The sequence below is a fragment of the Nonomuraea endophytica genome (assembly GCF_014203235.1).
Lineage (GTDB): Bacteria > Actinomycetota > Actinomycetes > Streptosporangiales > Streptosporangiaceae > Nonomuraea > Nonomuraea endophytica.
In genome coordinates this window covers 59,810-115,686 of the sequence record NZ_JACHIN010000022.1, presented here as the reverse complement: position 1 = coordinate 115,686, position 55,877 = coordinate 59,810, and the positions used below count along the sequence as shown (strand labels likewise).

General features: G+C 71.2%; 54 protein-coding genes and 1 pseudogene (2 of these 55 running past the window's edge). 20 read left to right on the top strand and 35 right to left on the bottom strand.

The genetic code is table 11. The features are described 5' to 3' along the window. From HNR40_RS48680 to HNR40_RS48660, 5 genes and pseudogenes are all read right to left on the bottom strand, one after another. Positions 1-1,079, bottom strand: partial view of a lanthionine synthetase LanC family protein gene (locus HNR40_RS48680; RefSeq protein WP_312896818.1) — the 5' portion only. Its footprint begins 223 nt before the window's first position; 1,079 of the gene's 1,302 nt are visible here — the first part of the coding sequence; it begins with the start codon at positions 1,077-1,079; the stop codon falls past the left edge of the window. 453 nt (positions 1,080-1,532) lie between these two features. After that, positions 1,533-2,450, bottom strand: coding sequence for a hypothetical protein (locus HNR40_RS48675; RefSeq protein WP_184974216.1), 918 nt, complete (start codon positions 2,448-2,450; stop codon positions 1,533-1,535). A 43-nt stretch (positions 2,451-2,493) separates the two neighbouring features. Next, positions 2,494-2,847, bottom strand: a complete 354-nt coding sequence (locus HNR40_RS55755) for a hypothetical protein (protein ID WP_312896817.1) — start codon at positions 2,845-2,847, stop codon at positions 2,494-2,496. A gap of 395 nt (positions 2,848-3,242) precedes the next feature. After that, positions 3,243-3,560, bottom strand: a pseudogene (locus HNR40_RS48665) (LD-carboxypeptidase); the annotation flags it as partial. Then, positions 3,547-4,272 carry an SIR2 family NAD-dependent protein deacylase gene (locus tag HNR40_RS48660; protein WP_184974323.1) on the bottom strand — a complete coding sequence of 242 codons (726 nt, stop codon included), beginning with the start codon at positions 4,270-4,272 and terminating at the stop codon, positions 3,547-3,549. The pseudogene HNR40_RS48665 and the gene HNR40_RS48660, both read right to left, overlap by 14 nt. Before the next feature lie 42 nt (positions 4,273-4,314). Between HNR40_RS48660 and HNR40_RS48655 the strand changes: the two genes are divergently transcribed. Next, positions 4,315-5,199 (top strand): sulfotransferase family protein, encoded by an 885-nt coding sequence (locus tag HNR40_RS48655; protein WP_184974214.1) that lies wholly within the window; start codon positions 4,315-4,317, stop codon positions 5,197-5,199. Here HNR40_RS48655 and HNR40_RS48650 read toward each other — a convergent pair. The 5 genes from HNR40_RS48650 to HNR40_RS48630 form a co-directional block, all read right to left on the bottom strand. Then, entirely contained in the window at positions 5,171-7,057 is a 1,887-nt protein-coding gene (locus tag HNR40_RS48650) for an ABC transporter ATP-binding protein (RefSeq protein WP_184974212.1), read from the bottom strand. The two genes, HNR40_RS48655 and HNR40_RS48650, sit on opposite strands and share 29 nt — an antisense overlap. Positions 7,058-7,096: 39 nt before the next feature. Beyond that, positions 7,097-7,918 carry an enoyl-CoA hydratase/isomerase family protein gene (locus tag HNR40_RS48645; protein WP_184974210.1) on the bottom strand — a complete coding sequence of 274 codons (822 nt, stop codon included), beginning with the start codon at positions 7,916-7,918 and terminating at the stop codon, positions 7,097-7,099. Positions 7,919-8,040: 122 nt separating this feature from the next. Next, positions 8,041-8,256, bottom strand: a complete 216-nt coding sequence (locus HNR40_RS48640) for a helix-turn-helix domain-containing protein (RefSeq protein WP_157247547.1) — start codon at positions 8,254-8,256, stop codon at positions 8,041-8,043. A gap of 113 nt (positions 8,257-8,369) precedes the next feature. Then, entirely contained in the window at positions 8,370-9,968 is a 1,599-nt protein-coding gene (locus tag HNR40_RS48635; protein WP_184974208.1) for an ABC-F family ATP-binding cassette domain-containing protein, read from the bottom strand. 88 nt (positions 9,969-10,056) lie between these two features. Then, the gene (locus tag HNR40_RS48630) at positions 10,057-10,695 is read right to left on the bottom strand and encodes an acVLRF1 family peptidyl-tRNA hydrolase (RefSeq protein ID WP_312896816.1); all 639 of its coding nucleotides are present in this window, start codon (positions 10,693-10,695) and stop codon (positions 10,057-10,059) included. Positions 10,696-11,311: 616 nt separating this feature from the next. Here HNR40_RS48630 and HNR40_RS48625 point away from each other — a divergent pair. Beyond that, the gene (locus tag HNR40_RS48625; RefSeq protein WP_312896815.1) at positions 11,312-12,313 is read left to right on the top strand and encodes an EAL domain-containing protein; all 1,002 of its coding nucleotides are present in this window, start codon (positions 11,312-11,314) and stop codon (positions 12,311-12,313) included. A gap of 64 nt (positions 12,314-12,377) precedes the next feature. Further along, entirely contained in the window at positions 12,378-13,688 is a 1,311-nt protein-coding gene (locus HNR40_RS48620) for an aminotransferase class V-fold PLP-dependent enzyme (protein WP_184974202.1), read from the top strand. A gap of 45 nt (positions 13,689-13,733) precedes the next feature. On the opposite strand, the gene hisG is transcribed toward HNR40_RS48620, so the two are convergent. From hisG to HNR40_RS48555, 13 genes are all read right to left on the bottom strand, one after another. Next, on the bottom strand, positions 13,734-14,579 hold the full coding sequence (hisG, locus tag HNR40_RS48615; protein ID WP_184974200.1) for an ATP phosphoribosyltransferase: 846 nt from the start codon (positions 14,577-14,579) through the stop codon (positions 13,734-13,736). 14 nt (positions 14,580-14,593) lie between these two features. Next, entirely contained in the window at positions 14,594-14,857 is a 264-nt protein-coding gene (locus tag HNR40_RS48610) for a phosphoribosyl-ATP diphosphatase (protein ID WP_184974198.1), read from the bottom strand. 352 nt (positions 14,858-15,209) lie between these two features. After that, positions 15,210-17,168 carry a DEAD/DEAH box helicase gene (locus HNR40_RS48605; RefSeq protein WP_184974196.1) on the bottom strand — a complete coding sequence of 653 codons (1,959 nt, stop codon included), beginning with the start codon at positions 17,166-17,168 and terminating at the stop codon, positions 15,210-15,212. 310 nt (positions 17,169-17,478) lie between these two features. Beyond that, positions 17,479-17,844: a metal-sulfur cluster assembly factor gene (locus tag HNR40_RS48600; RefSeq protein WP_312896814.1), complete on the bottom strand. Its 366-nt coding sequence runs from the start codon at positions 17,842-17,844 to the stop codon at positions 17,479-17,481. Further along, a complete protein-coding gene (gene sufU / locus HNR40_RS48595; RefSeq protein WP_184974194.1) occupies positions 17,841-18,278 on the bottom strand; it encodes a Fe-S cluster assembly sulfur transfer protein SufU in 438 nt (145 codons plus the stop codon). Before sufU ends, HNR40_RS48600 begins: the two co-directional genes overlap by 4 nt. A 2-nt stretch (positions 18,279-18,280) precedes the next feature. Beyond that, positions 18,281-19,561, bottom strand: coding sequence for a cysteine desulfurase (locus HNR40_RS48590; protein WP_184974178.1), 1,281 nt, complete (start codon positions 19,559-19,561; stop codon positions 18,281-18,283). Beyond that, positions 19,561-20,307 (bottom strand): Fe-S cluster assembly ATPase SufC, encoded by a 747-nt coding sequence (gene sufC / locus HNR40_RS48585; protein WP_184974176.1) that lies wholly within the window; start codon positions 20,305-20,307, stop codon positions 19,561-19,563. Before sufC ends, HNR40_RS48590 begins: the two co-directional genes overlap by 1 nt. After that, positions 20,308-20,625, bottom strand: a complete 318-nt coding sequence (locus tag HNR40_RS48580) for a non-heme iron oxygenase ferredoxin subunit (protein WP_184974174.1) — start codon at positions 20,623-20,625, stop codon at positions 20,308-20,310. Between the two features lie 84 nt (positions 20,626-20,709). Further along, entirely contained in the window at positions 20,710-21,831 is a 1,122-nt protein-coding gene (sufD, locus tag HNR40_RS48575; RefSeq protein WP_184974172.1) for a Fe-S cluster assembly protein SufD, read from the bottom strand. Continuing rightward, positions 21,831-23,243, bottom strand: coding sequence for a Fe-S cluster assembly protein SufB (sufB, locus tag HNR40_RS48570; protein WP_184974170.1), 1,413 nt, complete (start codon positions 23,241-23,243; stop codon positions 21,831-21,833). Before sufB ends, sufD begins: the two co-directional genes overlap by 1 nt. Then, positions 23,240-24,019, bottom strand: coding sequence for a helix-turn-helix transcriptional regulator (locus HNR40_RS48565; protein ID WP_312896813.1), 780 nt, complete (start codon positions 24,017-24,019; stop codon positions 23,240-23,242). Before HNR40_RS48565 ends, sufB begins: the two co-directional genes overlap by 4 nt. An 82-nt stretch (positions 24,020-24,101) precedes the next feature. After that, complete coding sequence (locus HNR40_RS48560; protein ID WP_184974168.1) at positions 24,102-25,319, bottom strand: multidrug effflux MFS transporter; 1,218 nt, start codon at positions 25,317-25,319, stop codon at positions 24,102-24,104. 84 nt (positions 25,320-25,403) lie between these two features. Next, on the bottom strand, positions 25,404-26,180 hold the full coding sequence (locus HNR40_RS48555; protein ID WP_184974166.1) for a VOC family protein: 777 nt from the start codon (positions 26,178-26,180) through the stop codon (positions 25,404-25,406). Between the two features lie 145 nt (positions 26,181-26,325). On the opposite strand from HNR40_RS48555, the gene HNR40_RS48550 reads away from it, so the two are divergent. The 4 genes from HNR40_RS48550 (at position 26,326) to HNR40_RS48535 (ending at position 29,874) form a co-directional block, all read left to right on the top strand. Next, positions 26,326-27,234, top strand: coding sequence for an ABC transporter ATP-binding protein (locus HNR40_RS48550; RefSeq protein WP_184974164.1), 909 nt, complete (start codon positions 26,326-26,328; stop codon positions 27,232-27,234). After that, positions 27,231-27,998, top strand: a complete 768-nt coding sequence (locus HNR40_RS48545; RefSeq protein WP_184974162.1) for an ABC transporter permease — start codon at positions 27,231-27,233, stop codon at positions 27,996-27,998. The genes HNR40_RS48550 and HNR40_RS48545 overlap by 4 nt, the downstream gene beginning before the upstream one ends. Before the next feature lie 66 nt (positions 27,999-28,064). Further along, a complete protein-coding gene (locus HNR40_RS48540) occupies positions 28,065-28,985 on the top strand; it encodes an EamA family transporter (RefSeq protein ID WP_184974160.1) in 921 nt (306 codons plus the stop codon). A gap of 76 nt (positions 28,986-29,061) precedes the next feature. After that, entirely contained in the window at positions 29,062-29,874 is an 813-nt protein-coding gene (locus HNR40_RS48535) for a class I SAM-dependent methyltransferase (RefSeq protein ID WP_184974157.1), read from the top strand. Positions 29,875-29,977: 103 nt separating this feature from the next. Here the strand turns inward: HNR40_RS48535 and HNR40_RS48530 are convergent, their stop codons facing one another. Both HNR40_RS48530 and HNR40_RS48525 read right to left on the bottom strand, forming a co-directional pair. After that, positions 29,978-30,661, bottom strand: coding sequence for a GntR family transcriptional regulator (locus HNR40_RS48530; protein WP_246510738.1), 684 nt, complete (start codon positions 30,659-30,661; stop codon positions 29,978-29,980). Between the two features lie 8 nt (positions 30,662-30,669). Beyond that, on the bottom strand, positions 30,670-31,623 hold the full coding sequence (locus tag HNR40_RS48525; protein ID WP_184974155.1) for an ornithine cyclodeaminase family protein: 954 nt from the start codon (positions 31,621-31,623) through the stop codon (positions 30,670-30,672). Positions 31,624-31,816: 193 nt separating this feature from the next. Between HNR40_RS48525 and HNR40_RS48520 the strand changes: the two genes are divergently transcribed. From HNR40_RS48520 to HNR40_RS48510, 3 genes are read left to right on the top strand one after another with little or no spacing between them, the layout of a single operon-like run. Further along, complete coding sequence (locus tag HNR40_RS48520; protein WP_312896812.1) at positions 31,817-32,851, top strand: DUF418 domain-containing protein; 1,035 nt, start codon at positions 31,817-31,819, stop codon at positions 32,849-32,851. Then, positions 32,848-34,122, top strand: a complete 1,275-nt coding sequence (locus tag HNR40_RS48515) for a sensor histidine kinase (protein ID WP_184974151.1) — start codon at positions 32,848-32,850, stop codon at positions 34,120-34,122. Before HNR40_RS48520 ends, HNR40_RS48515 begins: the two co-directional genes overlap by 4 nt. Further along, on the top strand, positions 34,119-34,784 hold the full coding sequence (locus HNR40_RS48510) for a response regulator (RefSeq protein ID WP_184974149.1): 666 nt from the start codon (positions 34,119-34,121) through the stop codon (positions 34,782-34,784). Before HNR40_RS48515 ends, HNR40_RS48510 begins: the two co-directional genes overlap by 4 nt. A gap of 148 nt (positions 34,785-34,932) precedes the next feature. Here the strand turns inward: HNR40_RS48510 and HNR40_RS48505 are convergent, their stop codons facing one another. From HNR40_RS48505 to HNR40_RS48480, 6 genes are all read right to left on the bottom strand, one after another. Continuing rightward, on the bottom strand, positions 34,933-35,898 hold the full coding sequence (locus HNR40_RS48505; RefSeq protein WP_184974147.1) for a proline racemase family protein: 966 nt from the start codon (positions 35,896-35,898) through the stop codon (positions 34,933-34,935). Continuing rightward, positions 35,895-36,896, bottom strand: a complete 1,002-nt coding sequence (locus HNR40_RS48500; RefSeq protein WP_184974145.1) for a proline racemase family protein — start codon at positions 36,894-36,896, stop codon at positions 35,895-35,897. Before HNR40_RS48500 ends, HNR40_RS48505 begins: the two co-directional genes overlap by 4 nt. A gap of 192 nt (positions 36,897-37,088) precedes the next feature. Further along, positions 37,089-37,982: a dihydrodipicolinate synthase family protein gene (locus HNR40_RS48495; protein ID WP_184974143.1), complete on the bottom strand. Its 894-nt coding sequence runs from the start codon at positions 37,980-37,982 to the stop codon at positions 37,089-37,091. Then, complete coding sequence (locus HNR40_RS48490; RefSeq protein ID WP_184974142.1) at positions 37,982-39,289, bottom strand: FAD/NAD(P)-dependent oxidoreductase; 1,308 nt, start codon at positions 39,287-39,289, stop codon at positions 37,982-37,984. Before HNR40_RS48490 ends, HNR40_RS48495 begins: the two co-directional genes overlap by 1 nt. Further along, a complete protein-coding gene (locus HNR40_RS48485) occupies positions 39,286-39,531 on the bottom strand; it encodes a (2Fe-2S)-binding protein (RefSeq protein ID WP_184974140.1) in 246 nt (81 codons plus the stop codon). Before HNR40_RS48485 ends, HNR40_RS48490 begins: the two co-directional genes overlap by 4 nt. Beyond that, positions 39,531-40,676 carry an NAD(P)/FAD-dependent oxidoreductase gene (locus HNR40_RS48480; protein WP_184974138.1) on the bottom strand — a complete coding sequence of 382 codons (1,146 nt, stop codon included), beginning with the start codon at positions 40,674-40,676 and terminating at the stop codon, positions 39,531-39,533. Before HNR40_RS48480 ends, HNR40_RS48485 begins: the two co-directional genes overlap by 1 nt. Before the next feature lie 104 nt (positions 40,677-40,780). On the opposite strand from HNR40_RS48480, the gene HNR40_RS48475 reads away from it, so the two are divergent. Further along, positions 40,781-41,758, top strand: a complete 978-nt coding sequence (locus HNR40_RS48475; RefSeq protein ID WP_184974136.1) for a COX15/CtaA family protein — start codon at positions 40,781-40,783, stop codon at positions 41,756-41,758. Between the two features lie 99 nt (positions 41,759-41,857). Further along, complete coding sequence (locus HNR40_RS48470; protein WP_312896811.1) at positions 41,858-42,499, top strand: SanA/YdcF family protein; 642 nt, start codon at positions 41,858-41,860, stop codon at positions 42,497-42,499. Between the two features lie 319 nt (positions 42,500-42,818). Here HNR40_RS48470 and HNR40_RS48465 read toward each other — a convergent pair whose 3' ends face one another. Continuing rightward, positions 42,819-43,952 (bottom strand): PrsW family intramembrane metalloprotease, encoded by a 1,134-nt coding sequence (locus HNR40_RS48465; protein WP_184974134.1) that lies wholly within the window; start codon positions 43,950-43,952, stop codon positions 42,819-42,821. A gap of 46 nt (positions 43,953-43,998) precedes the next feature. After that, positions 43,999-44,943, bottom strand: a complete 945-nt coding sequence (locus HNR40_RS48460) for a heme o synthase (RefSeq protein ID WP_184974133.1) — start codon at positions 44,941-44,943, stop codon at positions 43,999-44,001. A gap of 210 nt (positions 44,944-45,153) precedes the next feature. On the opposite strand from HNR40_RS48460, the gene tkt reads away from it, so the two are divergent. From tkt to pgl, 7 genes are read left to right on the top strand one after another with little or no spacing between them, the layout of a single operon-like run. Continuing rightward, complete coding sequence (gene tkt / locus HNR40_RS48455) at positions 45,154-47,295, top strand: transketolase (RefSeq protein ID WP_184974131.1); 2,142 nt, start codon at positions 45,154-45,156, stop codon at positions 47,293-47,295. Between the two features lies 1 nt (position 47,296). Then, entirely contained in the window at positions 47,297-48,394 is a 1,098-nt protein-coding gene (gene tal / locus HNR40_RS48450; protein WP_184974129.1) for a transaldolase, read from the top strand. Further along, positions 48,395-49,819 (top strand): phosphoglucose isomerase-related protein, encoded by a 1,425-nt coding sequence (locus HNR40_RS48445; RefSeq protein ID WP_312896810.1) that lies wholly within the window; start codon positions 48,395-48,397, stop codon positions 49,817-49,819. It begins immediately after the preceding gene. Next, positions 49,807-50,007, top strand: a complete 201-nt coding sequence (locus tag HNR40_RS55750; protein ID WP_246510737.1) for a hypothetical protein — start codon at positions 49,807-49,809, stop codon at positions 50,005-50,007. Before HNR40_RS48445 ends, HNR40_RS55750 begins: the two co-directional genes overlap by 13 nt. A gap of 1 nt (position 50,008) precedes the next feature. Next, positions 50,009-51,610: a glucose-6-phosphate dehydrogenase gene (gene zwf / locus HNR40_RS48440; protein WP_246510736.1), complete on the top strand. Its 1,602-nt coding sequence runs from the start codon at positions 50,009-50,011 to the stop codon at positions 51,608-51,610. Further along, positions 51,607-52,518 carry a glucose-6-phosphate dehydrogenase assembly protein OpcA gene (opcA, locus tag HNR40_RS48435; RefSeq protein WP_184974127.1) on the top strand — a complete coding sequence of 304 codons (912 nt, stop codon included), beginning with the start codon at positions 51,607-51,609 and terminating at the stop codon, positions 52,516-52,518. Before zwf ends, opcA begins: the two co-directional genes overlap by 4 nt. An 8-nt stretch (positions 52,519-52,526) precedes the next feature. Further along, positions 52,527-53,300 (top strand): 6-phosphogluconolactonase, encoded by a 774-nt coding sequence (pgl, locus tag HNR40_RS48430; protein WP_184974125.1) that lies wholly within the window; start codon positions 52,527-52,529, stop codon positions 53,298-53,300. On the opposite strand, the gene HNR40_RS48425 is transcribed toward pgl, so the two are convergent. Further along, positions 53,241-53,777, bottom strand: coding sequence for a hypothetical protein (locus tag HNR40_RS48425; RefSeq protein ID WP_184974123.1), 537 nt, complete (start codon positions 53,775-53,777; stop codon positions 53,241-53,243). The genes pgl and HNR40_RS48425 overlap by 60 nt on opposite strands. Before the next feature lie 200 nt (positions 53,778-53,977). Between HNR40_RS48425 and HNR40_RS48420 the strand changes: the two genes are divergently transcribed. Then, positions 53,978-55,165 carry a S8 family peptidase gene (locus HNR40_RS48420; protein WP_184974121.1) on the top strand — a complete coding sequence of 396 codons (1,188 nt, stop codon included), beginning with the start codon at positions 53,978-53,980 and terminating at the stop codon, positions 55,163-55,165. Positions 55,166-55,366: 201 nt separating this feature from the next. On the opposite strand, the gene add is transcribed toward HNR40_RS48420, so the two are convergent. After that, positions 55,367-55,877, bottom strand: the 3' portion of a protein-coding gene (gene add, locus HNR40_RS48415) for an adenosine deaminase (RefSeq protein WP_184974119.1). 503 nt of this gene lie beyond the right edge of the window; 511 of the gene's 1,014 nt are visible here — the last part of the coding sequence; its start codon lies beyond the right edge, outside the window — the gene reads right to left on this strand; its stop codon occupies positions 55,367-55,369.

The following is a 55,877-nucleotide window of genomic DNA, read 5'->3' as shown; positions in this document are numbered from 1 at the left end:
CTGCCGATCAGGTGCTCGGCCAGCGTGCGCGCGTACTCCCGGTACGGCTCGCGGCCCGTCGCCGCCCACAACCCCACGAACAGCTCCACCAGCCCGGCCGTCCCGCAGCACTGGCAGGCGGAGTTCCAGTAGCCGTTGGTCTGCTGGTACGGCACGCCGCTGGCGATGATCCCGGCGGCCAGGCGCTCGGTCCAGTCCAGGTCGCCCGGATCGCCGGCCACGCGGTAGAGCTCGTAGAACATGCGGGCCACGCCCGCCGAGCCGGAGCAGTAGCCGAGATAGTGCAGCCCGCGCCCGTGGGGCACGTGGTGCGGCACGTACGCCGCGTGGCCCGTCACCACCGCCACCGACTTGACGAACCCCGATCCCCGCCTGGCCGCCTCCAGGAAACGCTCGTCGCCGGTGACGCCGTACAGGCGGGCCAGGAGGAAGGCGGTGCCGGCCGTACCGCTGTAGAAGCCGGGCGTGACCGCGTCGCTCGGGATGCCCGGGCAGTCCCCGAACTGGTGCCCAGGCACCGCCAGCGCCGCGATGCGCTCGCCCGCCTCCAGCGCCGCCTGCTCGTAGGCGGGCACGCCGAGCATGGCGGCGGCGCGCAGCAGCCCGAGCACGATCCCGCCGTCACCCCGCTGGGCGGGGTCGTTCGACCAGCCCAGTCCTCCGGCCAGCGGACGGGCCTTGGAGACGATGTGGCCGGCCGCGGCCCGCGCCTCGTCTTCCAGCCGCTCCTCCCCCAGCACCCATCCTGCCTCGGTGAGCGCGAAGACGGTCCCGGCCAGGCCGTGGTAGAGCGTGAGGTCCTGCTGCTCCCGCCAGGTGCCGGCCAGGTATCGGGCGCCTTGGCGGGCTTCCTCCAGGTACGCCTCGTGGCCGGTGGCGGCGGCCATGTCCAGGAAGAACAGCACGATGCCGGCGGCGCCCGCGTACAGCGAGGCCGGTTCCGATCCCACGGCCGCGCGGCCGCGATGGTCCGGGTTGGCCTGCCAGCGCCGCCCTTGCCCGTGGTCGGTCCCCGCCGACCTGATCCAGCGTCCGGCCAGGATGGCCGCGTTCAGAGGAGTGGTCCGCTCGTGGCTCACCCTCGCAACTATCCCACACATTTGGTAGGAAATTAAGGGATCGACCAGTCATCCGGCCCGGAAGTGCCGGAACCCCCTCAGCCGCGCGAGGCGCCCTCAGACAGTGGCAGCCTCAGACGGAGGCTGGCTCAGACGGAGGCTGGCTCCGACGGCCCGGCAAACCTCAGACGGAGGCAACCTCAGACCGGGGTGGGCTCAGATGGAGGCTAGCTCAGACCTAGGCGCGCTCAGGCGGAGCCTGGCTCAAACAGAGGCTAGTTCAGACCCAGGCGCGCTTTGGCGGAGACGGCCTCGGACCGAGGTTGGCTCAGACGGTCAAGCGGCCCCAGACAGAGGCGAGCTCAAACGGAGGCAGGCTCAGAAGGAGGCTAGCTCAGGCGGAGATTGGCTCAGACCGAGGTTGGCTCAGGCGGAGATTGGCTCAGACCGAGGTTGGCTCAGGCGGAGGCTGGCTCAGACGGCTAGGCGGGCGAGGACTTGGGCGAAGTCCGGGGGTGGGGTGACCACGAGGCGGGCGTGGCCCTCGTGCAGCACGATGTCGGCTCGCAGGTGGGTCAGGCGGCCCTCGTGCCACCAGTACACCTGGTCGCTCAGGCCGTCGGTCCGGGCGGCGTGCAGGCGCAGCCGTTCGATGGCGCGGACGACGCCGAGGCCGTTGACTGGGTGCACCAGCAGCGTGTACGGGTCGGGCAGCACCACCAGCACCCCGTCCCTCGGCACCGGAAGGTAGTCCGGCAGCCAGCGCAGGTGTGTCGGGGCGGTCGGGGATGGGCCGGTCAGGCGGGTGACGGGGGTGCCGGACAGCTCGATGGACTCGACGGTCAGCCGCTCGTCCTCGCGTACGTTCCTGGAGGCCAGCTCGAGCGCCTTGGCCGACGGCAGCGGCCAGCAGCCGGCCTCCTCCGGGCGGATCAGGCGGGGGCCGACGCTCAGGAGTTCCACCAGGTCGCCGTTCAGGTGGCGGCCGACGACGCGGGTCAGGTCCTCGACGGCGTCCACGGCTTCCACGCGGGTACGCAGCAGCGGGCGTACCTGGTCCAGGTCGCAGAAGTCGACCAGGTCACCGGAGACCGCGTTGCCGAGGTACTCGGAGACGAGCGTGGGCCAGTCCTCGCGCGGCCTGCGGCCGGCCTCCCTGCGCAGGCCGGTCAGGCGCACCAGCACGAGCCCGTCGCGCATCGGCCGGGTGTCCCTGCCCAGGTCGAACGCCGACCGGACACCACCGTCCGGGCCGGGCGTCAGGGTCAGGGTGGCGCCGTCGGCGGCGAAGTCGCAGCCGTAGCCCAGGGAGTCCGCCACCAGGGCGAGAAGCGAATCGAGGTCCACGTCCTCAGGGCGGCGGCGGGACGGCTCACGCCTGAAGAATTTCACGCGCTCTATCCCCTCATGCCGGTTTCGTCCCTGCGTGTTTCTCCTACCTTGCCGTGTCGACGTCGCTGAACTGACCAGCCAGCGAGCACGATTCGGTATCGATAGCACCAAGCGCACCAAGCCAGACACTCAGCTGCGGAGTGCCGTGTCCCACGGCAAGCCCGGCCAGCACGGGGACGCCGAGCGGCAGCAACCGCTCCCGCAGAACGGGGTACGGGTCCCCGCAGTCCTCCCAGGAGCCGAGCGCAAAGCCGAGCACTCCCTCGAAGGCCCCAGCCCGCAGGAGTTGCGTGAGCATCCGGTCGACGCGGTAAGGCGCCTCCCCCACATCCTCCAAAAACACGATATTTCCGGTAAAGCGCGGCTGCCACCGGGTCCCGCACAACGACGCCAGCACCGACAGGTTCCCCCGGCGATCGGACCAGCGACCCGACCAGCGATCGAGCCAGAGACCCGACCAGCGACCGGACCGGCGACCGAACCAGCGACCCGACCAGCGACCGGGCCAGCGACCGGACCGGCGACCGAACCAGCGATCGGGCCAGCGACCGGACCGGCGATCGGGCCAGTGACTGAACCGGCGATCGGGCCCACGCCCCCGGCGCGCGCCTCCGACAGCATCGACGTGCCCGCCACCGACCACGGCTCGCCCTTCAGCGCCCCGGTCAGCGACGCCCACGTCGCCGGTTCCGGCCCGCGTTCGTCGGAGAACGTCGTGCAGGCCGGCATCGGCCCGTGCAGCGTCGCCACTCCCAGCTCCACCCGAAACGCGTGGTGCAGAGCCGTCACGTCGCTCGACCCCACCAGCGTCTTGGGCCCGGCGGCCCGCATGGCGTTCCAGTCGAGCAGGTCGAGGATCCTGGCGGCGCCGTACCCTCCTCTGGAGCAGAACACCGTGGTGACGGCCGGATCGCACCAGGCGGCCTGCAGGTCGGCGGCGCGCGCGGCGTCCGAGCCGGCCAGGTACGGCAGGCCCTGCCGCGCCATCGTGTTCGCGCCCACCACGACCCGCACGCCGAGCCCTTCCAGCAGCGCCACCCCGCGCGCGAGCCGGACGGCGTCGGGCGGTCCTGAGGGGGAGACGACGGCGACGGTGTCACCCGGCCGCATGAACCAGCTCCTTCACCAGCGCCGGCAGCGCCTCGCCGATCGGCTCGCGGACGACCTCGTGGGCGAACTCGTCGTAGGGGGTGGGCTGGGCGTTCATGACGACCAGGCGGGCGCCGGCGTCGATCGCCTCGCCGCACAGCCCGGCGGCCGGATGCACGGTCAGCGACGTGCCCACCGCGAGGAACAGGTCGCAGGACCGCGCCGCCTCCAGCGCCGCGTGGATGACGACGGGCTTGAGCGCCTGGCCGAAGGAGATCGTGTCGGCCTTCTGGATGCCGCCGCACTCGGGGCAGGGCGGGTCCTCCTCGCCCGCGTCGACCCGGTCGAGCACCTCGCGCATGGGCGTGCGCAGCCCGCAGGACATGCAGACGACGTGGAAGAGCGTGCCGTGCAGCTCGATGACCTTCTCCGGCGAGCTGCCCGCGCGCTGGTGGAGCTCGTCGATGTTCTGGGTGAGCAGGGCACGCAGCAGGCCGGCCCGCTCCAGCTCGACGAGGGCGGCGTGGCCGCCGTTGGGGCAGGCGTCCCAGGCGGCGTGCTCGCGCCTGCCGATCCACGCGCGGCGCCGTACGCCGGGGTCGGCCAGGTAGTTGTCGATGGTGTACAGCTCCTGGGCCGCGGGGTCCTTCGTCCATACTCCCTGGGGCCCGCGAAAGTCGGGAATCCCGGAATCCGTGGAGATTCCCGCACCTGTCAGGACGGTCACCGACATTGGCTCGCTCACCTGGCAAACGGTGTCACACTTGGATGCCGTATGCGACTTCCGCCTCACATCCTCGTGGTCAACGGCATCAAGGTCCGCCGCCCGGTGTTCCTGCTCGGAGCCCCGCATTCGGGTACGGACCAGCTCGCCCGCGCGTTGAAACGTTCCCCCGGCTTCCACGTGACGACGGGCCGGGCCTGCGTGGCCAACGTCGTCTACGCCTTCGCCCGCAAACCCTCCATCGCCGGTGGTCCGGGCGCCGTCCGGGTGCTGCGCGACTCGCTGGCCGAGGCGTGGCAGGTGTTGCGCGACTCGTGCGGGCTGTGCCCGCGGACCTGCCGCGAGGCGGGCGGCGTGACCGGGCTCGGCCCGTGCGTGGCCACCAACACCGTGACCCGCTTCGGCGACGCCAGCCCCGACCTGCTCTACAGCGCGCCGGTGCTGCAGCAGGCCTTCCCCGACGCCCGGTTCGTGCAGCTGATCCGCGACGGCCGCGACGTGGCGGTGGACATGCTGGCCGACCCGTCGTGCCTGGCCTGGTTCCGTCCGGTGATGCTGGCCGAGGGCACCGAGTTCCCGAACGCGTTCCTGGGGCTCAACCGCGACGAGCACCGCGAGCGCTGGAAGGACATGCCGGCCGCGGGCAAGTCGGCGCTGCGCTGGCGCAGCGCCGTGCGCCTGAGCGCCTCCCTGCGCCGCGACCTGCCCGCCGACCAGCTGCTGACGTTGCGCTACGAGGATCTCGTGCAGCGGCCCGCGCAGACGATCGCGTCGGTGTCGGAGTTCCTGGAGACGCGCGTGTCGAAGGTCGCCTTGTACGGCCCGCGCGTCCCGAAGGTCGGCTCCTGGCGCTCCGGCCTGCGCCCCGACGACCTGGCGCTGGTGGAGAAGGTCGCCAGGCAGGAGCTCACGCGCTTGGGCTACCTGTCGAGCTGAACTGGGTGCGGTAGAGCTCGGCGTACAGCCCGCCGCGCTCCAGGAGTTCGTCGTGCCCGCCGCGCTCGGCGATGCGGCCGTCCTGCACGACGAGGATCGTGTCGGCCTCGCGGATCGTCGACAGCCGGTGGGCGATGACCAGCGACGTACGCCCGGCCAGCGCCGTCTTGAGCGCCTGCTGCACGGCCGACTCCGACTCGGAGTCCAGGTGGGCGGTGGCCTCGTCCAGCACGACCACGCGCGGCGCCTTCAGCAGCAGCCGGGCCAGCGCCAGGCGCTGCTTCTCCCCGCCGGACAGCCGGTAGCCCCGGTCGCCCACGACGGTGTCGAGCCGGTCGGGCAGCGACTCGACCAGGTCGGCGATCTGCGCCGCGCGCAGCGCCTCCCAGATCTCCTCCTCCTCGGCGCCGGGCCTGGCGTAGCGGAGGTTGGCGCCGATGGTGTCGTGGAACAGGTGCGCGTCCTGCATGACGACGCCCACGGTGTCGCGCAGCGAGGCCAGCGTGGCGTCGCGCACATCCACGCCGTTGACGCGCACCGCGCCCTCGTTCACGTCGTACAGGCGCGATACCAGCGAGGTGATCGTGGTCTTGCCCGCTCCCGACGGGCCGACGAGGGCGATCAGCTGACCCGGTTCCGCGGTGAACGAGACGCCTTTGAGCACCGGGTGCGACGGGCCGGTGTCCTGGCGGGCCACCGACTCCAGGGAGGCCAGCGAGACCTCCTCGGCCGCCGGGTAGCGGAAGTGCACGTCGTCGAAGGTGATCGTGACCGGCCCGTCGGGCAGCGGCCTGGCCTCCGGCTTCTCGGCGACCATCGGTCGGAGGTCGAGCACCTCGAAGACCCGGTCGAAGCTGACCAGCGCCGTCATCACGTCCACGTGCACGTTGGACAGCGAGGTCAGCGGGCCGTACAGGCGCATGAGCAGCGCGGCCAGGGCGACCAGCGTGCCGAGCTCGAAGACGTCGCGGGTGGCCAGGACGCCGCCGATGCCGTAGACCAGCGCGGTGGCCAGGGCCGCGACCAGGCCGAGCGCGACCCGGAAGACGGTGGCGTACATGCCGACGGTCACGCCGACGTCGCGCACCCTGGCCGCCCTCTTGCCGAACAGCTCGGTCTCCTCCTGCGGCCGGCCGTACAGCTTGGCGACCATCGCGCCCGCCACGTTGAAACGCTCGGTCATCACCGAGCTCATCTCGGCGTCGAGCTGCATCTGCTCGCGCGTCAGCGCGGACATGCGGCGGCCCACCCACTTGGCAGGCCCGATGAAGACCGGCAGCAGCACCAGCGCGACCAGCGTGACCTGCCACGACAGCGCGAGCATGGCGCCGAGCACGAGGATGAGGCTGATGACGTTGGACACCACCGACGACAGCGTGCTCGTCAGCGCGCGCTGGGCGCCGATGACGTCGGTGTTGAGGCGGGAGACCAGCGCGCCGGTCTGGGCGCGCATGAAGAAGGCCACCGGCATGCGCTGCACGTGGTCGAAGACCTCGGTGCGCAGGTTGTAGATGAGACCTTCGCCGATGCGCGAGGAGAACCACCGCTGCGCCAGCGTCAGCCCGGCGTCGAGCAGGGCCAGCGCCGCGATCGAGACCGCCAGCGCGATCACCACGCCCGGCTGCTTGGGCAGGATGCCGTCGTCGATGATGGCCTTCATCAGCAGCGGGTTGGCCACCACGATCACCGCACCGGCCACGACCAGCACCAGGAACGCGGTGATCTGCTTCTTGTACGGCCGCGCGTAGGAGGCGATGCGCCGCACCGTGCCAGGCTTCAGCCGCTGGTCCATGACCGACTCGTCACGGCGCAGCGACCGCATCGCCTGCGGGCCGAACCCGCCACCCATCATCGCCATTGTCTGGTCAGCACGCGGGCGCGAACGGCTGTTCCCCTCTCAGCTCCCGGCGAACAACGCCCGGATCCGCGCCGCCTGCTCCGTCCGCTCGGCGACGCTCTGCTCCTCCAGGGTGCGCGTCGGCGCCCCCTGGAGGAGACGCTTGGTCGCCGCGGCCGCGTCCCTGTTGGTCGACAGCAACTGCGCGACCTTCTCCTGTACGGCTTTCGCCAGCTCACCCGGTTCGACGACCTGTTCGGCCAGGCCGATCCGGAAGGCTTCCTCCGCCCCGACGATGCGGGCGGTCAGGCACAGGTCCTTCGCCTTGGCGAGGCCCACCAGCTCGACCAGCGGCTTGGTGCCGGTCAGGTCGGGGACCAGGCCCAGTGCGGGCTCCTTCATGCAGAATTTGACGTCGTCGGCCACGATCCGTAGATCGCAGGCGAGCGCGAGCTGGAATCCGGCGCCGATCGCATGACCCTGAACGGCCGCGATCGAGACGATCTCCGGACGGCGCAACCACAGGAAACCCTGCTGTGCTCGTTCGATCCCCTTGTCGAACGTGTCCTGATCCTGCCGGGCCACAGAGCTGAACGAGCCCTGTCCCGGAACCCCCTCAGGGGTGAACATGCGTAGGTCGATCCCTGCCGAGAAGGACGGTCCCTCACCTCTCACCACGACGACGCGTACCCGCTCCGGCAGGCTGTCGCCGATGCCGGCCAGTGCCGACCAGGTCGCGAACGTTTGCGCGTTCCGCTTTTCCGGTCGTGCGAGCGTGATCGTGGCAATCTCACCGTCCACCTCGAAGCGCAGACCCGCCTCCTCGAAAGAGGCGTCCCTCGCACTCCCCCCGCGCTGATAAGGCGCCTTCGCTTCCGCCATCGCGTCGCTCCGTCCGTCGCTGTGCCGTCGCGCCCGAGCTTACAGAATAAGATTCTGACCCGGGCGCGACGGCCGGTCGACTGGAGACGAAGCGGCTGCGGTCGCGACGTTCCGAGGCGGCCTTAGCGCTTGGACTTGCCTCGGGTCGCCCCGCCGCGCCCGCGCAGAGTCACTCCGGACTCGCTGAGGATGCGGTGGATGAACCCGTAGGAGCGACCGGTCGAAGCGGCCAGGGCGCGGATGCTCTCACCCGCGGCGTAGCGCTTCTTGAGATCACCGGCCAGCTTGTCGCGGTCGGCCCCGGTCACCCGGGTGCCTTTCTTCAGAGTCTCGGCCACGAGTACCTCCTGTAGTGCCAGACTTCCGCAGCGTTACACCGCCATGATCAGTCATTTCAGCGGGATCGGCTACCTACTCCACGGGAAAAGATCCGTACCCACTCAAATTCAGATCAGGCGAGTGCCACAAGATCGGAAAATTCCTCGCTCCACGCGTCTTCAGTTCCGTCTGGTAGCAAGATCACCCTATCCGGTGAAAGAGCATCAACGGCACCCTCGTCATGGGTAACCAGGACGATTGCTCCTGAATACGACCTCAAAGCGGTGAGGACTTGCTCCCTGGAGACGGGGTCGAGGTTGTTAGTGGGCTCGTCCAGGAGGAGGACGTTGGCGCTCGACAACACCAGCAGCGCAAGGGCCAGCCGAGTTTTCTCCCCTCCTGACAGCACCCCTGCGGGCTTGTCAACGTCGTCGCCGGTGAAGAGGAAAGATCCGAGGACCTTTCTCAGCTCGGTGTCGGTGAACTCCCCGCCGGCCGAGCGCATGTTCTCCAGGAGGGTGCGATCGGCCTCCAGGGTCTCGTGCTCCTGGGCGTAATAGCCGATCTTGAGGCCGTGGCCCGGGCGGATCTCGCCGGTGTCGGGGTCCTCGACGCCGCCCAGGATGCGCAGCAGCGTGGTCTTCCCGGCGCCGTTGAGCCCGAGGATGACGACCCGGTGACCTCGGTCGATGGCCACGTCGACGTCGGTGAAGACCTCCAGCGAGCCGTAGGACTTCGACAGGTCGACCGCCTGCAGCGGCGTCTTGCCGCACGGGGCGGGGTCGGGAAAGCGCAGCTTGGCGACCTTGTCGCTCTGGCGCTCCTCCTCGGTGCCGGCCAGCAGGCGGTTGGCGCGGCGCATCATGTCCTGGGCCGCCTTGGCCTTGGTGGCCTTGGCGCGCATCTTGTCGGCCTGCGCCAGCAGCGCGCCCGCCTGCTTCTCGGCGTTGGCGCGCTCGCGCTTGCGGCGCTTCTCGTCGGTCTCGCGCTGGTCCAGATAGGCCTTCCAGCCGACGTTGTAGTGGTCGATCACGCAGCGGTTGGCGTCGAGGTGGAGGACCTTGTTGACCGTCGCTTCAAGAAGACCGACGTCGTGACTGATGATCACCAACCCGCCGTGATGTGATCGCAAAAAATCACGAAGCCACCCGATTGAGTCTGCATCAAGGTGGTTTGTCGGCTCGTCGAGAAGGAGAGTTTCCGCTCCGCTGAAAAGAATGCGTGCCAATTCCACGCGTCTGCGCTGGCCGCCCGAGAGCGTTTCGAGCGGCTGCTTCAGCACCCGGTCCGGCAGCCCCAGGCTGGAGGCGATCGAGGCCGCCTCCGCCTCGGCCGCGTAGCCGCCGAGGACGTGCATCTGGTCTTCGAGCCTGCCGTACCTGCGCACGGCCTTCTCGGCGGTCTTGTCGTCGGCCGAGGACATCGCCAGCTCCGCCTGGTGCAGCTTGCGCAGCACCTCGTCCAGGCCGCGCGCCGACAGGATGCGGTCGCGCGCCAGCACCTGCAGGTCGCCGGTGCGCGGGTCCTGCGGCAGGTAGCCGACCGCGCCCGTGGTGGTGACCGCGCCAGCGGCGGGCAGGCCCTCACCCGCCAGCACCTTGGTCAACGTGGTCTTACCCGCCCCGTTCCGGCCGACAAGTCCGATCTTGTCGCCTGGGTTGACGCGGAAATTGGCCTTCTCGATCAGCAGACGCGCACCGGCGCGCAGCTCGATGTCAGTAGCAAGGATCATGGTTGAAAGGACGCTCCCGGGCTAGGAAAGGACGTCGGAGACGTGGGCATGCTTGCGCCGGTTAACCGGGAGTGTGCATGCGGCCAGTCTACGGTCCCCGCCGGACCCCCGGCTCTGGGTCCACAACCCGGATCCGCACCGCGCGGAACTGCTCCGGAGCCTCCTTCAGCACCGCCAGCCGGGGATCGGGCACCACCAGGAACGGCTCGACCTCCAGCGCCACCAGCGGCGCCAGCCGCCGATCGGCCCTGAGCGCGTCGGCGGCCTTCCTGTCGCCCCCGAACACCACGGCCTCCAGCCCGTCCAGGTGCGGCGTCAGCACGCGCAGCGCCGTGTCGGCCGCGGCCTCGAACGCCTGGTTGGCCTGGAGCGCGCGCCGCCTGGCGAACCGCTGCTGGGACCAGCCGCCGGCCGCCGTACGCCCCTGCACCAGCCGCGACCCCACCTTGGACGCGACCAGCTCACTCCCCTGGAACACCCCGGCCGCATACCCCCCGAGCCGCACCAGCACCACACCCACCCGCCGGTCCCGCTGAGCATGCGCCACAAACCTGGACACGTAGGGCGCCCCCTGGACCAGCGGCGGAAACGGCACCTGCATCTCCGCCAGCGCCCCGTCCTCGGCCCGCAACCGCACGACCAGCCCATCCCCACTGGCCTCGAACGCCCCATGCCGGTCGGCGAACCCGTCCATCCACTTGTTCAACCGCCCAGGCGCGACCGCCACCCATCTCCCCCCACCCCGCGCCGGTCCCATCCCCGCACGATATCTCTCTCTCCCCTTAGAGCTCTCCTATCCGTTACGGCTGTCGCCACCCACCCGCCACCCGCCGCCGTGCGCGGGCGCCGATCGTGGGGGTCGCTTCCCACGTCGGACGTGGTTCCCGCCGCAACGGCCCTTCGTCACCCACCTCCCCCGGAAACCCACCCCCAAGGGCAACCCGCCTCCGCATGCGCCATCCCCTCCTGTGCAACCCCACGCCCCTGGGACAGGCCCTCTGCGCCAGCGCTTCTGGCGAGGCAGCCCGCCTCCGCAGGGCATCCCGAGGGTTGTACGGAGGCGGGGGTGGGTTGATGGGGTCGGGTTTTGGGTTCTGGTCAGGGGCCGTTGGGGCGTGGGTGGGGTTATGGACAGGGGGCTGTTGGCGTGGGGTGTGGCGGGATGGCGGGCTTGGGTTGGGGGGTGTGGGGTTGGGGGTGCAGGTGGGGTGGGTTTCTGGGTGAGAGTGCGGTTGGGGGTGGCGAATTTGGGGGTTCGGTGGTAAGGAACACTGCCTGAAATGTCGGTGAATTTAGGTTCCCGACACTTATGCCGCACCCGCTGCCGGGCGGATCATTTTGGCGTGTCTTCCCAGTTCACAGCCCCTGTCGTAGATCTTGACACCGGGGCGGTCATCGCGACGCACGCCACAGACAGCATCCCTCAGGGACCGCTGCCGCTGCTGCTCGACCTGCCCGTCCAGGTGGTCCTGAACGGCGCCGGCGCGCTGGCCCCGCTCCACGAGGCGCTCCGCCGGGCCGGCCGGCACCCTCGGGAGGTGGTGCTCACCCTCCGGGGCACGTGTGGGGAGACCGAGAAGGACGTGTTCAAGGTCGGCCTCGACGGGCTGCGGGCCCACGGGTACCTGCTGGCCTTCAGTGGGTCGGGCGGGGTGCCGCTGGATCTGGTGGCGCAGGCCTCGCCGTACCTGCTGACGCTGGAGACGGAGCTGGTAGCGCGGATGCCGCGCGATCACCGCAGTGTCGCGGTGGCGCGCGCGACCGCGACGCTGGCCCGCGGGCTGGGGGCGCATGTGCTGGCGCCCGGCGTCGAGGACGAGGCCGAGCTGGGCGCGGCGCGCAACTGCGGTGTGCGGCTGGCCTACGGGCCGCTGCTGGCCCCGGGGCCGGACGGGCGGGTGCGGGTGCCGCTGCCCGCGCCCGAGGAGACCCCCGAGGCGTTCATGCTGGGGCCCCGGGTGCAGGAGCTGCTGCTGCCCGCGGTGACGCTGCCCGCGCAGGCCAACGCCGAGGACGTGGTCGCGGCGTTCGGGCACGAGCCGTCGATCTCCAGCGTGATCCTGGTCGACGAGTACCAGCGGCCCAAGGGGAGCCTGGACCGCAGCCGGTTCCTGCTGTCGTTCGCGGCGCGCTACGGGCACGCGCTGCACGGCAAGAAGCCCGCCCACCGGCTGGCCGACCCGCCCAGGACGGTGCCGCGCACCACCCCGGCGGTGGCGGCCATGCAGGCGGCGGGGCGTGACTCGACGCGTGTGTACGACGACCTGGTGGTGACCGACGAGCTGAACCGCTGCCTGGGCATCGTCCGCGTCTCCGACCTGATCCGGCATGTCTCCAAGACCTGACATGTCGTGAAACCGTGATGGATCGGCCCTGTATCGCGGCCTCGCGTGCGGGTAAGCAGGAGGCGTGAACCAGCAGCTGAACAGACGGGCCCTGCTCAGCGCCGGCCTCCTGGCCGGGGTGGGCGCGTGCACCTCCGCTCCCCCGGCGGCCGCCCCGACCGGCGGCAGTCCGGCGCCACCGCTCAAGGCCGACGACTGGGCGTCGGTGCGCGCGCAGTTCGACCTGCCGAAGGACCGTGCCGACTTCGCCGCGTTCGTGCTGGCCCGCCACCCCGCCGAGGTCCGCCGCGCGATCGAGGAGCACCGCAGGGGGCTGGACGCCGACCCCGAGTACCTCCCCGCCGGGGGCAACCCCGACCAGGCCGTACGCGAGGCCGCGGCACGCTATGTGGGCGGCGCCCCGGCCCAGATCGTGCTCACCGACAGCACCACGATGGGCCTGGCCCTCCTGTACGGCGGCATCAAGCTCCTGCCCGGCCAGGACGTGCTGACCACCGAGCACGACTTCCTGGCCACCCACGAGGCGCTGCGGCTGCGTACCGAGCGGACCGGCGCCGCCGTACGCCGGGTGCGCCTCTACGACGAGCCCGCCAAGGCCTCCGTGGACGAGGTCGCCGGCCGGCTGCGCAAGGCGATCGGCCCGAGGACCAGGATCGTCGCCGTCACCTGGGTGCACTCCAGCACCGGCGTGCGGCTGCCGGTCAAGGAGATGGCCGAGGTCGTCGCCGAGGCCAACAAGGGCCGCGAGGAGAAGGATCGGGCGCTGCTGTGCGTGGACGGCGTGCACGGCTTCGGCGCCATGGCCGACGGCGCGGAGGACCTGGGCTGCGACTTCCTGGCCAGCGGCACCCACAAGTGGCTGTGCGGCCCGCGCGGCACCGGCATCGTGTGGGGACGGGCGTGGGAGGCGGTCGTGCCGCTGATCCCGAGTTTCGGTCAGGCCAGTTTCGACTACTTCTTCGAGGGGTCCTCACAGCAGCCGGTCACCGCCGAGTACTTCACTCCCGGCGGCTACAAGGCGTTCGAGCACCGCTGGGCGGCCGGCGCCGCCTTCGCCTTCCAGGAGGCGATCGGCAAGGACCGGGTCCAGGCCCGCATCCAGGAACTGGCCACCCGCCTCAAGAGCGGCCTGGCCGGGATCGGCCACGTCAAGCTGGCCACGCCGGTCGCGCCCGAGCTGTCGGCCGGGCTGGTGTGCATGGAGGTGGACGGGATCGCCAACCCGTACGAGGCGGTGGGCAGGCTGCGCGAGCAGCACCGGATCGTGGCCAGCAGCACCCCGTACCGCGAGTCGCTGCTGCGCCTCGGGACCACGATCATGAACACGCCCGAGGAGGTCGACCGGGCCGTCAAGGCGGTCGCCGCCCTGCGCTAGCACCGGAGCGGGCCTCCCGGCGGTAATCGCCGGCAGACCCCGGGGCTACAGCCTGCAGGCGTAGATGTCGGTGACCAGGATGGCACGTGCGCCGATGTCCCACAGCTCGTCCATCACGTGCTGGTGTCCCTTGCGGCGGACCATGGCGCGTACCGCCACCCAGCCCTCGCGGTGGAGCGGCGAGACCGTCGGGCCCTCCATGCCGGGGGTCAGCGCGATGGCCTCCTCGATCCGCTCGGCGCGGATGTCGTAGTCCATCATCACGTAGTCGCGCGCGTGGATGACGCCCTGCAGGCGGCGCACGACCTGTTCGAGGCCGGGGGTGCCCGCGCCCTCGCGGCCCCTGATCAGCACGCCCTCGGAGCGCATGATCGGCTCGCCGAACACCTCCAGCCCCACGTTGCGCAGGGTGGTGCCGGTCTCGACCACGTCGGCGACCGCGTCGGCCACGCCGAGGCGGATCGCGGTCTCGACGGCGCCGTCGAGCTTGATCACCCGGGCGTCGACGTCGCACTCGGCCAGGTACTTCTCCAGCAGCCCCGGATACGCGGTGGCCACGCGCAGCCCCTTGAGGTCCTGCACGGAGCTCATCTGCCCGCTGCCGGCCGCCAGGCGGAAGGTGGAGCCGCCGAACCCGAGCGGCATCACCTCCTCGACCTTCGCGCCGGAGTCGATGAGCATGTCGCGCCCGGTGATGCCGGCGTCGAGCGTGCCCTCGCCGACGTAGACGGCGATGTCGCGCGGGCGCAGGAAGAACAGTTCGCAGGAGCTGTCGGCGTCGACGACGACCAGTTCCTTGCTGTCTCGGCGGGGCCGGTAGCCGGCCTCCTTGAGCATGGTCTGGGCCGCTTCGCTGAGCGCGCCCTTGTTCGGTACGGCAAGCCGCAACATCAGTGGTCAACCCCCTACAGGTGCTTGTAAACCTCGTCCAGCCCGATACCCCGGGCGATCATCAGCACCTGCACGTGGTACAGCAGCTGAGAGATCTCTTCTGCGGCGCGGTCCTTCGACTCGTGCTCGGCGGCCATCCAGCTCTCCGCCGCCTCCTCCACGACCTTCTTGCCGATGGCATGGACGCCGGCGTCGAGCGCCGCCACGGTGCCCGATCCCTCGGGGCGCAGGCGGGCCTTGTCTGACAGCTCGGCGAACAGCTCTTCGAAGGTCTTCATGATCTCTCTCGTCGGTCGGCTGACATGCGGGTCCAGCCTAACGTTCGCGGCGGCTTCGTACGTGCGGCGTCCGCGACCCGAGACACCCGGGTTTCGGTCCGTCGATAACGAATCGAAAGCGCTCGGCGCTACGCTCACCGCTGTGTCGGGGGAGTGCGCCTCAGGGCGCGCGGACACAACGGGGTGCTGCGGCCCGCCGTGCCTCCTCCGGGGGAACGGCGGGCACAGCTCCGAGGTCAAGGCGGGCGGGGCCGTACCGGAAAGCCAAAATCCCGGCCGATCGCGATGATCGGCCGGGATCTCAGGTGGCGCGCCGGGCCTCAGGCCCGGCGGCCAGGGTCAGCAGCCGGGGTCAGCGGCCGTAACGGCGGCCGGAGTTGCCGGTGTTGCCGGAGCGGTAGCCGTCACGGGGACGCTCGCCGCGGTCGGCCGAGAACGGACGGCGCTCGCCACGGTCGTCGGCACGGAACGCGCCACCGCGCGGGCCGCGGTCGTCGGCGCGGAAGGGACGCGAGCCCCGGTCGTCGGAGCGGAAGGAGCCACCACGAGCGCCACGGTCGTCCGAGCGGAAACCGCCACGGTCGTCGGAGCGGGGAGCCTGACGGTCGTCAGAGCGGTACCCGCCACCACGCGGACCGCGGTCCTCGCCGGAGCGGAAGCCGCCACGGTCGTCGGAACGCGGGGCCTGACGGTCGTCCGAGCGGAACCCGCCGCCCTGACCACTCTGGCCGCGCTCGTCGGAGCGGAAGCCCTGACGGTTGTCGGAGCGGTAGCCACCACGGCCACGGTCGTCGGAGCGGAAGCCGCCCCCACGGGGACCGCGGTCGCCGGAGCGCTCGCCCGAACGGAAGCCGCCGCCGCTCTGACCGCGGTCGTCACGCTCGGGGCGGTTCTCGCCGACCGTGCGGGGACCGCCGTCGAAGTGGCGCTTCGGGTAACGCTCGCCGTCCTCGTGACGACGGCCGCCGGTGGGGCGGTCACCGCTCTCGGGACGACGTCCGTAGGAACGCTCGCCACGACGGCCGCGACGCTCGCCGCCGCCATGGCCGCCCTCGCGACGGGGACGCAGCGGCTTCTTGACGTCGGGCTCCCAGACCGGGATCGACTCGCCGCTGGGAACGCGGGCGCCGGTGACCTCGGCCACCCGGGAGTTGCCGGGAGCGGCCTTGAGGCGGAACGGGTGGATGCCCGCGCGCCGGGTGAGCTGGTCGGTCGAGCGCCGCTCGTTGGGCAGCACCAGCGTGACGACGGTGCCCTTCTCCCCCGCGCGGGCCGTACGGCCACCGCGGTGGAGGTAGGACTTGTGGTCCTGCGGCGGGTCCACGTGCAGCACCAGGCTGATGTTGTCGACGTGGATGCCGCGGGCGGCGACGTCGGTGCAGACCAGGACGTTGACGGAGCCCTCACGGAACTCGGCCAGGATCCGGGTGCGCTGGTTCTGGCGCTTGCCGCCGTGCAGTCCGCCGGAGCGCACGCCGACCCGGGCCAGCTGCTTGCACAGCCGGTCCACGCCGTGCTGGGTGCGGACGAAGATGATCGTGCGGCCCTCGCGGTTGGCGATCTCGGCGGTCACGTCGAACTTCTCGTCGCGGGTCACCTGCAGCACGTGGTGCTCCATGGTGTCGACCGGGGAGGTCGCCGGGGCCACCGAGTGGTGGATCGGGTCCTTCAGGAACTTCTTCACCAGCTTGTCGACGTCGCCGTCGAGCGTGGCCGAGAACAGCAGCCGCTGGCCGCCGGGCGCGGTCTGCGCGAGCAGTTCCGTGACGACGGGGAAGAAGCCGAGGTCGCACATGTGGTCGGCCTCGTCCAGGACGCTGACCTCGACCTCCGACAGCGAGCACTCACCCTGGCGGATGAGGTCGCCGAGGCGGCCGGGGGTGGCGATGACCAGGTCGATGCCGCGGCGCAGCGCCTCGACCTGCTTGCCCATGGACATGCCGCCGACGACGACCTTCATGCGCAGGCCGAGGCCGCGGCCGAGGGGCTCCAGGGCGTCGTGCACCTGAAGGGCGAGCTCACGGGTGGGCACGAGGATCATGCCGCGCGGGTGCTTGGGCTTGGGCCGGTCACCGGCGATGCGGACCATCGTCGGCAGGCCGAAGGCCAGGGTCTTGCCGGAGCCGGTCTGGCCGCGGCCGAGCACGTCGTGACCCGCCAGCACGTCCGGGATGGTGGCGCTCTGGATGGGGAACGGGGCGTTGATGCCCTGACGGGCGAGGCCGTTCACGAGCGGCGCGGGCAGGCCCAGCAGCTCGAACTCGGACGGACCCGACTCCGGGGAGGTTTCGGGCAGGACAACGTCAAGCATGGTCACGGAAAATCGTGCCTTTCGGTCGAAGTGGCGCGTCACTTCTGCGAAAGGACGAGCCGGGACGTACGGCAGCGCCGTACCTGTGCAGAGAAAACACCTCGGGGTGGGGACGTGCCCGCCTTGATGGAGGCGGTCGTCTACGCGCACCCGGTGCCGGCGCAGGCGGCTGAAGACGCGAGATGATGCGTCAGGTGCACGTGGTGGCCAACACGGGAGAAGATCGATCTATTCCCGCCCTGGCACGCTGAAGCGGCTGACGCGGGCTGCGTCAGCCGTGCAGCTCAAGAAAAAGTCAGACCCTTAGGGATCAGACGTTGAAGCCTAGCATACGGAGCTGCTCACGCCCCTCGTCGGTGATCTTGTCCGGCCCCCACGGCGGCAGCCAGACCCAGTTGATCTTCACATCGGAGACCATGCCGTCGAGCGCGGAGTGCGCCTGGTCCTCGATGACGTCGGTCAGCGGGCAGGCGGCACTGGTCAGGGTCATGTCGATGGTGGCCACAGGCGCGTCGGCGCCCTCGGCCGGGTCAAGATGGAGACCGTAGATGAGGCCGAGGTCCACGACGTTGATCCCGAGCTCGGGGTCCACGACGTCCTTCAGCGCCTCCATGACCTCCTCGACGGTGGCCTGACCGTCATACCCCTGCGTCGGGGTCTGCGTTGGCTTACTCACGAGGCACTCCTCACCACAGCGTCCTTGTAGGCCATCCACGACAGCAGCGCGCACTTCACCCGCGCCGGGAACTTGGCGACCCCGGCGAAGGCGACGGCGTCGCCCAGCACGTCCTCGTCGGCCTCCACCTGTCCCCTGCCCTGCATGAGACGGGTGAACTCGTCGACCACGGACAACGTCTCGGTGACGGTCGAGCCGGTGGTCAGCTCGTGCAGCACCGACGCGGCGGCCTGGCTGATGGAGCAGCCCTGGCCGTCGTAGGACACGTCCTCGATCTTGCCGTCGTCGCCGAGCTTGACCCGGAGCGTGATCTCATCGCCGCACGTCGGGTTCACGTGGTGAACCTCGGCATCGTACGGCTCGCGCAGCCCCCGGCCCTGCGGGTGCTTATAGTGCTCCAGGATCAGCTCCTGGTACATCGACTCGCCGATCATGACTATGCGAACACCTTCTGGACGTGATGGAGGCCGCGCACCAGGGCGTCGATCTCGCCCGTGGTGTTGTACAGGTAGAACGACGCCCGCGTGGTCGCGGGTATTCCGAAGCGCAGGTGAAGCGGGCGGGCGCAGTGGTGCCCGACGCGTACCGCGATGCCGAACTCGTCGTCGAGGATCTGCCCGACGTCGTGCGGGTGAATCCCCTCAAGCGTGAACGCGACGGTGCCGCCGCGCTCCTCCAGCGTGGACGGGCCGATGAGCCGCAGCGACGGGACCTCGGCCAGCGCGTCGAGAGCGTGGGCGGTCAGGGCGCGCTCGTGCGCCTCGATCGCCTCCATCCCGGCGGCCTGGAGGTAGTCGACGGCGGCGCCGAGACCGATGGCCTCGACGATCGGCGGCGTGCCGGCCTCGAACTTGTGCGGGTAGGGCGCGTAGGTCGAGTGGTCCATCCAGACCGCCTCGATCATCTCGCCGCCGCCCAGGAACGGGGGCATGGCCTCGAGCAGTTCGCCGCGGGCCCAGAGCACGCCGATGCCGGACGGGCCGAGCATCTTGTGGCCGGTGAAGGCGACGAAGTCGACGCCCAGCGCGGCCACGTCCACCGGGTGGTGCGGGACCGACTGGGAGGCGTCGAGCATGACCAGCGCGCCGACCTCGCGGGCCCGCTTGAGCACGGGCGCGACGGGGTTGACGGTGCCGAGCACGTTCGACTGGTGCGCGATCGAGACGATCTTCGTGCGCTCGGTGATGACGTCGCCCGACAGGTCCAGCCGGCCCTCGTCGGTGACGCCGAACCACTTCAGCGTGGCGCCGGTGCGCTGGGCCAGCATCTGCCACGGCACGATGTTGGAGTGGTGCTCCATCTCCGAGATGACGATCTCGTCGCCGGGACCCATGGTGAAGCGCGGGTCCTCGTTCGGTTGCGTCGTGCCGGAGGCGCGCCAGAAGCGCTGGCCGAAGCTGTAGGCGACGAGGTTGAGCGCCTCGGAGGCGTTCTTGGTGAAGACCACCTCGTCGCGCGAGGGCGCGCCGACGAAGGCCGCGACCTTGTCACGGGCGTCCTCGTAGGCCTGGGTGGACTCCGCGCCGAGCACGTGCATGGCACGGCCGACGTTGCTGTAGTGCATCGCCAGGTGCTCGCGCATGGTCTCGACGACCTGCGCCGGCTTCTGCGAGGAGTTGCCCGAGTCGAGGTAGACCAGCGACCGGCCGCCGGGCAGCTCGCGGGAGAGGACCGGGAAGTCCTTCCTGATCCTCTCCACGTCGAAGGCCGCTGACATTAGACGGCGGCCTTCGTGTAGGCCTCGTAGCCCTCGGCCTCCAGCTTGTCGGCCAGCTCGGGCCCGCCCTCCTCGACGATCTTGCCGGCGGCGAAGACGTGCACGAAGTCGGGCTTCACGTAGCGCAGGATGCGGGTGTAGTGCGTGATCAGCAGGACGCCGGTCTCGCCGGACTCGCGGAAGCGGTTGATGCCTTCCGACACCACGCGCAGGGCGTCGACGTCGAGGCCGGAGTCGGTCTCGTCGAGCACCGCGATCTTCGGCTTGAGCAGCTCGAGCTGGAGGATCTCGTGGCGCTTCTTCTCGCCGCCGGAGAAGCCCTCGTTGAGGTTGCGCTGGGCGAAGGCCGCGTCGATGGCCAGCGCGTCCATGCCGCCCTTGAGGTCCTTGGCGAACTCACGCAGCTTCGGCGCCTCGCCGCGGATGGCGGTGACGGCCGAGCGCAGGAAGTTGGAGACCGAGACGCCGGGGACCTCGACCGGGTACTGCATGGCCAGGAACAGACCGGCGCGGGCCCGCTCGTCGACCGTCAGCTCCAGCAGGTCGACACCGTCGAGCAGCACCTGGCCGCCGGTGATGGTGTACTTCGGGTGGCCGGCGATGGCGTAGGCCAGCGTCGACTTGCCCGAGCCGTTGGGGCCCATGATGGCGTGGGTCTCGCCCGACTTCACGGTGAGGTTGACGCCGCGCAGGATTTCCTTGTCCTCGACGGCGACCTTCAGATCACGGATTTCGAGAGTGCTCATTTATGACTCCTTCGAGAGCGAGACGAGCACGTCATCGCCATCGATCTTCACTGTGTAGACGTTCACGGGCTTGGTGGCCGGCGGGCCGGTCGGCTTGCCGCTGCGGATGTCGAAGCACGATCCGTGCAGCCAGCATTCGAGGGTGTCGTCGTAGACCTCGCCCTCGCTGAGCTTGACCTCGGCGTGTGAGCAGATGTCGTGCAGCGCGAAGACCTCCGCGCCCTTGCGCACGAGCGCGACCGGCGTCTCGCCCACCTCGACGGCGATGACCCCCGAGTCGGGAATGTCACTCACCCTGCAGACCTTCTCGTAGCTCATGAGTCGTTCACCACTCCTCATTCGCTACGCGGGCCGCTCGTTCCTCGCGGACCGCTTCGCTCACTGCGTCGGGTTCTCTCCTGCTCACCGCGCGAGCTCCGCTTCCACCGCGCTCATCACGCGCTCGCGGATCGACTCGACCTCGATCTTCTCGATGAGCTGGCCGAGGAAGCCCCTGATGACCAGGCGGCGGGCCTCGTCGAAGGGGATGCCGCGGGCCTGGAGGTAGAACAGGTGCTCGTCGTCCAGGCGGCCCGAGGTGGAGGCGTGGCCGGCCCCGGCGACCTCACCGGTGAGGATCTCCAGGTTGGGCACCGAGTCGGCGCGGGCGCCGTCGGTGAGGATGAGGTTGCGGTTGAGCTCGTAGGTGTCGGTGCCCTCGGCCGCCACGCGGATGATCACGTCGCCGATCCAGACCGCGTGCGCCTCCTCGCCCTGCAGGGCGCCGCGGTAGTCCACGTTGCTCTTGCAGTTGGGCTCGGAGTGGTCGACCAGGAGGCGGTGCTCCAGGTGCTGCTTGGCGTCGACGAAGTACACGCCCGACATGTCGGCGTCGCCGCCGGGGCCGGTGTAGGAGACGCTGGGCGACAGACGTACCAGGTCGCCGCCGAGCGTCACCACGAAGCTGCTGAACGTCGCGTCCTTGGCGAGCTGGGCGTGGTGGTGGGAGACGTGCACGGCGTCGGCCGCCCAGTCCTGCAGGCTGACGACCTTCAGCCTGGCGCCGTCGCCGACCACGAACTCGACGTTGTCGGCGTAGACCGCGCTGCCCTTGTGGTCGAGCACGACGATGGCCTCGGCCATCGGCTCCACCTTGATCACGATGTGACCGTAGGCGGCGCCGTCGCCGGAGCCGGTGAGCGTGATGACCGTCTCCTTGGAGGTGACGACCTCGCGCGGCACGGTGATGACCGTGGCCTTCTCGAAGGAGTTGTAGGCCTGCGCGCTGACCCGGTCGGCGGGCACGTACGCCTTGCCGACCCGGGCGTCGTCGCGGCCGACCGTCTCCACGGTGACCTCGGGGGCCGCGTCGACGTCCACGATCACGTGGCCGGAGGCCGCGGCGGTGCCGTTGTGCAGGCCCTTCAGGCGGGACAGCGGCGTGAAGCGCCACTGCTCCTCGCGGCCCGTGGGCACCTCGAAGTCGTCCAGGTTGTAGGAGGACTTCTCGTGCAGGGTCGACAGGGGCTTCTCGTTCAGGCCCATCAGCCGACGGCTCCTTCCATCTGCAGCTCGATCAGGCGGTTCAGTTCGAGGGCGTACTCCATGGGGAGCTCGCGGGCGATCGGCTCGACGAAGCCGCGCACGATCATCGCCATCGCCTCGTCCTCACCGAGCCCGCGGCTCATGAGGTAGAACAGCTGGTCCTCGCTGACCTTGGAGACCGTGGCCTCGTGGCCCATCGAGACGTCGTCCTCGCGGACGTCGACGTAGGGGTAGGTGTCGGAGCGGCTGATCTGGTCGACCAGGAGCGCGTCGCACTTGACCGTGCTCGCGCTGCCGTGGGCGCCCTCCTCGATCTGCACCAGACCGCGGTAGGAGGTACGGCCGCCGCCGCGCGCCACCGACTTGGAGATGACGCTGGAGGAGGTGTGGGGCGCCAGGTGGACCATCTTGGATCCGGCGTCCTGGTGCTGGCCCTCGCCCGCGAACGCGACCGACAGGGTCTCGCCCTTGGCGTGCTCGCCCATGAGGTAGACGGCCGGGTACTTCATCGTGACCTTGGAGCCGATGTTGCCGTCGATCCACTCCATGGTGGCGCCCTCGTAGGCGACGGCGCGCTTGGTGACCAGGTTGTAGACGTTGTTCGACCAGTTCTGGATGGTCGTGTAACGGCAGCGGGCGCCCTTCTTCACGATGATCTCGACGACCGCGGAGTGCAGCGAGTCGCTGGAGTAGATCGGCGCCGTGCAGCCCTCGACGTAGTGAACGTAGGAGTTCTCGTCGACGATGATCAGGGTGCGCTCGAACTGGCCCATGTTCTCGGTGTTGATCCGGAAGTAGGCCTGCAGCGGGATGTCGATGGTCGTGTTCGGCGGCACGTAGATGAACGAGCCACCCGACCAGGTCGCGGTGTTGAGCGCGGCGAACTTGTTGTCGCCGACCGGGATCACCGAGCCGAAGTACTCCTTGAAGAGCTCCTCGTGCTCGCGCAGGCCGGTGTCGGTGTCGACGAAGATGACACCCTTCTCCTCCAGGTCCTCGCGGATCTGGTGGTAGACCACCTCGGACTCGTACTGAGCCGCGACGCCGGCGATCAGGCGCTGCTTCTCCGCCTCGGGGATGCCGAGCTTGTCGTAGGTGTTCTTGATGTCCTCGGGCAGCTCTTCCCAGGAAGCGGCCTGCTTCTCGGTGGAGCGCACGAAGTACTTGATGTTGTCGAAGTCAATGGCGGTGAGGTCGGACCCCCAGGTGGGGAGCGGCTTCTTGCCGAACAGCCGCAGGCCCTTCAGACGCAGGTCGAGCATCCATTCCGGCTCGTTCTTGAGCGCGGAGATGTTGCGGACGACCTCCTCGGACAGGCCGCGCTTGGCGGCCGCGCCCGCCGCGTCCGAGTCGGCCCAGCCGAACTTGTAATTCCCGAGGCCTTCCAGCTCCGGGCGGTCGGTGACAGTCACCTTCCGGTCTCCTTGCTCTCAGTGTCCAATGGGTCGCTCACCGCTCCTCGCTCAGTCCGCGAAGCCCCTGGCGGGCCTCCACGGCGCTGGCCGGGCGGATGCGCTCCCTGTATCCGAACGGGGCTCACATGCGTGGTGCAGACCCCGTCGCCGTGTGCGATGGTGGCCAGGCGCTGCACCGGGGTGCCGAGCAGTCGCGCGAACGCCTCCGTCTCGGCCTCACACAGCTGCGGGAACTCCGCCGCCGCGTGCGCCACCGGGCAGTGGTGCTGGCAGAGCTGGTCGCCGCCGGACTTGGCCTTGCTGGCCGAGGCGGCGTAACCCTCTGCCGACAGGGCCTGGGCCAGCACGTGCACTCGCTGGTCCTCCGGCACTGTCGCCATGACCGGCTCAAGCCGCTGCAGCAGGCTCTTGACCTGCGAGCGGGCGAACTCGGTCACCGCTTCCTCACCCATGCGCTCGGCCAGGAAACGCAGCGCGCTCCCGGCCAGGTCGTCATAGGCGTGCTCGAAAGCACTGCGCCCCGCGTCGGTGATGGCGAACAGCTTGGCCGGCCGCCCTCTGCCGCGCTGCCCGCGCGGCCGCACGGTGCGAGGCTCTATCATCCCGTCGGTCAGCAGCGCGTCGAGGTGGCGTCGCACGGCCGCGGGCGTGAGCCCGAGCCGCTCGCCGAGCGCGGCGGCCGTGACGGGACCGTGCTCCAGGATCAGCCGGGCCACGCGGGCGCGTGTGCTGCGCTCGCTTCCTGGCTCGATCGAGGAGGTCACGTTTTTCACAACATCAGTGTGCCGTAATTCCTTCCCCGTTCACAAACGGTTCCGGAGATGCGGAGAATGTAATTTCTCACGCAGGGTAGCCTTACCTAACTCCACGTCGGAGCAGGGTGAACGCCACCCCCGAGGCCAGGATGAGGCCGAGCATGACGGCCGCCATCGGCACCGCCGTACCGGATCCGGCGAGTCCCACCAGCGGCGCGGCGACCGCGCCGAGGGCGAACTGCAGCACACCAAGCAGCGCCGACGCGCTGCCGGCGATCTGCGGAGGCTGGCTGGCCAGGGCGAGCGCGCCGGTGCCCGGCAGCACGAGTCCCTGCCCGCACATGATGACGAACAGCCCCGCCACGATGCCGCCGAGGCCCAGCCCCGCGGTGGCGGCGGCGACGAGCAGCACGCCTCCCGCCAGCGTGACGGCCAGGCCGACGCGGACCAGGAGCGCCGGCCGGACGCGTCCGGCCAGGCGCCCGCCGACCTGCGCCATGACGGTCAGGCCGAGGGCGTTGAGCCCGAAGATGAGCGAGTACTGCTGCGGCGTGGCCTGGTACACGCCCTGCAGGACGAACGGCGAGCCGGAGATGTAGGCGAACATGGCGGCGAAGGCCAGGCCCGCGGTCAGCGCGCTGGCCATGAAGGCGCGGTCGCGCAGCAGGCGCCAGAACGTCATCGCGGTGTGCCTGAGCCCGCCGCTCTCCCGCTGGTCGGCGGGGAGCGTCTCCTTGACGCCGGGGATGACCGCGAGCAGCAGCGCCAGGCCGAGCAGGCTCAGCGCGACGAAGACGCCGCGCCAGGAGGTGAACGCCAGCAGTTGCGCGCCGGCGATCGGGGCCAGGATCGGCGCGAGGCCGCTGACGAGCATGAGGGTGGCGAAGATGCGGGCGATGGCCGCCCCGTCGTAGAGGTCGCGCACCACGGCGCGGACGATCACCAGGGCGGCGCCGCCGAGCACGCCCTGCAGCAGGCGCAGCGCGATCAGCGCGGGCACGTTCGGGGCGAAGGCGCACAGCAGCGAGGCCAGCGCGAACCCGCCGACGCCGATGAGCAGCGGCCCCCGCCGCCCGCGTACGTCGCTCAGCGGCCCGGCCAGCACCTGGCCGACGGAGACGCCGATGAGACAGGCGGTGAGGGTGAGCTGGACCTGCGCCGGGGCCGACATCATCTCGCCGGAGATGGCCGGCAGCGCGGGCAGGTACATGTCGATGGACAGCGGTCCGATGGCGCTCAGCGCGCCCAGGATCACCAGGAGCAGTCCGCGGCGTTCTTTCCTGACCTCGATCGCCGGCGTGGCCTCTGCCACGGACATGCGTGATCCCCTCTCCCTCGTAGACCGATGGCCCACGAGGGCCGAGGGGTGGAACGGGAATTAGGGTCCGCCTAATTCCCCATTTCAGGAATTTTCACGAAGTTGGATGACGTTGAAGGACGCTCCCTGCGGGTCGGTGAGCATGGCGAACACGCCGGGCGGCGCGTCCATCCTGTCCACCAGGACCGTGGCCCCCTTCTCGCGGGCCTTGGCGACCGTGGCGTCGAGGTCGGTCACGGCGAAGTAGGTCCCCCAGTAGGACGGGACCTGCGGCGGGTATTCCTCGCCCATGGGCATCATGCCCGCGATGCTGTGCTCGCCTTTGTACCACTCGGTGTAGGCGATCTCGCCCATCTGCTGCGCGTGCGGCCGCCAACCGAACACCTCGGCGTAGAAGCGGGTGGCCGCCTCCACGTCGCGGCTGACGAGCTCGTTCCAGCAGAACGCGCCCGGCTCGTTGACCAGCGTCGCGCCATGGTGGTTGCCGGGTTGCCAGACACAGAAGAAGCCGCCGTCTGGGCCCTGGAAGACCGCCATCGTGCCCTCTTCGAACACCGCGAACGGCTCGGCGAAGACCGTGCCGCCCGCGTTCTTGACCCGGTCGGCGACCGCCGCCGCGTCGTCGGTGGAGACGTACATGTTCCAGACCGGAGGCATGCCCGGATTCTGGAGCGGGCCGACGCCGGCCACGACCTTGTCGCCGACGTGGAACTGCCCGTAACCGCCCGCGGCAGGGTCCTCGGCCATCTCGGCCCGCCACCCGAGCAGCTCGCCGTAGAAGTCGACCGCCGCCGCCACGTCGGTGGTCGACAGATCCACCCAGCAGGGAACGCCTGGATCATAAGCGCTGCGTACTGACACTTCCCCCTCCTTTTGTGAGATGGACCACAATCACCCAATCACGTCACGTCTCACCCGTCAGGCGACTTGACGGGTTCGTCCGCAAGCCTTTACGCGCTGCCAGGCCGGAGCCCGGACCACCGCGGGCAGTCCCTAGACTCTTGCCATGGATTCCCCAGCCGTCGAGATCATCGATCTGGTCAAGCGCTACGGCGCCACCACGGCGATCGACGGCCTCACGCTCTCGGCGGCGCGCGGCGCGGTCACCGCGATCCTCGGCCCCAACGGCGCGGGCAAGACCTCCACGATCGAGATCTGCGAGGGCTTCCGGCGCGCCGACGCCGGCACCGTCCGCGTGCTCGGCGCCGATCCGCGCGCCCACGCGCTGCGCCCCCGGGTGGGCGTCATGCTCCAGGCGGGCGGCGTCCCGCCCGCGATGCGCTGCGGCGAGTGGCTGCGGCTGGTCTCCCGCTTCTACGCAAGCCCCCTCGACCCCCAGGCCCTTCTGGTACGCCTCGGGCTGGCCGAGCACGCCCGCACCCCCTACCGCAGGCTCTCCGGCGGCCAGCAGCAGCGCCTGTCCCTGGCCGCGGCGGTCGTCGGCCGCCCCGAGCTGGTCTTCCTCGACGAGCCCACCGCCGGGCTCGACCCGCAGGCCAGGCACGGTTGCTGGGACCTGGTCGGCGACCTGCGCGCGGCCGGGGTCTCCGTGGTGCTCACCACCCATCACATGGACGAGGCCGAGCGCCTGTCCGACCACGTCGTCATCATCGACCGGGGCCAGGTCGTGGCCGAGGGCAGCCCCGCCCAGCTGACCGGCGCCGAGCGGCAGCTGCGCTTCCGCGCCCGTCCGGGCCTGGCGCTGGAGGAGCTGCTCAACGCGCTGCCGGACGGCAGCGCCGCCAAGGAGTCCCCGGCCGGTCACTACATCCTCGAGGGCCAGGTCGGGCCCGAGCTGCTGGCCACGGTCACCGCCTGGTGCGCCGCCGAGGGCGTCACCGCCGACGACCTGCGCATCGAGCGCCGCACGCTGGAGGACGTCTTCCTCGAACTGACGGGACGCGAACTGCGATGACCGCCCTCGACTTCACTCCGGCGCCCGGCGCGGCGCCGCTGCCCAGGATGGTGCTGGCGCAGGCGGGAGCCGAGGTGCGGGCCATCCTGCGCAACGGCGAGCAGCTGCTGCTCACGCTGATCATCCCGGTGCTCCTGCTCACCGGCTTCTCGCTGGCGCCGCTGATCGACATCGGGGGCGGGAGCCGGGTCGACTTCCTGGCCCCCGGCGTGCTGGCCCTGGCCGTGATGTCCACGGCGTTCACCGGGCAGGCGATCGCGACCGGGTTCGAGCGCCGCTACGGCGTGCTGAAGCGGCTCGGGGCCACGCCGCTGTCGCGGGCCGGGCTCATGCTGGCCAAGACGCTGGCCGTACTCGCGGTGGAGGCCCTGCAGGTGGTGGTCATCGTGGCCGTCGCGCTGGCGCTCGGGTGGCGGCCGCAGGGCTCGTTCCTGGGGGCGGCGCTGCTGGTGCTGCTGGGCACCGCGGCCTTCAGCGGGCTGGGCCTGCTCATGGCGGGGGTGCTGCGCGCGGAGGCGACGCTGGCCGCGGCCAACCTCGTCTACCTGGTGCTCCTGGGGGCCGGCGGGGTGGTCTTCCCGCTGTCGAAGTTCCCCGAGGGGCTGCGCTCGGCTCTTGAGCTGCTGCCGATCTCTGCGCTGACCGGCGGCCTGCGCGCGGTGCTGCGCGACGGGGCCGCGCTGCCGCTCGGCGCGCTGGCCGTTCTGGCGGTCTGGGCGGTGCTCACGCTGGGGCTGGCCTCGCGCACGTTCCGCTGGGAATGACCACCCCCGGGCTCCGTTTCTGTCGGTTGTCGTGAGTACCCTCTGACGACGACCTGAGGAGTCTCCTTGACAGCCTTTGCGCTTGATGACCCATTTGACCGTTCCAAGTCCCGTGTGCCGGGACCGGGCGGTCTGCTACGCACGGCCGCCGACTCGATCCCGCCTTCCGGGCTCGTGCTGCTGGCCATCGTCTCCGTCCAGTTGGGCGCCGGGTTCGCCAAGGACCTGTTCCACCTCCTGCCGCCGAGCGCCATGGTCTTTTTGCGCATCGCGGCCGGGGCGCTGATCATCACCGCCGTGGCGCGGCCCCGGCTGCGCGGCATGACCAAGCGTGACTGGGCTGTTGTCGTGGGCTTCGGCGGCACGCTGGCCGTCATGAACCTGACGTTCTACGAGGCTCTGGCCCGGTTGCCCATGGGGATCGCGGTGGCGATCGAGTTCCTGGGGCCGCTGGGGGTCGCGGTGGCGGCCTCACGGCGGCGGCTGGACCTGTTGTGGGTGCTGCTGGCCGCGGGCGGGGTGGTCCTGCTCGCGCCGTGGGGGCAGTCGTCCTCGGTGAGCTGGGCCGGCATCGGCTTCGCGCTGGTGGCCGGGGCCTGCTGGGCCGGCTACATCCTGCTGTCGGCGGCTGCCGGGCAGCGCTTCTCCGGCGCCACCGGGCTGTCGCTGGCCATGGTGGTCTCGGCGGTGGTCATCGCGCCGGTCGGCGTCACGGCCGGTGGGGCCGACCTGCTGCAGCCCGAGGTGCTGCTGATCGGGCTGGGGGTCGGGCTGCTGTCGTCGGTGATCCCGTACTCGCTGGAGCTGCAGGCGCTGCGGCGGATGCCCAAGCACGTGTTCGGGATCCTGATGAGCCTGGAGCCCGCCGTGGCCGCCATGATCGGGCTCGTGGTGCTGGGCGAGATCCTGCACCTGCGCGAGTGGGCGGCGGTCATCTGCGTGGTCGCGGCCAGCCTGGGCGCCACCCGGGTGCGCAAGAAGCTCTGAATCCGGGCTGGCTTCCACCGCCACCACCAGGCACTATTACCCTGAGTCATTCTTCGGATGCGAAGGGTCGTGGGCGATGGGGTCCGAGCCGGTCAAGCTCACCAGCGACTGGATGGCCGTGCTGCGGGCCCGCGAACACGCCCAGCCCGATGCGTACCTGAACGATCCATGCGCGGCCGTCTTCGTCACCCCGGCCTCCGAGGCGGGCGTCGACACCGTGCGCGCCGACGCGCTGCCGTCCGCGGTGGTGCCGCTGCGCGGGCGGCTGGGCGACCTCACGCTGCTCTCCTCCGGGGTACGGCAGGCCGTCTGCCTCGGATCCGGCACCGACGCCCGCGCCTACCGGCTGCCCGTCGAGCCCTCGCTCGTCTACTACGAGGTGGACCTGCCCGGCCAGCTGGACGGCAAGGCGGAGCTACTGGCGGCGGCCGGGTTCGGGGCGCGCTGCGAGGTGCGGGTGGTCGAGGCCGACCTCCGGCTCGACTGGGGCCCGGCGCTGGTCGAGGCCGGGTTCTCCGTCACCGAGCCCGCCTGCTGGATCGCCGACGGGCTCTTCTACTACCTGACCCCGGCCCAGACCCACGCGGTGCTGGACTCGGTCAGCGCGCTGGCGGCGCCGGGGTCGTGGCTGACGTTCGACGTGCCGCACGAGCTGTTCCTGCAGGATCCGGTGATGCAGCCGTTCCTGCGGGAGATGGCGCTGCGGGGCGTGCCGTTCGTGGGGGCGCTGCGCGATCCGGCTACGCTGCTGGCGCGGCACGGGTGGAGCGCTTCGGCCGCCCTGCACCGGGAGATCGCCGCCGGGGCGTGCCGGTGGCTGCCTCCGCTCCCGCAGCGGTTGCGCACTCCGGCGATGGACCTTTGGCTGGTGCGGGCCCGCCACCCCTGACGGGCTGGTGCGGGCGCGCCATCCCTGACGGCGCCTGTCTGGCGAGCCTGTCTGATGGGGCCTGTCTGACGGGGCCTGTCTGATGGGGCCTGTCTGGCGGGGCTTATTCGGGGCGGTCCGCCCAGATGCCGCGGACGTGCTGGATGTGGGCGCTCATGATGCTCTTGGCCGCGGCGGCGTCGCCCGCTGCCAGGGCGCTGAGCAGGGCCAGGTGCTCGCGTCCCGAGTCGGGGAGCTTGCCGTGCTCGAAGAGCTGCTGCAGGCCGTACAGGCGGGCCCGGTTGCGCAGGTCGCGCACGACCTCCACCAGGTGCGCGTTGCCGGACAGCTTGAGCAGCTCCACGTGAAAGCGCAGGTCGGCGTCGACGTAGGCCAGCAGGTCACCGCGTTCGGCCGCGGAGACGATCTCCTCCGCGATCGGCCGCAGGCTCTCGAACTCCGCGGCCCGCGAGGCGTCCGCGAGCCGGGTCACCGTGGGCACCTCGATCAGCTGGCGGATCTCGGTGAGCTCGTCGAGGTCGCGGTCGGACAACTCGGTGACCCGGAAGCCCTTGTTGCGCACCGCCTCGACCAGGCCTTCCTTGGCCAGGTCGAGCATGGCCTCGCGGACGGGAGTCGCCGACACCCCGAACTGGGCGGCCAGGACCGGCGCCGAGTACACCACGCCCGGCCGCATCTCGCCCGTGATCAGCGCCGCCCGGAGCGCGTGCGCGACCTGCTCGCGCAGGCTCTGCCGCTCCCCCACCATCGGCAGGTCGAGCCGGTCCTCCGCAGCCATCGCGCGCATCCCTTTCCTTACGTCCACGCCTCGTATGCGGCCGCGGCCACCACGAGGTCCTGCCAGGCCATCCCTGTGCTCTTGAACAGTCTGGGTCCCGGGCCTGCGGTGATGCTGCCGTTGATCAGCTCGGCGAGGTTTCCGGCGAGGTGACCAGTCGTGATCGTACCGTGGCGGATCGGGACGATCACATCTCCGGCCTCGACCAGCGCACTCGCCCGGGACTCGACGACCACGCACGAGCGGGCGACGAGGTCGTCGTCGACCTCGCGGGCGTCGGGTTCGTGGGAGCCGACGGCGAGGATGGCGGCGCCGTCGCGGGCGAGCTTACCGGGGAAGAGCGGGTCGCGGGCGGTGGTGCAGCAGGCGATGACGTCGGCCCCGGCCACGGCGGCGTCGACGGCCGCGCGGGTGCCGGGATCGTCCCCGCTGATGGTCCGCGCGGTCAGGCCGAGTGACCGGCAGCGGGCGGCCATCGCCTCGGCTCGCCCTTCGTGCCGGGCGACGACGGTGACGTGCTCCATCGGACGTACGGCACGCAGGGCCAGCACGTGGCCCCACGCCTGCGGACCGGAGCCGAAGACCACCAGCGTGCTGGCGTCGGCGGCGGCCAGGTAGGTGGCGGCCAGCGCGGAGACGGCCGGGGTGCGCAGGCTGGTCAGCGCGATGCCGTCGACCACCGCCAGCGGGCTCAGCGTGCCGCCGTCGAACAGCAGGTAAGCGCCCTGGATGCGGGGCAGGTCACGCTCCGGCCCGTCCGGCGCGATCGTGACCGCCTTGACCCCGGCGTAGGCGCGGATGGCGGCGGGCATCAGCAACATCTGGCCGCCGGGCAGGTCCACCACCGGCCGCTGCGGGGTGTCCTCGGGGTCCAGGCCGTCGCGCAGCGCCTCCTCCAGCAGCTGTACGGCCCGCGTCACCGGAACCAGGCGGCCGAGGGCCTCGGCGTCGACATAGGGCAGCGCGTTCATGGGCCAAGCATCCAGGCCACCGGCCGGAGAAGGGAAGGGGGCCCACGGACGAGCCGCCTTCCGCCCGCGGACGGCCCGCCTTCTTTCCCTCCGAAGTGGGCCCTGCGGACGAGCCGTCCTCCTCCCCGCGACCGAGAAGGAAGGGGCCGCGCTCCCGAAGCGCCGTGACCGTGCTCCCGATCACCCTGTAGGCGTGTCAGACTCCCCGTCCTCCCCGCAGGCCCCGGTCACCTCGGTCGCCCCGGTCGCCCCGAAGCGGCGCATCGCCGCGCTCGACGCGCTGCGCGGGTTCGCCCTGTGCGGGATCATCTTCGTGAACATCCCCCAGACCATGGAGATGTTCGCCTACGCCGGGCAACTGCCCGGCCCGCTGCGCCTGCTCTTCCTGGGGCGCTTCTATCCCATCTTCTACCTGCTGTTCGGCATCGGGTTCGGCATCTTCCTGCGCTCGGCCGCCCGGCGCTCAGGACGGCCGAGGCCGCTCCTGGTGAGGCGGTTCGCGGCGCTGGCCGTGCTGGGCGCCGTGCTGCACCTGCTGCAGCCCGGCGAGGTGCTGCTGCCGTTCGCCATCACCGGCGTCCTGGTGCTTCTCCCCCTCAGCTACCTGCCGCGCCGGGCGCTGCCCGCCGTGGCCGTCGGGCTGACGGTGGCGGGCGTCCTGGCCGGGGTGGGCGGGCTGGGGTTGCTGCCCGGGTTGTTCGCGCTCGGGTACACGCTGGCCGAGCTGCGGGTGCCGGAGACGCTCGGTGAACGCCCCTGGCGGCTGGTCGCGCTGGGCGGCGGCTCGCTGGCGGTGTGCGGGCTGACGTACTGGCTCATCACGCTGCCGCTGCCCGACGTCGCGCAGATCCGGCTCGGCACGACGCTGTCGCTGGCCACCGCCGGCTGTTATGTCGCGCTCTTCCTGCTGCTTCTGCGCACCCCGGTGGGGGCGGCGCTGTCGTGGGCGCTGGCGCCGATGGGCAGGATGGCGCTGACCAACTACTTCGGGGCCGCGCTGCTGTTCGTCCCGATGGGCGCGGCGCTCGGCCTGCGAGGGTCGGAGGAGTGGGCGCTCGCGGCGGCTCTGGGCGCAGCGATCCTGCTCCTTCAGGCCGTGGTGAGTAACGTGTGGTTGCGAAGGCACGGCTACGGCCCGCTGGAGTGGGCGTGGCGGTGCGTGACGTACTGGCGGCGGCTGCCCATCGGCGGTCCCGCCGACGCCGGAGGAGTTCGCGGAGCGGCATGAAGGTGTGGAGCGAAGGGCCGGCGCGACTCGGCGTCCGCACCGCCGCCGGGCGTGACGCGCTGGCCGCCGCTCTGCTCATTCTCCTCAGTACGGCCCGCCTGCTGCCGGCCGTCCACAACGGCACGCTGAGCGCGCTGGCCCCCGGCGTCGTGGCCATCGGCTTCACCTCGGCCGCCGCTGACCTGGCCACCATCGCCTTACGCCGCATCCGTCCCGTTCTGGCGCTGGCGGCGGCCAGCGTGATCCCGCTGGCGGCCATGCTGTTGCCCGCCCGTCCCGCCCTGATCGGCGTGGGCGCCGTGGTGTGCTCCTACACCGTGGCCTGCCTCCTGCCCCAGGTGCGGGCGACGGTGGCGATCGTGGTCTGCGGGGCCGTCCACGCCTCCGGAGGGGTGTTCGCGACGCTCGCGGGCGGCGGGCACGGCGGGCTGCTCACCTTCTGGGGCGTGCTGCCCGGGGATCTGGCCGGCATGGCGGCCGCCGTCGCCGCCGCCTATCTGCTGCCTGCCACGGCCGGCTTCGCCGTACAGGCCAGGCGGGCTGGTGCGGCCAGGGCGGCGGCGAGCATCGCGCGCGACCGGGAGGAGCGCGCCAGGACCGCGGTCGCGGAGGAGCGGGCCCGGATCGCCAGGGAACTGCACGACATCGCCGCGCACGACCTGTCGGCGATCGTCGTGCAGGCGGGCGCGGCCGACCGGCTGCTCGACCGCGACCCGGCGGCCGCGCGGGCCACGTTACGGGCGATCAGGTCCCAGGGCCGTGACACGCTGGCCGCGCTGCGCGCGCTGGTGGGGCTCATGCGCGACAGCGAGCCGGGGGCCGCTGATGGCCGGGCGCCCGCGCTGACCGGCGTGGAGGAGACCGTCCGGCGGTTCCGCACGACCGGCATGGACGTCGAGGTCAGCGCCACGGGCGAGCCTCGGCCGCTGCCCGTCACCACCGGGCTGGCCGTCTCCCGCCTGGTCCGCGAGGCGCTGACCAACGCCCGCAGGCACGCGCCCGGCGCCAAAGTCAGCGTCACGACCACGTTCGGGGAGGCCGGGTTCGCGGTGGCGGTGCGCAACACCAGGCCGGACCGTGCCGCCCGCCCGACCGGGGCCGACGGCTCCGACGGGGGCTACGGCCTGCTCGGCATGCGCGAACGCGTCACCCACGCCGGCGGCGCGCTCACCGTCGGCCCCCAGCCGGACGGCGGCTGGCTGGTGAGCGCCTCCTTCCCCGCCGCCATGCCCGCTTCCTCGCCCGCCTCCTCTCCCCCGGAGCATGCATGACCTTCACGATCCTGATCGTCGACGACCAGGCCGTGGTCCGGGCCGGATTCCGTACGATCCTGGAGTCGGAGCCCGACCTCGAGATCGTCGGCGAGGCGGCCGACGGGCAGGAGGCGGTACGGCTGGCCCGCCGCCTGCGGCCCGACCTGGTCATCATGGACGTCCGCATGCCCGTGCTCGACGGGATCGCCGCGACCGAGCGCCTGGCCGGCGCGGGCGTCGCCGACCCGGTCGCCGTGCTGGTCGTGACCACGTTCGACCTCGACGAGTACGTCTTCTCGGCGTTGCGTGGCGGCGCGCGCGGCTTCCTGCTTAAGGACGTCGAACCCGACGAGCTGGTGGCGGCCGTGCGGGTGGTGGCCGCCGGTCAGGGCCTGGTCGCGCCCGGCGTCACGCGCCGCCTGGTCGCCGAGTTCGCCCGCACCTCGAAGCCGCCACGGGTCCTGGAGCCCCTGCCCGCGCTGACCGGCCGGGAGCACGACACGCTCGTCCTGCTGGCCCGGGGGCTGTCCAACGTGGAGATCGCCCAGACCCTGACCGTCAGCGTCTCGACGGTCAAGACGCACGTGGCCAACCTCCTGGCCAAGATCGGCTGCCGGGATCGCGTCCAGGCGATCATCTACGCGTACGAGCACGGCGTCGTCGAACCCGGCAACCCCTGAACCGAACGGGCCGCCCGCCATCACGGTGGACCGTGGATGAGGCAGGCCGGGCGACCGGACAGGTGGGCGACCGGGAGCGCGGGGGCTCACGACGCCACCGGGCGGGTGGCCGGGTGGTTGGGTGGGCCGGGAGCGGGGTGGGTGGGGGTCAGCGGAGGACGAAGCCGGTGCCGAGGGGGTCGGCGGGGTCGAGGTCGAAGGTGTGGCGGCCGGTGCGGTAGGCCATGCCGTCGATCTCCGGCACGATCCCCTCGGCCGTCCGCCCGGCCACCCGGGCGGTGAAGCGGGTGCCGATCACGCTGTCGTGGGTCAGCGTGACGCCGTCGCCGTGGTCGGTGGCCAGCAGGGCCACGCGGGCGGCGGTGCCCGAGCCGCAGGGCGAGCGGTCCACCTCGCCGTCGGCGAAGACGGTGACGTTGCGCTGGTGCAGGGCGTTCCCGTCGGCGGACAGCTCGTCGTGGAAGATGACGCCGTAGATCCCGGACAGCCGCTCGTCGCCGGGGTGGCGGGCGGCGGGGTGGTCCTTCAGCGCGGCCTTGATCCGGCGGCCGTGGGCGATGAGGGCGGGCAGGTGCTCCCGCTCCACGGACAGTCCCACGGCTGCGGCGGGCAGGCTGGCGTAGATGGCGCCGCCGTAGGAGACGTCGAGGCTGACCCCGGCGACCTCGACGCCGCGGGCGATCACCCACGACGGCACACTGCGGAAGGTGACCCCGGTGACCCGGCCCCCGGCGCGGGCCACGCGGGCCGTCACCCGCCCCGACGGGACGTCGATGACCACGTCGGTGACACCGTCCGGGTCTGCGGCGACCAGCCCTTCCTGCACAGCGTGTACGGCCAGCGCGATCGTGCCATGACGACAAGCGGTGGAGTAGCCGTCCTTGTGCCAGAACAACACCCCCAGATGAGCCCCCGGGTCGTCAGGCGGCACCAGGAAACATCCATACATGTCGGCATGCCCTCGCGGCTCATGGCACAACAGCCGCCGCACATGATCGACCCCGTCGGTGGCCGAGCGCCGTTCGAGCACGGTGGCGCCGGGAATGTCCGGCACCCCACCGGTCACGATCCGGAACGGCTCGCCACCGGTGTGGTAGTCGACCGTCGTGATCACAGCTCGAACCCTTCGGGGAACGGGTCGCGGGGATCGAGGAAATACTGGGCGGTCCCGGTGATCCAGGCCCGCCCGGTGATGGACGGCACGACCGCGGGCCGCCCGCCCACGGTGGTCTCCTCCAGCAGCCGCCCGATGAAGCGGGTGCCGATGAACGACTCGTTGACGAAGTCGGCGCCGATCTCCAGCTCGCCCCGGGCGTGCAGCTGGGCCATCCGGGCGCTGGTGCCGGTGCCGCAGGGCGAGCGGTCGAACCAGCCCGGGAAGATCGCCATCGCGTGCCGGGAGTGCTGGGCGGTGGAGCCGGGGGCGGCGAAGTAGACGTGGTGGCAGCCCCGGATGCGCGGGTCCTCGGGATGGACCGGCTCGTCGGTGGTGTTGATCGCGTCCATGGTGGCCAGCCCGGCGGCGATGATCTCGTTCTTGGCCGCGCGGTCGAACGGCAGCTTGTAGGAGTCGAGGCCGACGACGGCGTAGAAGTTGCCGCCGTAGGCCAGGTCATAGCGGATCCGTCCGAACCCGGGCACCTCGACCTCGGCGTCCAGCCGGTCACTGAAGGAGGCGACGTTGCGGAGCGTGACCGACTCGGCGACGCCGTCCCGGACGGCGACGTCCACGGTGACCAGCCCGGCGGGAACCTCCAGCCGGATCGTGGTCACCGGCTCGCTGACCTCGACCATCCCGGTCTCGACCAGCACGGTCGCCACCCCGATCGTGCCGTGCCCGCACATCGGCAGCAGCCCGGACACCTCGATGAACAGCACGCCCCAGTCGGCGTCAGGCCGGGTGGGCGGCTGCAGGATCGCCCCGCTCATGGCGGAGTGGCCGCGGGGCTCGCGCATGAGCAGGTTGCGCAGGTGGTCGAGGTGGTCACGGAAGTACACCCGGCGCTCGGCCATGGTGGCGCCGGGGACCACCCCGACGCCGCCGGTGATCACCCTTGTGGGCATGCCCTCGGTGTGCGAGTCGACCGCGTGGAAGACCCGGTTGGTTCTCATATCGCTCCTCTGGGGGTGCCTGGGCCACTTGGCCGGTGCCGCGGACCTCGTCACGGCGGGAAGGGGCACGGCCGCCGGCCGTCCCCCTGGAGTGCCGCCCGCCCCGTGACCGGGGTGGGGGTACACGGCTTGCCGTAAAGGAAAGCCTCGCTCTGAGAGAAAGCCAAACGAAGGCCTCGCTCTGAGAGAAAGTTATGCGATGCCCTCGGCGAGGGCCTTTTCGGTGGCGGCGCGGACGGCGGCGGACTGCTCGTCCGTCAGCGGTACGCGCGGCTGGCGGCAGGGACCGCCGCGGCGGCCGACCACGTCCATGGACAGCTTGATGGCCTGGACGAACTCGATCTTGGAGTCCCAGCGCAGCAGCGGGTGCAGCGTGCGGTACAGGGGCAGCGCGGTGTCCAGGTCGCGGGCGAGCGCGGCGCGGTACAGGGCGACGTTGGCGGCGGGCAGCGCGTTGGGGAAGCCCGCGATCCAGCCCACGGCACCGGCGATGCCCAGCTCCAGCAGCACGTCGTCGGAGCCGACCAGCAGGTCGAGCCCGGGGGCGAGCTCGGCCAGCTCGTAGGCGCGGCGCACGTCGCCGGTGAACTCCTTGACCGCCACGATCAGCCCCTCGGCGTGCAGCTTGGCCAGCAGCGCCGGGGTGAGGTCGACCTTGGTGTCGTAGGGGTTGTTGTAGGCCACGACGGGCACGCCCGCCTCGGCCACCTGGCGGTAGTGCTCCAGCACGGCGCGCTCGTCGGCGCGGTAGGTGTTGGGCGGCAGCGCGAGCACCGAGCCGCAGCCGATCTCGCGGGCGTGCTCGGCCCACCGGCGCGACTCGGCCGCGCCGTAGGCGCCGACCCCGGCCATGACGCGCTCGCCGCCGATCGCGGCGACGGCGGTCTCGGCGACCTTGGCGCGCTCTTCGGGCGTGAGCGTCTGGTACTCGCCCAGCGATCCGTTGGGCACGACGCCGTCGCAGCCGTTCTCGACCAGCCAGCGGCAGTGCGCGGCGTAGCCCTCGTTGTCCACGGACAGCTCGTCGTGCAGGGGAAGCGCGGTGGCCACCATGACGCCGTGCCAGGGTTTGGTGCGTGTTGTCATCAATGTTCCTTCTGTGGGGGCTCCGCTAGGGCTCCTAGGGAGATCGGCTGGGCGATGGGGCGGCGTGGGGGCTGCTGGGGTTCCCCGGCCAGGCAGGCGAGCGCGTAGCCGCACATGCGGCCCTGGCACCAGCCCATGCCGGGCCTGGCCAGCAGCTTGATCGAACGGGCGTCGGTGGCGCCGAGCTCCTGCGCCTCGCGGACGCGGGCCAGCGGCACCTCCTCGCACCGGCAGATGAGCGTGTCCGGGGTGAGCCACGACTGCCAGCCCGGCCTGACCGGGTAGGCGCCCTGCAGCGCCGCGGCGAAGGCCCGCAGCCGGGCGCGCCTGCGCAGCAGCAGGCCGGGCACCTCGCCGGCGCCTGCCAGCGCGAGGCCGGCGATGCGGCCCTCGGTCTCCGACAGCTCCCAGCCGCCGACGCCGGTGGGCTCACCGGCCGCCCACACCCCGGGCACGCTGGTGCGCTGGCGCGCGTCCACGTCCACGACGGGGGTGCCGTCGGCATCCTGGCGGGTCAGGCAGCCGAGCTGGACGGCCAGCTCGATCTGCGGCACGAACCCGTAGCCGACGGCCAGCGCGTCGCACTCCAGCTCCTCGGTGCCCAGAACGTTCCAGTCGCGATCCAGCCTGGCCACCGTGACCGCGCGCAGCTCGTGCTCGCCGTGCGCGGCGATCACCGCATGGTTCCTCCGGTACGGCACGCGCCGCGCGGCCAGCGCCCACGCGTACCCGGCGGCCTCGCCCGCCTTGCCGAGGGCCATGACCGGATGCCGGGCCAGCCCCAGCCCGCCCGAGGCCTCGAACACCCCGGCCACCTCAGCCCCCGCCCTGGCCAGCCCGGCGGCCACCGGCAGCAGGAACGGCCCGGTCCCGGCCACGGCGATCCGCCGCCCGGCCGGCACGCGCTCGCCCTTGAGCAGCGCCTGCGCGCCGCCGGCGGTGAGCACGCCGGGCAGGTCCCAGCCGGGGAAGGGCAGCGGCCGATCGTGGGCGCCGGTGGCGATGAGCACCCGCCGCGCCCGTACTTCAGCACGAGCGGTGCCATGGGCGTGCACCGTGAACGCGTCGTCCTCGCGGCTGACGGCCCAGACCTGGTGCTTGAGCAGGACCTCGGCCCGCTGACGCAGGGCGTGGGACTGGCGGGCGAAGCGGGGTTCGGGTTCGGCACCGTGGGCGTGGCGGAAGTACTGGCCGCCCAGGCGCGGGCCGCCGTCCAGCAGCACGACGCGCAGCCCGGCCAGCGCGGCGGTCAGCGCGCCCGCGACCCCGGCGGGGCCGCCGCCGATGACGGCGAGGTCGTGGATCATGAGGTGCTCACCTCGTCACCGGGACGGGCCTCCAACTGGCAGGCGCGCTCGGCCGGACGGCCGTTGACCTCCACGAGGCAGTCGAAACAGACCCCGATGCCGCAGAACAGACCACGCGGCCGCCCGCCGAACCGGGTGCTGCGCCATGAGCGCACCCCGGCGGCGTGCAGCGCCGCGCCGATCGTCTGCCCCGGCTCGGCGGGCACGGCGCGGCCGTCGACGGAGATGTCGAACCGCTCCATCAGCCGTTCTCCTCTCGGGTGAAGCGGTCGGGGCGGAACGGGTGCAGGTCCAGGCCGGGCCGCTGCCCGGCCAAAAGCTGGGCCAGCAGGTAGCCGGTGGCGGGGGCCAGGCCGATGCCCGCCCCCTCGTGGCCGCAGGCGTGGTAGAGGCCGGGCGCCCTGGGGTCCTCGCCGATGACGGGCAGATGGTCAGGACAGTACGGACGGAAGCCGCAGTAGGCGCGGATCGCCCGCACCTCGCGCAGCGCGGGAAACAGCTCGACCGCCTGCGCGGCCAGCCTGGACAGCACGGGCACCGAGGTGGTCCGGTCGAAGCCGACCCGTTCCCTGCTGGCCCCGATGAGGACGGGCCCGGCGGGGGTGCCCTCGACCACGGCGGAGGTCTCCAGCCCTTCCGCGTCACTGGCCACGTTGGTGACGTACGCGGCGGTGTAGACCTTGTGCCGGATCAGCGGTTCGCGCAGCGGTTCCGTCACCAGGATGAAGCCGCGCCGAGGCAGCACCGGCAGGTGGACTCCGGCCAGCGCGGCGACCTCGCCGCCCCAGGTGCCCGCGGCGTTGACGACGGCGCCGCCGAGGATGTCGCCGTGGGAGGTGCGCACGCCGTTCACCCTCTCTCCGCTGCGCAGGAACCCGGTGACGGTGACGCCGGTGCGCAGGTGGAGGGTGCCGTGGCCGTAGGAGTCGGCGCCGAGCTTGATCAGGCGGGCGGCGGCGAGCATGGGCTGGACCTGCGCGTCCTGGGGGTAGTGGACGCCGCCGGCCAGCCCCGGCGCCAGGTGCGGCTCGTAGCCGCCCAGCGCCTCGCCGGGTACCGCCGTGTGCTCCACGCCCTGCTTGGCGGCCAGTTCGGTGAGCTGCCGCAGGACGCCGGCGGTCTCGGCGACGACGAGCCCGCCCTTGGCCTCGAACTCGAACCCGCCGTGCTCGGCCAGTTCGCGCCAGAGGCGGTTGGACAGAAGGGCGAGGTCGAGTTCGGGGCCCGGCTCCTTGTCGGAGACGAGCACGTTGCCCTCGCCGGATCCCGTGGTGCCGCTCGCCACGGGGCCGCGGTCGACGACGGTCACGTCCAGCCCCGCGCGCGCCGCGTAGTAGGCGCAGGCGGCGCCGACCACTCCGGCGCCGATGACGATGACGTCCGACATCGGCCTCCCTTCAGTAATATGTCACACTACACTGAACTTCGCTCGGTCGGCCAGAGGCCATCGCGGTGGAAGGACCGGCACATACGGCCCCTACCATCGATGACGTGAAGCTACCCACGGACCACCCGAACTCGATCATCAGGAGTCTTTTCTTCTGGGCGCCCACCCAGGTCTCGATCCGCTATTGGGCGCTGGCGTCGGTCGTGGTCAACGCGGGCATCACGGTCACCGGCGCCACGGTCCGGGTGACGGAGGCGGGGCTGGGCTGCCCGACCTGGCCGCAGTGCACCAGCGACAGCTACCTCCCGGTCGCGCACCCGGAGATCTCGCCGCTGCACATGGCGGTCGAGTTCGGCAACCGGCTGCTCACGTTCCTGGTGCTGGCGGTCGGCTTCGCCTGCGTGATCGCCGCACTGCGCATGGCGCCGCGCCGTCCCGACCTGGTACGCCTGGCCTGGCTGCAGCCGGCCGGCATCGTCGTGCAGGCGCTCTGGGGCGGACTGGTGGTCAGGAGCGCGCTGCACCCGGCCACGGTCGGCACGCACTTCCTGATCTCCGTGGGCCTGATGGCCGCCTGCTGGATGTTCTACGTGCGCACGGGCGAGCGCGACGGAGTGCTCAGGCGCACCGTGCACCGCGACATCAGACGGCTGGCACAGGTCCTGGTCGCGGCGGTGTTCGCGCTGCTGATGGCGGGCGTGCTGGTCACCGGCACCGGCCCGCACTCCGGCGACGAACTCGCCTCGCGCTTCGACTTCGACATCGAGACCGTGGCGAGGATCCACGCCGACATCGCCTACCTCGTCGTCGGCCTGACCTTCGCGCTGCTGATCGCCCTGCACGTGACCGACGCGCCACGGGCCGCCCGCCGTGCCGCGCTGGCACTGCTGGGCATCGAACTCCTCCAAGGCGTCATCGGCTACACGCAGTACTTCCTGGGCGTGCCCGCCTTCCTCGTGGGCCTGCACGTGCTCGGCTCGACCCTGGTGTGGATCTTCGCACTGCGTGCCGCGACCGCCACCCGGGTCCGCGAACCGGTCGGCGCCCTCCCCTCCCCCAACCGGGAGCCCGCCACCGCCTGACCGGGTATGGCACGATAGGTCCGCCCCTCCCCCACCGGCGGAAGGCCAGCCTTGTCGGCATATAGGCGAAAGCTCCTGAGAAGGGGCTACCAGACGCTCGTGCTGGCCAGCGTGCTCGCGCTGGCCCCCATGACCTGGGCCTGGCTCGACAGTTCACCGCACCGCGCCACCGCCGACACCGACGGCTGGCTCGCCCGCGTCCCGGCCGCGCAGGCCGCTCTGGTCTTAGGCGCCGGCCTGTACGGCGGGCAGCCCTCCCCCATGCTCGCCCGCCGCCTGGACGTAGCCGCCGAGCTGTACCGGGCCGGCAAGGTGAAGGCCCTGCTGCTGTCCGGCGACAACAGCCGCAAGGAGTACGACGAGCCCACGGCCATGCGCGACTACCTGACACACAAGGGCGTGCCGGTGGACGCGATGGTCCTGGACTACGCCGGTTTCGACACCTGGGACTCCTGCGTACGCGCCCGCAAGGTCTTCGGCGCCCAGCGCCTGACCGTGGTCACCCAGGTCTTCCACATCCCCAGAGCGGTCACCCTCTGCCGTACGGCCGGCCTGGAGACCTACGGGGTGGGCGACGACTCGACCAAGCAGTGGGCGGCGGCCACCTACGCCTACGCGACCAGAGAACTCCTGGCCACCGCCAAGGGCTTCGCCGACGCCATCCTCCTCCGCTCCGACCCCGTCTTCCCCGGCCCACGAGAAACCTCCCTAGACCAAATCCTGACCCACCCCACCCCTTAGGCGCCGCAAACGCCCACAACGGCGTCTCGTCATGCCCGAAGGGCTCGCCATGCCCAGGAGGGTCGGCCATGCCAGGGGGTTCGTGATGGCCAGGGCCCTGACCGACGAGGTCCATGAGGGCAGGGCCCAGGAGGGTTTGGGGTGTGGGCCTAGGAGGGGTTTGGGACCTGAAGGGTTTGGGTGGTCTTGGCCTGACACCCGGCTCACGAAGGGCCGTGACGGCGGGGACCACGTCCGACGTGAGAAGCGACCCCCACGATCGAAGCCCGCCCACGGCGGCGGGTGGCGGTGGGGTGGCGGGAGCCGTAACGGAAAGTGATCATCTGCGAACAGGAACGGGAAAGCCCGCGCGCGCGGCGCTCATGCATTCGAGGAGGGCGCGTTGTTCCTCGTGGAAGGTCTGTTCGTCGACCACGCGGCGGGCGGCGCGGTCGTGCAGCAGGCCGAGTTCGGTGGCGGCCAGTTGGTAGTCGCTCATCGCGCGCAGCCCGCGCTTGCCGCCGTGGGCGCTGGCCCACTGGCGGGCGCGGCGGCGCCGGGACAGGGCCGAGAGCATGTGGATGTCGGCCGTGTCGACCAGGCGGGTGGGCGCGTAGGGCGGCAGGTAGCGCTGGATGAGGGCGACGATGCGCCGCCTGTCCTTGATGACGATGCCGATCATGACCAGGAGGACCAGCAGCAGGATCAGGTAGGCGATCACGAGGCCGCCGAAGCCGCCGTAGGAGGCCATGCCGTTCCACAGGCCGTGCAGGAGCATCGCGCCGATCCAGCCCGCCAGGATGTAGCCGACCCGCACCGAGCCGCTGCGCAGCGCCGCGTAGGCCACCGCGACGCCGATCATCGAGGTGAACAGCGGGTGCGCGAACGGCGACAGGATGCCGCGCAGCACGACCGTGACGGCCAGGCCCTCGACGCCCCGCTCGGTGAGCGCGGCCACGTAGTAGCTGACGTTCTCGCTCATCGCGAAGCCGAGGCCGACCATGCTGGCGTAGATGATGCCGTCGGTGGGGCCGTCGAGTTCGGCCCGCCGAAAGCGCAGCAGGCCGAGCAGGACCAGGCCCTTCATCGTCTCCTCGACGACGGGCGCGCCGAACGTGGCGGCGACGCTGCGGGCGTTGTCGGGCGTGAGGTTGGCGGCGTCCACGATGTAGTGCAGGTTGAGCGAGTTGACGACGCCCGCGACCAGTACGGCCACGCCGGCCCCCCACGCGAAGGCGAAGACGAGGTTGCTGCGCGGCTCCGGCTCCATGCGGTCGAGCGCGAGCACCGCCGCGAGCAGGACGGGCACCGGGGCCAGGGCCAGCAGGAGGGCGACGAGGAAGTCGACAGGCGCGCCGTTGATCACGTCGAACGAGAGCGAGACGAGTGCGCAGATGCCGGTGACGACCAGCCCGATGATCAGGGCGAAGGATGGCCGGTCCTTGAACACCCAGCGTGGATCACGGGACGCCATACGGTGACTTTAACGGATCGTCTGGATGCTGTCCCGCCGCACACGCTCAGCTGAGCAGCGGGTCGATGGCGACGGCGAGGAACAGGAGCGCCAGGTAGGCGTTGGACCAGTGGAAGAAGCGCATCGGCCGCAGATCGACGCCGGTCTTGCCGGCGTTGACCCTGGCCAGCATGCGGTGGATCTCCCACAGGCACACGACGCCGAGCGCGAGCGCGACGATCGGGTAGAGCAGCGTGGTGCCGGCGACGGGCCACAGCAGCAGCGAGCAGATGACCGTCGCCCACGTGTAGACGATGGACTCCACGACGACCCGGCGCTCGGTGGCGACCACGGGCAGCATCGGGATCGAGGCGGCCGCGTAGTCCTCCTTGTAGCGCATGGCCAGCGTCCAGGTGTGCGGCGGCGTCCAGAAGAACACCACGCCGAACAGCACCAGCGGCGTCCACTCCAGGCTGCCGGTGATGCCCGACCAGCCGATGACCACCGGCATGCAGCCGGCCAGGCCGCCCCAGACGATGTTCTGGGAGGTGCGCCGCTTGAGGATCATCGAGTAGACGAAGACGTAGAACAGGATCGCCGACAGGTTGAGCGCGGCGGCGAGCAGGTTCGTGGTGACCCACATGCCAACAACGGACAAAGTTCCGAGGACGATTCCGAAGATCAATGCGTTGCGCGGCGTGACCTGGTGGCGGGCCAGCGGGCGCTTGCGGGTGCGCCGCATCTTCACGTCGATGTCGCGGTCGATGTAGCAGTTGAGCGCGTTGGCGCTGCCCGCCGACAGCGTGCCGAACACCATGACCCACAGGGCCTTCCACAGGGGCGGCAGGCCGCCCGACGCGAGGAACATGACCGGCAGCGTCGTGATCAGGAGCAGCTCGATGACCCGCGGCTTGGTCAGCGCGACATAGGCCTTGACGACCGCGCCGAAGGAGCGCGGCGCCGTGGCCTGCTGGGCCGGGGCCGTCGATTGCCTGTTCGTGAGCACCGTCAAGGCGCTTCCAGCACGTGCGGAGTCAACGCGTAACCTCTGATTAGAGCGGATCCGTGAATGGACGCCGTGGCGTCTCTGCGAACACACAAACTGTAGTAGCAGGGTCGGCCGGTCCGGCCATGGGGGGCGTGACCCGCTCTCGGACACGCACGGAGCGGCAAGGGAATCGATCTTGACCGCGGCTCCGTTAGGGTCCGGTGTGGGCGGGAAATGCCAACCGGCACCACCTATGACAACGAGATTCCGGAGATCGAGCAGTTGAGCACCTTTGAATGGACCGACCTCGACAAGAAGGCGGTCGACGTCGTCCGAGCACTGGCGATGGACGCGGTGGAGAAGGCCGGCTCCGGCCACCCCGGTACGGCGATGAGCCTGGCTCCGGCCGCCTACCTGCTCTTCCAGCGCACGATGCGGCACGACCCGACCGACGCGAGCTGGATCGGCCGCGACCGTTTCGTCCTGTCGTGCGGCCACTCCAGCCTCACCCTCTACATCCAGCTCTACCTTTCCGGCTACGGGCTGACGCTTGAGGACATCGAGCGCCTGCGTACGTGGGACAGCCTCACCCCCGGCCACCCGGAGCACGGGCACACGATCGGCGTGGAGACCACGACGGGCCCGCTGGGCCAGGGCGTCGGCAACGCGGTCGGCATGGCGATGGCCGCCCGGCGCGAGCGCGGCATGTTCGACCCGGACGCCGCCCCGGGCACCAGCCCCTTCGACCACCACATCTGGTGCGTCGCCTCCGAGGGAGACATCGAGGAGGGCATCAGCCACGAGGTCAGCGCGCTCGCCGGGCACCAGAAGCTCGGCAACCTGACCGTGCTGTTCGACTCCAACCACATCTCGATCGAGGACGACACGCAGATCGCGCTGTCGGAGGACATCCTCAAGCGGTACGAGGCCTACGGCTGGCACGTGCAGAAGGTCGACTGGACGAAGACCGGTGAATACACCGAGGACGTCGCCGCCCTGAACGCCGCCATGGAGGCCGCCCGCGCGGAGACCGGCAAGCCGTCGTTCATCATGCTGCGCACGATCATCGGCTGGCCGGCGCCCAACAAGCAGAACACCGGCAAGATCCACGGCTCCAAGCTCGGCGCCGACGAGGTCGCCGCCACCAAGAAGATCCTCGACATGGACCCGGAGAAGTCCTTCGACGTCCCGGCCGAGGTGCTGGAGCACGCGCGGCAGGTGGCCGCGCGCGGCCGCGAGGCGCACGCCGAGTGGGAGAAGGGCTACGCCGAATGGCGCCTGGCCAACCCCGAGCGCGCCGCCGAGCTCGACCGCATCTCCGCCCGCGAGCTGCCCGCCGACTGGACTGAAGCGCTGCCGGAGTTCGAGGCCGGCGCCTCGGTCGCCACCCGCAAGGCCTCGGGCGAGTTCCTCAACTCCGTCTCCCGCGTGCTGCCCGAGCTGTGGGGCGGCTCGGCCGACCTGGCCGAGTCCAACAACACCACGATGAAGGGCGAGCCGTCCTTCATCCCCGAGGAGCACCAGACCAAGGACTTCCCCGGCAACCGCTACGGCCGGACGCTGCACTTCGGCATCCGCGAGCACGGCATGGGCGCCATTCTCAACGGCATCGCCCTGCACGGCGGCACCCGGCCCTACGGCGGCACCTTCCTGGTCTTCTCCGACTACATGCGGCCGGCCGTACGGCTGGCGGCGCTGATGAAGCTGCCGGTCACCTACGTCTGGACGCACGACTCGATCGGCCTCGGCGAGGACGGCCCGACCCACCAGCCGGTCGAGCACCTGTGGGCGCTGCGCGCGATCCCGGGCCTGGACGTGGTCCGCCCGGCCGACGCCAACGAGACCGTCTTCGCGTGGAAGGCCGTGCTGGAGCACACCGACCGCCCGGCGGCGCTGGCGCTGACCCGGCAGAACCTGCCGGTCTACGAGGGCACGAGCGCCGAGGGAGTCAAGCGCGGCGGGTACGTGCTGCGCGAGGCCTCCGACGGGCAGCCGCGGGTGATCCTCATCGCCACCGGTTCCGAGGTGGAGCTGGCCGTGGAGGGCCGGGAGCTGCTGGAGGCGCAGGGCATCACGGCGCGCGTGGTCTCGATGCCGTGTGTGGAGTGGTTCAACGGGCAGGACTCCGCGTACCGGCAGAGTGTGCTTCCGCCCTCGGTCAAGGCTCGCGTCGCGGTCGAGGCGGGAATCGCGCTCGGCTGGCGGGAGTTTGTGGGTGAGGCGGGAGAGACGGTCAGCCTTGAGCACTTCGGGGCTTCTGCTCCCTACAAGACGCTGTACGAGCAGTTCGGCCTGACGGCCGAGCGGGTGGCGGCGGCGGCCAAGGCCAGCCTCGCCAAGCTCGGTCAGGACAAGGGCGAGACGACGGGAAACTGAGATGAGCAGCAGCGAGAACCTGAACAAGCTGTCCGGCCAGGGCGTGTCCATCTGGCTCGACGACATCAGCCGTGAGCGCCTGCGCACCGGCAACCTGGAGCAGCTGATCCGCGAGAAGAACGTGGTCGGCGTCACCTCCAACCCGACGATCTTCGCGGGCGCCCTCAGCAAGGGCGACGCCTACGACAGCCAGATCCAGGACCTGGCGGTACGCGGCGTCGACGTGGGCGAGGCCGTCCGCGCGATCACCTCCTACGACATCCGCTGGGCCGCCGACGTGCTGCGCCCCGTCTACGACGCCACCGGCGGCGTGGACGGCCGCGTGTCGCTGGAGGTCGACCCGCGCCTGGCCCGTGAGACGGAGAAGACCGTCGCCGAGGCCCGCGCGCTGTGGTGGATGGTCGACCGGCCCAACCTGTTCATCAAGATCCCGGCGACCCAGGAGGGCCTGCCGGCGATCACGCAGGCGATCTCCGAGGGCATCAGCGTCAACGTCACGCTGATCTTCTCGCTGGAGCGCTACCGCGCGGTGATGGACGCCTGGCTGACCGGCCTGGAGGCCGCGCAGGCCAAGGGGCTCAAGCTGGCCGGCGTCGAGTCGGTGGCCTCGTTCTTCGTCAGCCGCGTCGACACCGAGATCGACAAGCGGCTGGACGCCGCCGGCAAGCCGGAGCTGAAGGGCAAGGCGGGCGTGGCCAACGCGCGCCTGGCCTACGCGGCGTTCGAGGAGGTCATGAACTCCGAGCGTTGGCAGCGCCTGCGCGCCGCCGGGGCCCGTCCGCAGCGCCCGCTGTGGGCCTCGACCGGCGTGAAGAACCCCGAGTACCGCGACACGATGTACGTGGACGACCTCGTCGCGCCCGGCACGGTCAACACCATGCCGGAGAAGACGCTCGACTCCACCGCCGACCACGGCAACATCACCGGCGACACCATCCGCCCCTTCTACGAGCAGGCCTGGAACACGATGGCCGCGCTCAAGGAGGCCGGCGTCGACTACGACGACGTCGTGAAGGTCCTGGAGGACGAGGGCGTCGACAAGTTCGAGGTCTCCTGGACCGAGCTGCTCGACAGCGTCGCGAAGAAGCTGGCCGGATAAGTGGAAGTCACGATCCGCGACGAGGGGGTGGCCGCGGCCGCCTCCTCCGCCGCGGTACGTCTCCTCGACGACGGTGTGCCGCCACGGCTGGCCGCCGGTGACCCAGGGCTCTGGGGCGAGGAGGCGGCGGCCGGGGCGGCGACCCGCCTCGGCTGGCTGAACCTGCCCCTGACCTCTCGCGAGCTGCTGCCGGAGATCGGCAAGCTGGCCGAGTGGGCGGGGGCGCAGGGCCTGACCAACGTCGTGCTGGCCGGGATGGGCGGCTCGTCGCTGGCCGCCGAGGTGATCTGCAACACCGCCGACGTGCCACTGACCGTGCTGGACACGAGCGACCCCCGGCAGGTCCACCGCGCGCTGGCCGACGACCTGGAGCGGACCGTCCTGGTGGTCGCCAGCAAGAGCGGCACGACGGTCGAGACCGACGCTTCCCTGCGCGTGTTCGAGGCCGCCTTCCGCGCCGCCGGGATCGACCCCGGCGACCGGATCGTGGTGGTGACCGACCCCGGCTCCCCGCTGGAGCAGGCCGCGATCGACGCCGGCTACCAGATGGTCCTGGCCAGGCCGGACGTGGGCGGCCGCTACTCGGCGCTGTCGGCGTTCGGCCTGGTGCCGAGCGCGCTGGCGGGCGTGGAGATCGAGCGGCTGCTGGACGACGCCGACGAGGTGACGCCGCTGCTGGCGCTGCCGGCCGGCAACCCGGGCCTCGACCTGGGCGCGGTGCTCGGCGGCGCGGCGCTGGCCGGGCGCGACAAGCTCATCCTCGAAGACCGGCTCGCGGAGATCACCGGGCTGCCCGACTGGATCGAGCAGCTGGTCGCCGAGTCGCTCGGCAAGGACGGCCGCGGCATCCTGCCCGTCGTAGCCGCCGACCCCAGCGGGGCCGCCGACGAGCTCGTCGTGGCGATCGGCTCCGACAACGGCGACGTGCGCGTGGACGGCGCGCTCGGGGCGCAGTTCCTGGTGTGGGAGTACGCGACGGCGCTGGCCGGGCGGCTGCTGGAGGTCGATCCGTTCGATCAGCCGGACGTGGCCGGGGCCAAGCGGAACACCGCCGCGCTGCTGGAGCACCCGGCAGCGGCTCAGTCGCCCGCGTTCACCGACGGGCCGGTGGAGGTCTACGGGCCCACCGAGGCCCACGACCTTCCCGGCTTGCTGGCCGAACTGCTGGCGGCCGTGCCCGGCGACGGCTACCTGGCCGTATTGGCCCACCTCGACCGGCTGGCCGCCTTCGACGCGCCGGTGCCCGATGGCGCCGACTTCGAGGAGATGACCGACACCTGGATGGCGGCCGACGCGGCCACGCTGCGGGCGCTGCTCGCGCTGCGCACCGACCGGCCGGTGACGTTCGGCTGGGGGCCGCGCTACCTGCACTCCACCGGGCAATATACCACAAGGGCGGGCCACGGAACGGGGTGTTCGTCCTGATCACCGGTGTGGTGGAGGACGACCTCGGGGTGCCCGGCCGGCCGTACAGCCTGGGCGGGTTGCAGCTGGCCCAGGCGCTCGGCGACCTTCAGGCGCTGGCCGGCCTGGGGCGGCCTGCCGTACGCCTGCATCTGACCGACCGCGTGACCGGAGTCGCGCACTTGCTCGCAGCCGCACAGGAGGCTTGACATGACAGACCCGGCAGCGCCCGCAGAGGAGGCCGCCACCGTGGCGGCGGCCGTCGCGGGCACCGCCACCACCATTGAGGTGGCGGCCGCCAACCCGCTGCGTGACCCGCGCGACAAGCGGCTGCCCAGGGTGGCGGGACCGTGCGTGATGGTGTTGTTCGGCGTGACGGGCGACCTGGCCAAGCGCAAGTTGTTGCCGGCGATCTACGACCTGGGCAACCGGGGGCTGCTGCCGCCCGGTTTCTCGCTGGTCGGTTTCGCCCGCCGTGATTGGAAGGACCAGGACTTCGCCCGGCTGACGCACGACGCGGTGAAGGCGAACGCCAGGACGCCGTTCCGCGAGGAAGTGTGGAAGCAGCTGGCCGAGGGGATCCACTTCGTGCCCGGGGAGTTCTCCGACGACGGCGCGTTCGACGCGCTGGCGATGGCGTTGAAGGAGATCGACCAGACGCGGGGCACGGGCGGCAACTATGCCTTCTACCTGTCGGTGCCGCCGAAGTTCTTCCCCGCCGTGGTGAAGCAGTTGAAGCGGACGGGGCTGGCCGACGCGCCGGAGGGTTCGTGGCGGCGGGTGGTGATCGAGAAGCCGTTCGGTCACGACCTGAAGAGCGCCCACGAGCTGAACGAGATCACCAACGAGGCCTTCCCGGAGTCGTCGATCTTCCGGATCGACCACTACCTGGGCAAGGAAACCGTCCAGAACATCATGGCGCTGCGCTTCGCCAACAACCTGTACGAGCCGATCTGGAACCGCTCCTACGTCGACCACGTGCAGATCACCATGGCCGAGGACATCGGCCTGGCCGGCCGGGCGGGCTACTACGACGGCATCGGCGCGGCCCGCGACGTGATCCAGAACCACCTGCTGCAGCTGCTGGCGCTGGTGGGGATGGAGGACCCGACCTCCTTCGAGGCCTCCTCGCTGCGGCGGGAGAAGGAGAAGGTGCTCAAGGCGGTACGCCTGCCCGCCGACCTCAAGAACAACACCGCCCGCGGCAAGTACGCGGCCGGCTGGCAGGGCGGCGAGAAGGTCGTCGGCTACCTGGAGGAGGAGGGCATCCCGGCCGACTCCACGACCGAGACCTACGCCGCCATCAAGCTGGAGATCGCCAACCGCCGCTGGGCCGGAGTCCCGTTCTACCTGCGCACGGGCAAGCGGCTCGGGCGTCGGGTGACCGAGGTGGCCGTGGTCTTCCAGCGCGCGCCGCACCTGCCGTTCAGCAAGGACGACACCGAGATCCTCGGCCAGAACGCGCTGGTCATCCGGGTGCAGCCGGACGAGGGCATCACGGTGCGCTTCGGCTCGAAGGTGCCGGGCACCGCGATGGAGGTGCGCGACGTGTCCATGGACTTCGCCTACGGCGAGTCGTTCATGGAGTCCTCGCCCGAGGCCTACGAGCGGCTGCTGCTGGACGTCATGATCGGTGACCCGCCGCTGTTCCCGCACCAGCGCGAGGTGGAGCTGTCGTGGAAGATCCTCGACCCGATCGAGGAGTTCTGGGCCACGCAGGGCCAGCCGGAGGACTATCCGGCCGGCTCGTGGGGCCCGCCATCGGCCGACGAGATGATGGCCCGTGACGGGCGGGTGTGGAGAAGACTGTGACCACTTTCATGCTGACGGACACGACCGCGGGGAAGATCTCCGCGCAGCTCATGCACCTGCGCCACCAGATGGGCGCGCCCGCCATAGGGATGGTGCTGACGCTGGTGGTGATCTGTGACGAGCGCGACCAGTACGACTCCCTGCGCGCGGCCACCGAGGCGGCCCGCGAGCATCCCTCGCGCATCCTCGTGGTGATCAGCCGGGAGGCCGACGAGGCCAACCGGCTCGACGCCGAGCTGCGGATCGGCGAGTCCACGCCGGGCGAGGTCGTGGTGCTCCGCCTGTACGGCGAGCTGACCGAGCACGCCGACTCCGTGGTCAGCCCGCTGTTGCTGCCCGACACGCCGGTGGTGGCGTGGTGGCCGGGCGCGGCGCCGCAGGTGCCGGCCAAGGACCCGATCGGCGCGCTGGCCCAGCGCCGCATCACCGACGCCAAGGCGGTGCACGACGGCATCAAGGAGCTGGCGATCCTCGCCAAGGGCTACGCGCCGGGCGACACCGACCTGTCGTGGGCGCGGCTGACGCCGTGGCGCAGCCTGCTGGCCGCCGCCTTCGACCAGCCGGTGGGCAAGCTGAAGAAGGGCGTCGTGGAGGCCACCGCGGGCCACCCGAGCGCGCCGCTGCTGGCGGCGTGGCTGACCGAGCGCCTGGGTGCGCCGGTCAAGGTGGCGGACTCGGCGGGTCCCGGCCTGACGTCGGTACGGCTGTCGCTGGCCGACGGCGAGCTGAGCGTGAGCCGTAGCGACGCCCGCCTGGCGACGCTGTCGCGGCCCGGCCAGCCCGACCGCAACGTGGCGCTGGCCAGGAGGACCACGGCGGAGCTGCTGGCCGAGGAGCTGCGCCGTCTCGATTCCGATGAGATCTACGAGGCGGCGGTCAAGCGGCTGGCCAAGTCCTACAAGGGGTGAGGATGCCGGTGAGTGTTCCTTCTGTGGTCGTCCATCGCGACGCCGATGTGCTGGCCAAGGCCGTGGCGGCGCGGATCATCACGCGGCTGGTCGACGCGCAGTCGGCGAAGGGGTGGGCCTCGATCGTGCTGACCGGCGGCACGGTCGGCATCGCCACGCTGGCGGCGATCGCCGCGACGCCGGCCCGCGACGCCGTCGACTGGCCGAAGCTGGACGTGTGGTGGGGCGACGAGCGGTTCCTGCCGGAGGGCGACCCCGAGCGCAACGAGACCGGCGCCCGCAAGGCGCTGCTCGACCACGTCGACCTCGACCCGGCCCGTGTGCACGTCATGCGCGGGCCCGACTCGGGGATGACCGCCGAGGAGTCGGCCGACGCCTACACCGCCGAGCTGCGCGCCTCGGCGCGGCCCGAGGACCACGGGCCGGCGCCGAGCTTCGACGTGATGCTGCTCGGCATGGGGCCGGACGCCCACGTGGCGTCGCTGTTCCCGGGGATGCCGGCGCTGTATGACACGCGGCCGGTCGTGGCCGTGCACGGCTCGCCCAAGCCGCCGCCGACGCGGATCTCGCTGACGCTGCCGACGATCCAGGCGGCGCGTGAGGTGTGGGTGGTGGCTGCGGGTGCGGAGAAGGCCGGGTCGGTGCGGCTGGCGCTGTCCGACTCCGGCCCGGTGCAGGTGCCCGCCGCGGGTGCGCGCGGGCGTGGCCGTACGTTGTTCCTGCTAGACCGCGCGGCGGCGGCGAAGATACCGGCGGGGCTCGGCCGTATCGCCTCGCCGTGAGGTGCGGCCCCACGGCTTGAAGATCGACAGCACGACGGCGACCAGCAGCAGGCTCGGGGCCACGAAGATCGGGTAGAGCAGCTGGTCGGGCGGCTGGGCGGCGGTATCGCCCGCCGCCAGCCGCCGTCCGTACTCCGCCGCCTCGTACAGCCCGGGGCGCAGGGAGAAGTAGATCAGCGTCGTCATGGCCAGGTTGATCGTCAGCTTGGCCGCCACCCACCAGTAGCGGATCAGGCCGTACTTGCTGCCCAGGCCCAGGATGACGCCGGTGGCGAGGCTGAGCAGGCTGGCGGTGAGCATCGGCCACACGGCGATCAGGTGCGCGGCCTGGAAGGCGGTCGCGGCGGTCGCGGTGTCGTCCGTGATCATCGCGGTCAGCACGAGCACGCCGAGCGCGAGGTCGATGCCGATCCACGCGCTCACCGAGACGACGTGGCCGACCAGGACGACCTTGCGGGTTCTCGTTCCCAGTCTCATGACGTCCAGGGTCCGGGTTCGCGGCTCTCGCCGCGTCCGGCGGGGAGAGGCCGTGCGGGTACCGCGCCGCGTGTAGGCGCGGGGGCGGCGGGGTCGGCCCCTGGGTGTACGCCCGGCTGCTTGACCACAAATGTTAGGCCTTGTCATGAGCCAGAGTCGCGTTTAGCTTCGGGGGCGAATCCTCACGAAGGGATACCCCCATGGCGTTATTCCGCTGGGCAGCCGCCCTGGCCGCGGCCGCCGCCACCGTCCTGGCGAGCACCACACCCGCGCTCGCCGACCCCGCCCCGGCCATCATCACCCCGGAGGCCGAACCGATCCCCGGCAGCTACATCGTGGTGCTCAAGGATTCCGCCGAGGTACGCGCCCGGGCCGGCGACCTGACCGCGCGGCACGGGGGCACGACGTTCGCCGAGTACCGGCACGCGCTGCGCGGCTTCGCGGTGAACGCCACCGAGCGGCAGGCGCGCCGCATGGCCGCCGACCCGGCCGTCGCCTACGTGCAGCAGAACGCCGTCCACCGCGCCTCCGACACCCAGCCCAACCCGCCGTCCTGGGGACTGGACCGGATCGACCAGCGCAACCTGCCGCTCAACAGCTCCTACACCTACGGGCCCACCGGGCAGGGCGTGCGCGCGTACATCATCGACACCGGCATCAGGCCGAGCCACGGCGACTTCGGCGGCCGCGCCTCGATCGGGTTCGACGCCATCGGCGACGGCCAGAACGGCAACGACTGCAACGGCCACGGCACCCACGTCGCCGGGACCACCGGCGGCACCGCCCACGGCGTCGCCAAGCTCGTGTCGCTGGTCGGCGTGCGCGTCCTGAACTGCCAGGGCTCCGGCACCACCGCGCAGGTCGTGGCCGGCATCGACTGGGTCACCGCCAACGCCGTCAAGCCCGCCGTGGCGAACATGAGCCTCGGCGGCTCCGCGAACACCGCGCTGGACGACGCGGTGAAGGGCTCGATCGCCTCCGGCGTCAGCTACGCGATCGCGGCGGGCAACGGCCTGTTCGGGCTGTTCGCGCTGGACGCCTGCACGCAGTCGCCGGCCAGGGTGCCCGAGGCGATCACGGTGTCGATCACGAACATCTCCGACACCAAGCCGTCGTGGGGCAACCGCGGCACGTGCGTGGACCTGTTCGCGCCGGGCTTCAACATCACCTCGGCCTGGAACACCTCCGACAGCGCCACCAACACGATCAGCGGCACGTCGATGTCGACGCCGCACGTCGCCGGCGCCGCCGCGGCCTACCTGCAGGGCCACCCGACCGCGACCCCCCAGCAGGTCCGCGACGCCATCGTCGCCAACTCCACCCCGGGCGTGGTCCGCAGCCCCGGCTCCGGCTCCCCCAACCGCCTCCTCTACACCCCGGGTCTGTGATTCCCGCTGCTTTTTGATCGGGTTTCACGGCCCTTATGGGTTACGGCCAGCCCGGCTGACCCGCACGCGCCGACGTGGGCGGGCCTCTGTCCTGGCCGGTCGTGAGGGCCCACGGGGTTGCTCGCCGTGACGAGCGCCCCGTGGGCCCAGGCCGTGGGTCTGTTGCCCCGAGGCTGTGTTTCAAGAGGTCGGCATGGCGTTTCAGGGGGTTGGGAGTGCGTTGATTTCGGCCAGGAGGGTTTGCTTGGTGTCCTTGGCCATGTAGGAGGCGTTCACGCTGTTTCGGGCCAGTTGGGTGAGGTTCTTGGCGTTGAGGCCCAGAGCGTGGGCGACCTTGTACTCCTGGGACAGCGTGGTCGCGAACATGGGCGGGTCGTCGCTGTTCAGCGTGACGTACAGGCCCTCCGCCAGCAGGCGCGGCAGCGGGTGGTCCTCGATGCGGCCGACCTGGCCGGTGCAGACGTTGGAGGTCGGGCAGACGTCCAGCGGGAGCTGGGTCTCGCGCAGGTGGGCGACCAGGCGTTCGTCGTCCAGGCAGTTGATGCCGTGGCCGATGCGCTCGGCGCCCAGGCCCTCGATGACCTCCCAGATCGTCTCCGGGCCGCTCATCTCGCCGCCGTGCGGGACGCTGTGCAGGCCGGCGGTGCGGGCGGCGGCGAAGGCGTCGCGGAACGCGTCACGGAAGGGCGGGCGCTTCTGTTCGATCCCGCCC

Bases quoted from the DNA above. Each gene is read 5' to 3' on its own strand.
- sufD (WP_184974172.1), bottom strand. From the start codon at position 21,831: ATGGGCCTGAACGAGAAGCCCCTGTCGACCCTGCACGAGAAGTCCTCC.
- HNR40_RS48515 (WP_184974151.1), top strand. From the start codon at position 32,848: ATGAAGGTGTGGAGCGAAGGGCCGGCGCGACTCGGCGTCCGCACCGCC.
- zwf (WP_246510736.1), top strand. From the start codon at position 50,009: ATGACAGACCCGGCAGCGCCCGCAGAGGAGGCCGCCACCGTGGCGGCG.
- sufC (WP_184974176.1), bottom strand. From the start codon at position 20,307: ATGAGCACTCTCGAAATCCGTGATCTGAAGGTCGCCGTCGAGGACAAG.
- HNR40_RS48635 (WP_184974208.1), bottom strand. From the start codon at position 9,968: ATGATCCTTGCTACTGACATCGAGCTGCGCGCCGGTGCGCGTCTGCTG.
- HNR40_RS48485 (WP_184974140.1), bottom strand. From the start codon at position 39,531: ATGGAGCGGTTCGACATCTCCGTCGACGGCCGCGCCGTGCCCGCCGAG.
- HNR40_RS48610 (WP_184974198.1), bottom strand. From the start codon at position 14,857: ATGAAGACCTTCGAAGAGCTGTTCGCCGAGCTGTCAGACAAGGCCCGC.
- HNR40_RS48550 (WP_184974164.1), top strand. From the start codon at position 26,326: ATGGATTCCCCAGCCGTCGAGATCATCGATCTGGTCAAGCGCTACGGC.
- HNR40_RS48580 (WP_184974174.1), bottom strand. From the start codon at position 20,625: ATGAGCTACGAGAAGGTCTGCAGGGTGAGTGACATTCCCGACTCGGGG.
- HNR40_RS48535 (WP_184974157.1), top strand. From the start codon at position 29,062: ATGGGGTCCGAGCCGGTCAAGCTCACCAGCGACTGGATGGCCGTGCTG.
- HNR40_RS48645 (WP_184974210.1), bottom strand. From the start codon at position 7,918: ATGGCGGAAGCGAAGGCGCCTTATCAGCGCGGGGGGAGTGCGAGGGAC.
- HNR40_RS48480 (WP_184974138.1), bottom strand. From the start codon at position 40,676: ATGTCGGACGTCATCGTCATCGGCGCCGGAGTGGTCGGCGCCGCCTGC.
- HNR40_RS48560 (WP_184974168.1), bottom strand. From the start codon at position 25,319: ATGTCCGTGGCAGAGGCCACGCCGGCGATCGAGGTCAGGAAAGAACGC.
- HNR40_RS48605 (WP_184974196.1), bottom strand. From the start codon at position 17,168: ATGCTTGACGTTGTCCTGCCCGAAACCTCCCCGGAGTCGGGTCCGTCC.
- HNR40_RS48530 (WP_246510738.1), bottom strand. From the start codon at position 30,661: ATGCGCGCGATGGCTGCGGAGGACCGGCTCGACCTGCCGATGGTGGGG.
- HNR40_RS48425 (WP_184974123.1), bottom strand. From the start codon at position 53,777: ATGAGACTGGGAACGAGAACCCGCAAGGTCGTCCTGGTCGGCCACGTC.
- HNR40_RS48495 (WP_184974143.1), bottom strand. From the start codon at position 37,982: ATGACAACACGCACCAAACCCTGGCACGGCGTCATGGTGGCCACCGCG.
- HNR40_RS48510 (WP_184974149.1), top strand. From the start codon at position 34,119: ATGACCTTCACGATCCTGATCGTCGACGACCAGGCCGTGGTCCGGGCC.
- HNR40_RS48650 (WP_184974212.1), bottom strand. From the start codon at position 7,057: ATGGCGATGATGGGTGGCGGGTTCGGCCCGCAGGCGATGCGGTCGCTG.
- HNR40_RS48590 (WP_184974178.1), bottom strand. From the start codon at position 19,561: ATGTCAGCGGCCTTCGACGTGGAGAGGATCAGGAAGGACTTCCCGGTC.
- HNR40_RS48545 (WP_184974162.1), top strand. From the start codon at position 27,231: ATGACCGCCCTCGACTTCACTCCGGCGCCCGGCGCGGCGCCGCTGCCC.
- HNR40_RS48525 (WP_184974155.1), bottom strand. From the start codon at position 31,623: ATGAACGCGCTGCCCTATGTCGACGCCGAGGCCCTCGGCCGCCTGGTT.
- HNR40_RS48490 (WP_184974142.1), bottom strand. From the start codon at position 39,289: ATGATCCACGACCTCGCCGTCATCGGCGGCGGCCCCGCCGGGGTCGCG.
- hisG (WP_184974200.1), bottom strand. From the start codon at position 14,579: ATGTTGCGGCTTGCCGTACCGAACAAGGGCGCGCTCAGCGAAGCGGCC.
- tal (WP_184974129.1), top strand. From the start codon at position 47,297: ATGAGCAGCAGCGAGAACCTGAACAAGCTGTCCGGCCAGGGCGTGTCC.
- HNR40_RS48465 (WP_184974134.1), bottom strand. From the start codon at position 43,952: ATGGCGTCCCGTGATCCACGCTGGGTGTTCAAGGACCGGCCATCCTTC.
- tkt (WP_184974131.1), top strand. From the start codon at position 45,154: ATGCCAACCGGCACCACCTATGACAACGAGATTCCGGAGATCGAGCAG.
- sufU (WP_184974194.1), bottom strand. From the start codon at position 18,278: ATGATCGGCGAGTCGATGTACCAGGAGCTGATCCTGGAGCACTATAAG.
- HNR40_RS48420 (WP_184974121.1), top strand. From the start codon at position 53,978: ATGGCGTTATTCCGCTGGGCAGCCGCCCTGGCCGCGGCCGCCGCCACC.
- HNR40_RS48660 (WP_184974323.1), bottom strand. From the start codon at position 4,272: ATGTCGGTGACCGTCCTGACAGGTGCGGGAATCTCCACGGATTCCGGG.
- HNR40_RS48655 (WP_184974214.1), top strand. From the start codon at position 4,315: ATGCGACTTCCGCCTCACATCCTCGTGGTCAACGGCATCAAGGTCCGC.
- HNR40_RS48500 (WP_184974145.1), bottom strand. From the start codon at position 36,896: ATGAGAACCAACCGGGTCTTCCACGCGGTCGACTCGCACACCGAGGGC.